The organism is Streptomyces sp. LS1784 (genome assembly GCF_020103755.1).
Lineage (GTDB): Bacteria > Actinomycetota > Actinomycetes > Streptomycetales > Streptomycetaceae > Kitasatospora.
In genome coordinates, this window is sequence record NZ_JAHSQD010000002.1 from 1 (window position 1) to 56,589 (window position 56,589).

Genomic DNA, 56,589 nt, shown 5'->3' on the forward strand with positions numbered 1-56,589 from the left:
CGGGTGGCGGACGCGCAGCGCCGACTCGGCGCCGCCCAGCGCGACAGCGACGAGCAGGCCCTGCGCGGTGCCGAGCAGGTCGCGCAGTCCCGGCGCCGGCTGGCCGACGTCCAGGAACGGGCGGTGGCACAGGTCGCCGCCGCCGACCGGCAGCTGGCGGCGGCGGAGCTCACGGTCACCCGCGCACACCAGGCCGCCGCGCAGGCGCAGCAGGCGCTGAACGACGCCCGGCAGCAGGCCGCGCGGACCCTGGAGGACCTGAACCGGGACGCGGCCCGGGGGCCGCTGGAGGAGCAGAAGGCGCTGCTCTCCCTGGAGCAGGCCCGTTCCCGGCTCAACCAGGTCAACGTCAGTCCGTTCTCGTCGGAGACGGACCGGCGCGAAGCCCAGATCTCCTACCAGGAGGCGGTCAACCAGCTCGAGGACGTCCGCACCCGCAACAAGCGGCTCGCCGAGGACGTCAAGAAGGCCAACCAGCAGGGCGTCGAGGGCAGCGACCAGGTCACCTCCGCGAAGGAGCAGCTGGCCCGCGCCCAGGAGGCCGAGCAGGACGCGGTCCGGGGTGTCCAGGAGGCCGAGCAGCAGGCCGCCCGGGCCCGCGTCGAGGCGGTGCGCGAGGTCCAGGACGCGCACAACGACCTCGACAAGGCGGTGCGTGAGGCGCAGCGCCAGCAGCAGCGTTCCGCCGAGCAGGTAGCGGACGCCCAGCGGGACGTCGCCCGCGCGGTGCGGGACCAGTCGCAGGCGCTGGCCTCCGCCGCTGGCGCCGCCAGCGCCGCCGAACAGGCGCTCAACGCGCTCTCCCCGGCCGGGCAGCGCTTCGCCCGGTTCATCTCCGGGACGGTGCAGCCTGCCCTGCGCGGGCTGCGGGACACCGCGCAGGAGGCGCTGCTGCCTCCACTGGAGACGGCGATCAGCCGCGGGCTGAGCCTGCTGCCGATCTTCAACCGGGCGATCGGCGACACCGGGCAGGTGCTCGGCCAGGCCGCCGTCCGGGGCGCGGAGATGGCCACGTCCGGGCCGTGGCGGGCGGACCTGGCGCAGGTCGCCTCGACCAACACGCGGGTCATCGGCTCGCTGGCGAACGCCGGCCTGAGCGCGGCCGACGGCCTGCGCAACATCACGGTCGCCGCCGCGCCGCTGCTGGAGCGCCTCGCCAGCGCCACCGAACGTGGTCTCGCCCTGGCCGCCGCGTTCATCCAGGCCCGCCGCGACGGCGGCCAGCTCGGTGCGTTCTTCCAGCGCGCCGGGGACACCGGCGCCCAGCTGTGGGGCATCCTGCGGGACATCGGCCTCGGTGTCCTCAACATCGGGCGCGCCGCCGCCCCCGCCGGACAGCAGCTCCTCAACTCTCTCGCCAACGCCGCGAGTTCCTTCCGCACGCTCACCGGCGAAGGTGAGACGCAGGCCAAGCTCGCCGGATACTTCGCCAACACCGTCCCCGTCCTCCAGGAGGTTGGGCGGCTGGTCGGCGCCCTCGGCGTCGCCTGGTTCAACTTCACCAATAACCCGGCACTCGCGCCGCTGATCGCCCGGCTGCGTACCGAGGTGCTGCCCGCGGTCATGCAGCTGGCCGGATCGCTCGGCAACGGCCAGCTGTGGGACCAGCTGCTCGGGCTGCTCAACTCCATCGTCGGCATCGCCGCCCAACTCGGCGGCCTCGGCAACACCTTGTCCGGGTTCCTGTTCGTCATCCAGGCCGTCGCCTCCGCCGTGCAGTTGCTGCTGTCGATTCCCGGCATGGGCGCCTTCGTCTCGGCGCTGCTGACGATGGCCGGCGTCGCGGGCGGCATCGTGTTCGTCTCCAATGCGATCGGCGCGGTGCGCGGCGCCCTGACCTTGCTGTCCGCCAACCCGATCATGCTGATCGTCGCCGCGGCCGCCGCCCTGGTGCTGGCGTTCACCACCGCCTACCAGAAGTCCGAGTGGTTCCGTAACGTCGTCAACGGGGCGATCGGCGGGCTCGCCGACGGCGTGCGTTACGCCCTCGACAGCATGGTCTCCTTCGCGGCCTGGTCCTGGGGCAAGCTGTCGGGGATCTTCGCCCCGCCGATCCGCTTCCTCGTTAACACCGTGTACGACAACGGGATCAGGAAGGCCTGGAACTGGATCGCCGACAGCTTCGGCCTCGGCAAGCTCCCCAGCTTCACCGTCGGGTTCGCCCGAGGCGGTGTCGTGCCCGGGTACGCGCCCGGACGCGACACCGTGCCTGCCATGCTCAGCCCGGGTGAGGGCGTACTCGTGCCGCAGGCCGTGCGCCAGCTCGGCGGCGAAGGCGGCATCACCGCCCTCAACGACGCCGCCCGCGCCGGCCGTCTCGCCGACGCCGGCGCGCCCGTGCAGGGCTTCTTCCTCGGCGGCCTCGTGGACGGCGCGGTCGACCAACTCCGCGGCTGGGCCGCCGGCGCCCTGGCCAAGGCCCTCAACCCGGTGAGGGGCTGGTTCAACTGGATGCCCGACAACGCGTGGGGCAAGATGCTGCGCGGCATGGTCAACCGGGCCGTGGACGGCGTACTGGCCTTCGTACGCGGCTACTCCACCGGGGGAGTGGTGCCCGGCTACGCGCCCGGCCAGGACAGCGCCCTGGCCCGCCTCAGCCCCGGCGAAGGCATCCTCACCCCGCAGGCCGTGCGCGGCCTCGGAGGCAGCGCCGCCGTCAGCGCGATCAACGCCGCCCGCGGGCAGCTCGCCGACAGCGCCCAGGGCGAGCGCATCGGCACCGTCATCTCGCCCGGCGCGATCGTGCAGTACATCACCAACCCGCTGCCCGAGACGCCGGGGGAGACCGTCAACAACCGGCTGCGGGCCCTCGCCAGCTTCGGCCTGTTCGACAAGGAGAGCGCCTGATGGCCCGCGAACGCTGGCTGGTGGACGGCTACGACCTCACCGACGGCCTGGTGCGCGACGTCGAGTACCGGGCCGGGCTGACCGGAACCCCGGCCGTCGTCGGCACGAACGCCAGCGTGCCCAACCGCATCGGGGAGCTGTGGCGGCCCAAGCACCACGGCCCCGGCAAGTTCACCCTCGCCCTGTGGCTGGCCCCTACCAGGGGCGGCTGGCAGGACGTCGAAGCGGCGTGGGAGGACCTGCTGCGCGTCGTCGCCCGGCCGCACCGGCTGCTCACCTTCGAGCGGCACACCGCCGCCGGCCAGGTGCGCCGCTGCGAGGGCGAGGTCCTGTCCGCGCTCACCCCGACGCCGCTGGGCCAGAGCGGCATGCGCATCAGCCTGGAGGTCAACGTGCCCGCCGGGTACTGGGTGTCCGCCGACACCAGCACCCGGGCGACCGCCCCCGGGACGCCCGTGCCCCAGGACCTGGTGCTGACCGAGTTCGCCGACGCGACCGCGCCGATGGAGCAGCTCGCCTATCTGCTCACCGGGCCGATCACCGCCCCGACCGTCACCGACACCACCGACGCAACCGGCGGCGACTCGTTCACCTACACCGGGCAGATCGGCGCCGGGCAGACCCTCACCGTGGACGCCGCCACCTGGCAGCTGACCGGCGGTGGCGGCTTCGTCCCCGACCCGGGCCGCCTGACCAACACCGGGCCCGCCTTCCTGCGCCTGGCCCCCGGCCGCCCCGGCAAGCCGCCGAGCGTGCGCCTGACCGGAACCAACACCGGGCCCACCACCCAGCTCACCGTCACCGGCCGCCGCGCCTACCTGACCTGACCGGAGAACCACCGTGGCCGTCCACCTGCGCGTCTTGAGCCCGAGCGGCAGCCTGCTCGGGCTGCTGCCCTACCCCGCCGACCTCAAGACGCAGGCCGAGCACAACGGCGTCGGCACGTTGACCTTCACCTACCCGCGCAACGCCCCGGGCGCCGGCCTGCTGTCCGGGGACGACCCGCGGCTCTCCCTCGTCATCGACGGCGTCGAGAAGCCCGAGCGGTACCTGCTGGAGGACGACGGCGACGACCCGGCCGACGACGCGGGCGAGGCCCGGCCCATCCAGGTCGGCTGCCGGGGCGCCCTCGCCCTTCTGGAGCGCGCCGTGATCTACCCGGTCGGCCACACCCCCGGCCAGGCCGTGCAGGGCCTCGACGCGCACTTCCCGTTCGTCAACGCCACCCCCGGGGTCGTCATCGCCACCCTCCTGCAGCGCGCCCAAGCCCGCGGCGCCCTGACTGAGATCACCTGGGACTTCACCTCCGCCGCCGACAGCGCCGGCCGCCCCTGGCCCACCACGTACACCGTCCAGTACGACGCCGGCGGCGACCTGCTCAAGACCGTCACCTCGATCACCGGCGCGGGGTGGGCAGACGTGCGGATGGAGGGCTACCGGCTGCGCGCCTACGTGCCCGACACCGTCTGCGCCACCGATCACCCGGGCATCGTGCTGTACCTGGGCCGGGACGTCCTCAAGGGCCCCCGGCAGCGCTCCCGCCGCTCGGTGCGTTCCCACCTGCTGGCCTCCGGCGACTCCGGCAACCTCGCCGAGGTCGTCAACCCGACCGCGGCCGCCCGATACGGACGCCGCGAGGCCTTTGACGGCCGGGGCGGCATCACCGACGCCACCACCCTCGCGGAACTCGCCCGGGTCACCCTCGGCGGCATGGGCGCCGCCTCCGAGGGCTTCACGATCGAACTCGACCCGGCCGCCACCCAGCACCGGCCCGGCATCGACTACCGGGCCGGGGACTACATCCGTTACGACCAGCGGCGCACCGACCCGGCCACGCTGGAGCCGCTGCGGGTGCGCACCATCGCCACCACGTACGACAACACCGGCCAGCCCAGCAGCAGCCTGGAACTCAACGACCTGTTCGTGGAGCAGCGCATCCGGGTGCAGCGGCAGCTGGATGCCCTCACCAACGGCTCGGCGACCGCCTCCCGTACCCCGCTGCCGCCGCTCGGCGACCGCAACGACACCGTCGCCCCCAAGGCCCCGGACGCGGTGCTGCTCGGCTCCTGGGCCTACCTGGACCGGGGCGGGCAGCAGCACGCCGCGCTGGCGGTGTCCTGGCCCGCGGTGACGCAGAACGCCGACGGCACCGTGTACGACGACGCCGGCAACTACTACGTCTCCTACCTGCTGCCCGGCCTGCGGATCGCGGGGCAGGACCCCCAGTGGTCCCCGGAGCAGGCGGTCAACGGCACCATCGCCCACTACGACCAGCTGCCGGCCGGGCAGCGCGTCCAGGCCCGGGTGCGCACCGTGGACGCCTCCGGGAACTCCTCCACCTGGCGGCTGTCGGAGGAGACCATCCTCGCCAGCGACACCACCCCGCCCCCGGTGCCGTCGAAGCCAGCGGTGACCTCGCTGATCGGCGCGCTGCGGGCGGTGTGGGACGGGCGAGGGGCGCAGGGCGAGGAAATGCCCGCGGACTTCGCCGAGGTGGAGGTGCACGCCTCCAGGGCAGCCGGGTTCGCCCCCAGCGCGGCGACGATCGTCGACCGGCTCGCCGGAGCGGCGGCCGCCCCGATCACCGGCCTGTCCTACGGCACCACCTACTACATCAAGTTCGTCGCCCGCGACCGGGCGGGCAACGCCTCGCAGCCCTCTGCCGAGGCCTCCGCCGTTCCGACCGTCGTCATCAGGTCCGACCTCGCCGACCAGATCATCGGGACCGCCCAGCTCGCCGATGCCACGATCATCGGCGCGAAGATCGCGCTCGCCACCATCCAGGACGCCAACATCGGCACCGTCTCCGCGAGCAAGCTGACCGTCGGCAAGCTCAACGCGGACGTCACGGTCTCCGCGCGCATCAAGACCGCCGACACCGGCGCGAGGGTGGAGCTCAACTCCGCTGGCATCGAGGCGTGGAACGCCAACGGCGTGAAGACCGTCTCCGTCTCCGCGACCACCGGCGACGTGCGGATCGTCGGCGGCCTGTCCAGCGGAACCACCGGGCAGCGCATCGAGATCAACCCCGGCGGGGGCCTCCCGGAGATCCGCTTCTTCCCCACCAACGGCAACAACTACGCCTTCGTCAACGCGGTCGGTGGAAGCAACGGCGCGGCGTACATCGGGCTGAACAGCGGCACCTTCCAGCACAACGGGCAGTCGACGGCCTACCGGCTCTACCTGACCGAGTACATGTCGGCGCTGGAGACGATCCGCACCGACACCCAGAGGCCGTGGGGCGGCACGGTCCGGATGAACGCGAGCCAAGGTGCCGCGCTCGCGTACATGGTCGAGGACTCGGTCAAGGGCTACGTGGTCGCTGCGGATTCAGGCGTCCAGATCGGCCGGAGCAACGACCGGGGCGGCAACACCGAACTGTGGATCGACGCCACGACCCTCCAGTACAAGGGCACTTTCCTGAACTACTGGTACGCCGAGCCGGACCGCGGGCTGTTCACCGGCACGGTCGGGATGACCAACTGGACGTCCATGTCGCTCTCCTACGGGCCGACGATGCAATCCGCGATGGTGCCGATCGTGACCCTGCGGGACTGGCAAGCCGTGAGGGCCTGGCAGGTCACCGCATCCAGCCTCACCGGCTTCACCACCACCCTCGCCTCCGCCAGCAGCGACGGCTCCGTCGGCTTCTGGTGCTACCGCATCTGACACGAACGGGGAGCAACCATGCCCGAGGAGTACCGGGTACTCGAAGCGGCCCAGATCAATGTCGGGCCGACGCAGTGCTGGGCCGTGCGCCAGCAACGGCCGGACGGGGACCACCACGTCACCGTTTTCCCGACCACCTCGCTGGAGTGGCGGGCCGCCGAGTACGACATCGACCACACCACCCCGGACGGCATCGACATGATCCTCGACATGCTGCTCCACGAGCCGTGGATTCCAGACCCGCTGGAGCAGCGCAGCGCCGACCCGGCCGCCGCAAAGAGCTTCGCCGTCGGGGAGCCGGCGCCCGTCACCCTGCACAACGCGCCCGACCGGGCCACCGCCCGGCAGGCCCACCTCGAACGGATCGCCCACACCAAGCGGACCCGTGTCGCCGTCACGGCCGGACCCACCGCGGGCACGCGCCGCGCGGCAGCGGCGAAGCCCGCGCCGGATCCGCTCGACATCATCCGGCGCCACCACGGCATCACCCCGGAGGGAGTGGCCGCGAAGACGGAGATCGTGGAGCAGACCCGCCGGCAAGTCGCCCAGCCCCGCCCGCCCGTCGAGGAGGAGACGACCCGCGTCAACCCGGACGCCTTCACCACACCGGTGTGGGACGCCGCGGTGCCCCGCCGTGACGAGGCGCAACGCATCGGAGAGGACGCGGCATGACCGACGGCCCCACCCCCGAACAGCTCGACCGTCTGCTCAGCACCGCCGACCGGCGCCGGCTCACCCCTGCCGAAGCCGCCCTGCTCCGGACTGGCGTCCAGCGCCTGCGGAAGACAGCCGACTGCACCCGGCCGGCCACCAGCGACACCACCAACCCGACGAAGTGAACGGAGCCCCCGCCACCATGGAGCACAACACCCAGCCCATCACCGTGGACGCCGAGCTGTACATCGCCCGGCTGCGCAACCAGATGGCCGAGGCCTGGGGGCACGCGCAGGCGGAACTCGCTCTCGCCCGCGAGGAGATCGCCGTACGCACTGCGCGGGAAGCCGACCTGGAACGGCGGATCGCCGAGCTCGAATCCACCATCGCCGAACTGCGCGGAACCTCGACGCGACCGTAGACACCGCCGCGCCCTACCGTCCCCGGCTGTGGAACGGGACCCGGACGACCAGCAGCCTCCCGCTGGCCGACGACACCGACGGAGGACCAGATGGAGCGAGATCACCGGGTGGAAGTCGATCCGGGACCTGGTCCTGTTCCTGCTCGGAGCGGCGGTGATCGTGCGGGAGGCGTGGACGCCGCCGGCCGACCCGAGCGTGATCATCACGGGCCTGACCCTCGCGGGGTTGCCCGCCGCGCTGTCAAGGGACGAACGGCCGCCGCGCGAGTAGCCCCGCGCGCCGGCCTCCTGGCCCGATACCGGTTCACCGCCGGCTACCTGGCCGCCGCCGGCGTCGCGTTCGTCGCGACCTGGCCGCTCTGAGCGCCAAGCCCGCCCATCACCAGCACCAGGAGACGACCGTGAACATCCTGAACGACACCGAGGCGTGGGGCCTGCTGCTCGGCGCCGTCACCCCCTGGGCGACCGCGCTCGTCCAGCAGCCGCACTGGACCAAGCCGGTGCGCGCCGTCGTCGGGGCCGTGGCCTCCGGCATCGTCGGCATCGTCACCGTCCTCGCCCGCGGGGACATCGCCCACGCGCAGACCGCCTTGACCACCGTCGCCCTTGCCGTTGTGGCCTCCAAGACGTTCTACGACGGCCTGTGGCAGCATGCCGGCGCCGGAGCGCTGGAGCGTGCGACCGCCCCGGACCGCCGGTCCGGTTGGTAGCCGGCCCTGTGTCTGCGGCCGGCGCTACCCTAGAGTGATGATGTGGCCGCCGGGCCGACCGGCCGTGTGCTCTGGCAACAAGCCCTTCGGGGCTGTCTCCTATCAAGGGGAGCACGCGGACCCGGGCGGCTTCGCAACCCGCGGGCCCGGCGGCCACACTTCCTAATCTCCCTGATCCGCAGCCGATTTGGCCACGTGGTGGGTGTTCCCACGCAGGCCGGGCTGACGTGAGTGTGGAGGCAGGCAGCCACACCGGGGCCTGCGAACCCCGGTGCCGCCACGGAGACAAGGAAGGCACCCTGAGGTGACAGCAGCAGCTCAGCGAACACCCCCCGCGACCGAACCGGTCACCCCGCTGACGGACAACCGCGCGGAGATGACCATCGAGACGGCCGACCAGGTCCTGGAGATCACCGGCGAGCAGCGGTTCTGGACGAAGGCCCAGCGGGCCGCTCTCGCCGCCATCGGCCTCGCGCACGCCCCGACGCACGACCTCGTCGCGTTCTTCCACATCTGCAAGTCGACCGGCTTGGACCCCTTCCGCCGCGAGATCTACTACATCCAGCGCAAGCGCAAGGTGCAGGGCCAAGAGGAGCTGTACTACACCGCGCAGACCGGCATCGACGGGTTCCGGCACATTGGGCAGCGCACCGGCCGGTTCATCCGCCGCGTCGGCCCGTTCTGGACCGGCCCCGAAGACGACCCGACATGGTGGGTTCGGGGCGAGGACGGCATCAACCGCCGTCGCTGGGTTGACGTGTGGCTCCACGACCACCCGCCCGCCGCCGCGATGTGCCGCATCGAACACCGCAGCATCGCCGGAGACGAGACGGTCACCCAAGCCGTCGCCCTCTTCTCCGAGTTCGCCGTCGGCAAGGACGAGTGGCAGGACGACCCGCGCACGGGCAGAGGAGTCAAAACCGGACGGCGCATCCTGACCGGCCTGTGGCCGACCATGGGCGCCCACATGATCGGCAAGGTGGCCGAAGCCCAGGCATGGCGCATCGCATTCCCCCGCGAGCTGGTGAACATCTACGAGCACACCGAGATGGAGCAAGCCGACGCTGCTCAGCGCGAACTGGAACGCGAGGCAGCAGCGGCGCGCCGACGCGAGGCCCGATCCCAGGAACAGCCCGGTGCCGTCATCCCCGGCACGGTGGTCAGCGCCTCCACCACCGAGACGGCCGACAGAGCCACCGGGCCAGGGGCGTCCGAGAGGGAGCCGGACGCGACCTCGGCGGAACCGGCTGACGAGCCCCCCACCGCAGATGAGCTGCGCGAGGAACTGCGCGCCTACGCCTCCGTGATGGGCAGCACCGTCGCCAAGATCACCTACCGATGGCGGAAGGCGACCGGGACCAGCCTCAACGAGGCAACCGGTGGGCAGCTCGCTGTTCTGCTCGCCGAGCTGCGCCCCTACGTTCTGTCCGCGCTGGGGTCCCACCCCGAGGCGGCCGAGCACGTCGAGGCAGGCGGCCTGCTGATCCGGCTCGACCCGGACGCCACCGTGTGGAGCAGAGAGGACGCCCGCGAGGGCTAGCCCGCTTCCGCTGCCCACTCCACCCGCAGGGCCGCGCCCCGGCGGCGCGGCCCTGCGGCCTGCCCACACGGACACCTCATGCAGCCCCTCATCGAGCAAGCCCGCACACTAGCCCGCGCCCGTCTCATCGGGCCCAGCCCTCTCCCCTGCCGCTGCGGCGCGCCCCGTCACGCGCACCGGGGACAGAAACGCTCCGGCGGCCACACCTCCACCAGCTGCGCCCGCTACCGCCGCGACCCCGCGGACGTGCTCCTCGAACGCGCCCAAGCGGCAGCCCACGCCCGGCTCGGCGAAGACCTCGCCGCATCCGAGCGAGGCGGCCGCCGCCGCCGCTCCCGCCGCCCCAAGCAGCCCGGCCAGTGGTCGATCGGCGCCTCCGACACCAGTTCCTGCCGCCGCGCGATCTGGTACCGGGAGAACCCGCCACCCGGCTACGTCCCGGCCCCTGTGGACCGGCGCGCAGCCCGGGCCGGAACCCTGATCCACGACTCGGTGTCCCGCCGCCGGCGCGCCCTCTACCCGTGGCGGCTGTACGAGCAGTCCGTCACCCTGCCGGGCCTGGACCGGCCGAGCCGCTACGACGAGTACGACCCGGTCACCGGCGTCCTGTACGACTACAAGACCGCCGGAGACTGGAAGTGGGCGGTCGTCGGTGACGACGGCCCGCCCGAGACGGAGTGGGACCAGACACAGCTCTACGCTCTCGCCCTGCACCTCGCTGGCGAGGCGGTGACCGAGGTGAGGATCATCTACTTCGAGCGCAAGAGCGGCGAGGACGAGGAGTTCACCCGGCCGTTCGACGAGCAGGCCGCCCGGCGGGCGCTCGGCCGGTTGACCGCGATCGCCACGGCCCTCGACCTGGGCACCGCCCTGCCCCGGGACCGGTCCGGGCCGAGTACCGACGTGATCTGCAAACGCTTTTGCCCGGCCCGCACCCACTGCTGGGGCATGGTCGAGGCCCAGGCCGCCGGACGCTCCCCGGAGTCGTACACCCTGGTGACCGACAGGTCCGACATCGAATGGGCCCTCGGCGAGTACGACAGGCACCGCGCCGCGAAGTCCGCCGCCGAGAAGGCGCAGAACGTTGCCCGAGTGCTGCTCGACGGCGTGGCTCCCGACACCTACGGCGAGTTCGAGTACGTGCGCACCGCCGGGCGTCTCAAGGCCCCTGAGCCGGACATCGCTGCGCGGGTGCGGCAGCTGGAGGCGTTCTGGGACCTCCCGCCCAGCGAGCGCCCGGCACTCCACGAACTCGACTACCCCACCAAGCGGACCCGCACATCCGGCAGTACCCAGGTCCGCCGGGTACGCGCGGCCAAGCGGGGAGCGCCGCCGCGTGGAAGCCAGTAAGGACGCCAAACGCTGCGCGCATCGATCTCCCCGGTTAGGCGCTCCCGCGCGCGCCCGGCCGGGCCGATGAGGCCAGCGCAGCGGCCCCACTGTCCGTCGGTCGAACTAACGTCCGCCTATCGCAGGCACGTTGAGAGGAACACCGTGACCAGCCCGTACGACCCCGCGCCCCACGCGCCTCGCTCGCCCTGGTTCACCGAGAGGCCGCCCGCTCCCCAGCCCGCCGCGCCCCTCGTACCGGCGCGGCCCGCCGGGGACGGCGGCGCGCCGATCTACGAACAGCTCGTCGCCGAGTTCGGCGACCCGTTCAGCCTGATCGGCCCGATCCACTCCCGCTACCCGCGCCGACGTCTCTCCGGCCCTGCCGGGAACTGAACCCCCACCTCAGGACCGGAAGTTGCTCGGCGCGACCTAAGCCCCGGCGGCGGCCTAGGTTCCCCGCTCATGGCAGCCCCCCGCTACATCGACTACATGCCGCTGGACGCGATCCAGCCCGCCGCCCGAAACCCGAAAGGGCACGACGACGACGGGCTGGACCGCTCCGTCGAACAGTTCGACTTCACCGAGCCCGGCCTGCTGGACGAGCGCACCGACCGGCTGGTGGCCGGCCACGGCCGCTACGAGACCCTCGTCCGCCGCCGCGACGCGGGCAAGGCAGCCCCGGACGGCGTGGTCGTCACCGACGACGGCACATGGACCGTACCGGTCGTGCGCGGATGGGCATCCCGCGACGACGCCCACGCCGAGGCCTACCTGATCGCCTCCAACCACCTGACCACCGTCGGCGGCTGGGACGGCGAGGACCTGGCCGCGATGCTGTCCGACCTGGAGCAGGTCGACCCGGCGCTGTTTGTTGCCACCGGCTTCGACCACGCCCAGATCGACGCCATGCTCGCCGAGGTCACCCCGGGCGGCCCGGCCGACGACGCGAACGACGCGGACGACGACGGCGCCGACGAGCCCGAGCAGATCAACCGCGGCGACCTCCTGGCCCTGGCCGGCGTCACCGTCGGGGAGCCCGAGCACCAGGTCGAGACCGGGCAGGTGTGGGAGCTCGGTGACCACCGCCTCGTCGTCGCCGAGGTCTTCGACGGCTGGCCCACATGGACCCCGCTGCTCATCGAGGGCAGCCTCTTCCTGCCCTACCCCACTCCGCTCGCCCCCTTCGCGGACCGCGCCGTCGGCCGACGCCTGGTGATGGTGCAGCCCGAGCGCTACCTGGCCGGTCACCTCCTGGACAAGTGGGCGCGCATCAGCGGGCAGGCGCCCACACTCCGGGACGAGTCGTGACGACCGTCTTGCCGACCGCCGGAGGCACCTTCGACCAGGCGGAGCGGCCCATCTACTTCACCGCGGGCGGAGGCGAGTTCAACGCGGGCCCGCACGTGCTGACGGCCGTCAACGAGCTGATGGGCGAAGCCGAGGAGCAGCGGCTGCGCGACCTGCTGGACGCCGGCTGCCGCGTCCTGCTGGACAGCGGCATCTTCTGGCTCACCAACCGGCACAGCCGGGCCCACGGCGTCTCCATGGACGAAGCGCTCGCGCTGCCGCCCGAGAGCATCGACGGGTTCGAGGAACTGCGCGAGCGGTACGTCTACCTGGCCCGCACGTACGGCGACTGGCTGTGGGGCTACATCGAGCTGGACCAGGGCGGCCTGCTGCACAAGCGGGCGCAGCGGGCGGCCCTGCACGACCTCGGCCTGTCGCCGATCCCCGTGTACCACCCGCTGGTGGACGGCTGGGACTACTTCGACGAGTTGGCCGGGCGGTACGACCGGATCTGCGTGGGCAACATCGTGCAAGCCTCCGGCCCGGTGCGGCTGCGACTGCTGCACACGATCTGGGAGCGCCGCCAGAAGTACCCGCATCTGTGGATTCACGCGCTCGGCCTGACCGCCAACGAGTGGTGCCTGCCGCTGGCCCCGGACTCCTGCGACTCCTCCTCCTGGCTGGCCCCGCTGCGCTGGAACCACCAGCGAATCGAGACCTCGATGCTGCGCCGTGTCGGCAACCTGCCCGCCGGCTTCCGCTACGCCCCTGGCGACAGCACCTCCTACCAGGCCGCCGCCCGGCTGTGCGCGGACGCCGCGACGGCTCTGGGCACCTGCTGGAGGCACGCCGCCCACCGCGTCCAGGAGCTGACCGGTGCCCCCGGCGGCACCGTTCTGGAAGGGGTGCAGCGATGAGCCCGAGCAGCCAGCCCGCCGCGGTGAAGCGCACCGGCGGTGGCGCGTTCGACCCGGCCGACCGGCACCTGTACTTTGCCGCCGGCGACTCCGAGCACTACCCGCACCACGTGCTGCTGGCCACCAACGACCTGCTGACCGCCGGGCACGAACGCAGGCTCGTCGCCCTGCTGGACGCCGGGCACCGCGTCCTGCTGGACTCGGGGATCTTCTGGCTGACCAACCAGTACAAGCGGGCCCACCCCGGCATCTCCATGGACGAGGCCCTGCGCCTCGCCCCCGAAGACATCGACGGCTTCGATGACCTGTACGCCCGGTACGTCGAACTGGTGCAGCGCCACGGCGACCGGTTGTGGGGCTACATCGAGCTCGACCAGGGCGGCCGGGACAACAAGATCCGCACCCGCGCCCGCCTCGAGGGCGAAGGCCTCGCGCCGATCCCCGTCTACCACCCGCTGGTGGACGGCTGGGACTACTTCGATGAGCTCGCCCAGCAGTACGACCGGATCTGCTTCGGCAACGTCGTCCAGGCGCCCGCGCCGGTGCGGCTGCGCCTGCTGCACACCCTGTGGGAACGCCACCGCCAGTACCCCGACCTGTGGGTGCACGTCCTCGGCCTGACGGTCAACGAATGGTGCCTGGCCGTCCCGCCGGACTCCTGCGACTCCTCCACCTGGCTCGGCCCGCTGCGCTGGCCCGACGTACGGATCGACTCCGCGCTGCTGCGCAAGGTCGGTGTGATCGACCGCGGCTTCGCGTACGACCTCGACCAGCCGGCCCACCCCACCCGCGGCCGTACCGCCTGCTGCCTGATGTGCGCGCAGACCGTCGATGCCACCACCAGCGTGTGGCGCCTCGCCCGCACCACCCGCGACGAGCTGCTCGGCCAGCCGTCCTACCCGCCCCTCACCGAACCGGAGGCACGAACCTCGTGAAGTCAACTGTCAGCGTCTGGACCAAGGTCCAGCTGCCCGGATTCCACCACTGGCCCGGCGCGCCCGAGCACCGCTCCTACCTGCGGGCCCGGCACCGGCACCTGTTCCACATCACGGTCGGTGTCGCCGTCGCGCACGACGAACGCGACACCGAGTTCCACGACCTCGGCGACCTGATCCGCGGCTGGTGGGGCCCGGGCGCCCGCGAGTGCGGGGCGGCCTCGTGCGAAACCCTGGCCCGCACTCTCGCCGAGCACCTGAGCAGCGTTGGCCTGCGGGTGACGATGAGCGCGGTGTCCGAGGACGGCGAGGCCGGCGCGGTCGTGCACCTGGCCGAGACGGGGGAGCAGCAGTGAGCCGCCACAGTGTCACCGTCCGCCACAACTTCGAGACAGCGCACCGGCTGCCGCACCTCGCCGGGAAGTGCGAGAACCTGCACGGGCACTCCTGGGTGGTCGAGGTCACCGTGTCCGCTCCAGTGCTGGCGGCCGGCACCGTCGTGGAGTTCGGCGCGTTCAAGCGGGCTCTGCGGGAGTGGATCGACACCTTTCTCGACCACGGCACCATGCTCGGGGCCAGCGACCCGCTCGCCCCGGTCCTCGCCGGGCAGGGCAGCAAGCTGTTCCGCTTCGGTGCCGAGGATCCGACCGAGCAGGAGCAGCACGCCGCCGGTCTCGGCTGGCCGAGCGTGGAGGCCGTCGCTGAACTGCTCGGCCGCGTTGCCACGGAGGCCCTGCACACCCTGCCCCGCGCCGCGGGCGCGTACGTCTCCCACGTCGGCGTGTCCGAGACCGCCGTCAACGCCGCCTCCTGGACGGCGGCCCCGTGAGCGCCCTCGTCGTCCCCGACGCCGGCCTGCCCGTCGCCGAGATCTTCGGGCCCACCATCCAGGGAGAAGGGCCGACCGCCGGCCAGCGGGCCCTGTTCCTGCGCCTGGGCGGCTGCAACCTCAGCTGCGACTGGTGCGACACCCCGTACACCTGGGACGGCCAGCGGTACAACCTGCGCAAGGAGATCGGCCGCGTCCCGGTCGTCGAACTCGCCGAGTGGGCAGCCGAGCACCCGCACGCGATCGTCGTCATCACCGGTGGCGAGCCGCTGCTGCACCAGCGCACCGATGCCTGGCGCTCGCTGATGGCCGTGCTGCGCTACACCACCCGCCGCGTCGAGATCGAGACCAACGGCACCCTCGCGCCGCAGCACGTCAGCCTCGGCGTGCCGCGGCTGACCTTCAACGTCAGCGCCAAGCTGGCGAACTCCGGCATGCCGGAGGAGCGGCGGATCAAGCCGGACGCCCTGGAGGTCTTCGCCGGCCTCGCCCACCGCGGCCGCGCCCGCTTCAAGTTCGTCGCCGCCGGCCCGGATGACCTCGAGGAGATCGCCGACCTGGTCGAGCGCTTCCACCTTCCTCCGCACGCGACCTGGGTGATGCCCGAAGGGACCACCGCCGAGCGCACCATCGAGGTCGCCCGGGCCCTGGCCGACGACGTGATCGCGCGCAACTGGAACCTGACGATGCGGCAGCACGTGCTGCTGTGGCCTGGAGAACGCAACCGATGACCACCCCCGCCAACACCGCCGACCTGGTCCGCGCGGCCGAGCACGCCGCCGGTCTGCTCGCCGCCCTCGGCATCCCGTGCGACACCGAGTCCACCGCGGCCACCCCTCGCCGCATGGCCAAGGCCCTCGCAGAGCTGACCGCCGGCGTGTGCCTGGACCCGGCCCGGCACCTTGCCGTCACCTTCCCCCCGGAAGGAGAACGGGCAGGGCTGATCGCCGCCGTCGACGTGCCCTTCACCGCGCTCTGCGAGCACCACATGCTGCCGTTCACGGGCCGGGCCACCGTCGCCTACCTGCCGGCCCCCGGAGCCCGCATCGTCGGCCTGTCCAAGCTCGCCCGCCTCGTCCAGGAGTTCGCGGCCCGCCCGCAGGTCCAGGAACGGCTCGGCCAGCAGGTCGTAGATGCCCTCGGCGCGCACCTCGACATCCAGGGCGCGGCGTGCCTGATCCGCTCCCAGCACGCCTGCATGACGGCCCGCGGTGCCCGCGCGCACGGGGCCGCGATGGTCACCAGCCACCTGACCGGGGCCCTCCACGCCGCCCCGGCGCGGCGTGTCGAAGTGCTCGCGCTCGCGCCGCCACCAGCCTGACAGGGAACGGGAGTTGTGCCCAAGAGCCCGTTCGCGCGGGAGGATGGCAGGGCCAGGCCGGGACCGCGAATCCCGGCCGCCCACACCAAGGAGACGACGATGCTGCTCAGGGTTCCTGCTGACCTTCCCGCCACCGCGCTGCGGGTCGGCGACCTTCGCGGGTTTCTGGGGGTGATGCCCGACGACCTGCTGGTGGCCGCCGACTGTCCGGGGCAGGGCGGCCCGGTCCGTGTCCCGCTGGGGTGGCCGGTGAAGGCGTCGGTGCGCGACGAGTCCGGCCGCCGCGTGCCGGTGGTCGCCCTGCCCCAGGTCGGTATCGACGACGGGCAGGCCATGACGGTGTCGCGCCTGTACTACCGGCTCGCGGACCTGCCTGCGGACGCGCTTGTGGTGACGGTCTGGGAGGTTGACGACGGCCCCCGACAGACCACGATCGGCACCCCCCAGTTCGGCGACCTCATCAACGAGGCCTCCGGGCTCACGATCCGGGCGGTCGTCCTGTCCGCCGTCCTCAGCGGCGCGACCGGCACGGCGTACGACGAGATCACCTACAACCTCGGCTGGGAGTAGCTCGAAGGCCCGACAGGCCAACTGGGCACCTAGTAACGTTACTAGGTGCCCAGCTCGGCGTTGAGGCCTGCTTCTCAGCGCCTCGCGTGAGGCGCTGGCTGCCTGCTGGTCTGGTAGGCGGCCAGCGCCCTTGAAGAGCTACTCACGTGAGTAGGTAAGGGGTCTGCCGGCTGCTGTCCGTGCCAGCCCGCGCGGGGCCCGGGTGGCTACCGGCGGCGGAGCAGCGACCACAGGACCGGGCCGGTGAGTCCGATGAGGGCCGAGGTGGTCGTCGGCCAGCCGACCTGGTTGTGCAGGCTCGCGGTGGTCAGGGCGCCGTGGCCGCAGACCGCGAGGTCCCGCCAGGTCACCGGCAGGTCGCCGGGTGACGGCGACGCAGATCCTTTGAACTGTGCCATGATGGACGTGTTCCCTTTCTGCTAAATGAGGGCAGCATTGCGGAGCGCGCGGGTCACCCTCGTCACAGGGTGGCCCGCACCGCGCCCCGATACTAGGGACTTGGCTGACGTCTCGCCAAATCGCGAAAGTCTCTTCACGAATCGTTCCAGTTGAGGACCCCTCCGGGCTTCTCGGCGCAATGTGCTGATAGCCGTCCAGGGTTGCGCGAGGCGGCGCTCGGCTGGCACAGCTGTCGGTGCGGCCGACACTTCTTGTAACCCGCGCCCGCAAGGGTTGCTCGGGCCCGTTATGACAGGTGAACGGCCTATGGAGTCGAGGGGCGGTCAGTGAAATGACTTTATGCCGATTCTGCCGGAATGCCACTGGCGAAAGGATTGTCTAGATGGCTGGACATTTGCGTAGTGGGCGATTTCGCGTGATTGGATTCGACAATCCCCGAACTTGCTTTCAAGTAATTTATATCAACCTCCCTCGGGAAGTGGCTGCGGCGGCTCTTTGTTTTGTGCGGGGAGTCGGGCGGAAAGGCTTGGCGGAATGCAATTGCCAACTGTCGGCATGTCTGGTTTCTGCTTTGGGTGAGAGGCTCTCCCGGATGTGTCGAGAAGCCGTTGACCTGGGGTTCGTCATACGTTCGACCGGTGAGTAGCCGCCGCGGTCGCCGTCCCGCCCTCGATCCGGAGGTGGAGAAGCGGCTCTTGGATGCCGTGCGCGCGGGCGTTCCGGTCAGCGATGCGGCGCCGATGGCCGGCATCCACCCGAGCACCGTGTACCGGTGGCTGGAACGCGGGGAACAAGAGCAACAACGGCGGGAGGCCGGGCTGCGGGCCCGGTCCGGGGAGCAGGTGTTCTGCGAGTTCCGCGACAGGTTCACGCGCGCGCGCAGCGAGGGCAAGGCGCAGCTGGTGCTGCTCGTGCGGAAGGCGGCGAGCGGGGGTCACGTGGTGCGGGAGCGCACCCGGACGGTGCGCGACCCGGAGACCGGCGAGCGGGTCGTGCAGGTCGAGCGGGACTTCGCCCAGCCGGACTGGCGCGCGGCGCAGTTCCTCCTCGCGTGCCTGGCGCCGGAGACGTTCGGCCGGGCGGCGCAGGCCCGGATCGAGGTCGCGCCGGCGGGCGGAGGCGAGCTGTCGGCGGCCGCGGTGGACCAGGGGCCCGGTGTCGAGCGGTTGGCGGTCCGGCTGGCCAAGATCCGGCAGGACTTCGCGGCGGAGCTGGAGGAGGACGCCGCGGTGGTCGACGCGGAGCTGGTGGACGGCCCGGAGGGCTGAGGCGAGGGCCTCTCGGCCCCCGGGGCGGGCCTGTTCCGGGTGCGATCGGCTCGGGTGTCCGGGTAGGACATTCATCCCAACTCCCTTGTCATATAAGGCTGTTGTCCTGATTGCCGTCCCCTGGCGAGTGTGGGCGCAGCCGGGTCAAAGGGGCCCAAAGGGGGACAGGGGAGAGTCCGCATGGCGAACAAAGACGTTGAACTGGGCCGGGCCACGGCCATGGTGGCGGAGCGGGTCGTCGCCGAGCTGACGTCCGCCAACCGCGTGCTTCAGAGCGTTGGCCTCGGCGACCTTCCGGACCACGCGATCAACGGAGGGGCCCTGGTCAGCTACCTCCCGCCTGGGGTGCTGAGTGTGTCCGAGGTGCGGCAGATGACCACCCTGGCCGCGCTGTGGCGGCTGTGGGCGAAGGGAAAGAACGTCGCCGCGATGCACCCCGACATGGCCTCGGAGCTGGCGACGTACCGGACCGGCAAGCTGCCGGGGCAACTGTTCCGCAACCTGGCCCGCCATCCCAACCTGATGGTCGCGTTCGCCGAGCCGCCTACGGTCGAGCTCGTCGCGGGGGACGGCGGCAAGGGGCGGCTGCTGGTGATGCTCTTCAGCGGGCGGCGCACCCCGGACAAGCTGCTGTGCCTGACCAGCGACCACCGGATGGACGAGATCGTCGTCGTCGTGATCTGCGAGCCGATCGCCGAGGACGGCACCCCGCTGCCGCCTCCGCCCGGCGGGACGACACCGGTGCTGGAGTTCTGTCACCTGTCGATCCCGGCCAGAATGGGCGACGAGTTCACCGTCGAGGACCTCGCGCTGAGGATCGCCCGTAAGAGCGGTCGGGAGGAGCCGACCGACGCCCAACGCGCGATCGTGACGAGGGCCCTGCAAGTCGCTGTCTACCTGTGTTCCTCGAAGGCGGACATCGCCGCCCCGCCGGCGCCGCGAGGCAAGGCCGCCAAACCCGGCAAGCAGTGGCGATGGAACAAGCCGGACACCTTCCTGCGCCTCGGCTGGCGGCTCGGCCCACGCCTGAAGGCCGCTCGAGTGCGCGCCCAGGAAGCGCGGCGCAGCGCCGCCCGGAGCACCGGCGGCAGCGGCGCAGCAGGAGGCTGGAGGCAGTACACCCACCTTCGGAGCGGACACCTCAAGACCGTCTGGTACGGGCCGGGGAAGAAGCTCTCCGACTCGCGGTTGATAGAGCCGTACTGGGTGTCGGAGGACCTGCTCGATGAGGACGGGCAGGCCCCCGAAGGCATCATCCGGCCTGTGAGGTAAGGCTGTTGTCCGCCTCCGGGCGGGGCGGGGAGGGTGGAGGGGTCCGCCAACGCCGGGCCCCGCACCCTACTTCGCCGGGAAGGCACCGGGCCCGGGCGCCCGAGAGGCCCCGGGCCGGCTGGGGCTGGCGCTGGTGGACTCCATGTTGCCGAGCCCCGCCGCGAACGGGGCCTCCCCGGAGGACGAGATGATCGACCTTGACCTGTCCGACCTGCCGCCCGCTCTGGCGGCCCGGCCGCGTGACGAGAAGCGAGGCCTGCCGATTCCCGTCGTCAGCATGCACGACGGTGGCGTTGTCGACTTCGTGACCCTCAACGGCACGGCTGCCCTGCGGCTGGCCCTCGCGAAGCAGTGTTCGCTGTGCGACGAGCCGCTGGCGGGGCCAGCCGCGTTCCTCGGCGGCCCGATGTCGGCGGAGGCGGGCCACTACTCGGACCCGCCGATGCACGAGGCCTGCGCGCAGGCGGCGCTCACGTTGTGCCCGCACATCGCTCGGCCGCACGCCCGCCGCGCCAGCGCGCGGCGCGTCGCGGACGACGCCTCCATACCGGTCGGGTTCACCGAGGAGAAGCCCGAGGAATGGGTGCTGGTCATCGCGTCCGGCTACCTCGTCGGCGCCGCGCCCGCCGAGGGCGGCGGCCTGGTCCCGCTGTTTGTAGTGCGTGACCGGATACGCGAGCGTCGATTCGTCTACCAGGACGGTGTGTTGAATGAAACGGCCGCCGTCTGACGGCGCGACCTTAACGACCGGTCCGGCCTAGCGTCCCGGCACACCAACCACCCGACTGGGAGGAAACCGTGCCGACCATCAATCGGGCCGACCGAGGGCGGGAGGCGAGCCGATGAAGCTCGTCTCCCGCTCCGAGTGGGGCGCAGCGGCGCCCACCGGCTCCTATACCCGCATCAGCTCCACCCGCGGTGTCAAGATCCACTACGAGGGCTCGGCGGTCCCCGGTGGCCTGCGGGGCGACCACGGCCGGTGCGCCGGCCACGTGCGCGACATCCAGCGCTCCCACCTCAACAACCGGAGCGAGGGCTGGCTCGACATCGCCTACTCGTTCGTGGTGTGCCCCCACGGGTACGTGTTCGAGGGGCGAGGCCTGAACCGGAAGAACGGCGCGAACGGCAACTCCGCGCTCAACTCCGTCCACTACGCGGTGTGCGCGATGGTCGGTACCGAGGGCATCACCTCGCCGACCGACGCGATGCTCGACGGCCTGGTCGACGCGATCGAGTACTGCCAGGCGCAGGGCGGCGCCGGCGGCGAAGTCCGCGGCCACAGGGACGGCTACGCGACGTCGTGCCCCGGCGACGAGCTGTACGACTGGGTGCAGCGAGGCGCCCCCCGGCCCGGCGGCGGTGGTGGCGGCGGGACGCCCGACCCTCAGCCGTCGGGCGACGGCGCTGGCGTCTACACCGTGCAGTCCGGCGACACCCTCAGCGCGATCGCCGGGCGGTTCGAGACCGGTGTGGCGCAGGTGGCGGCGCTCAACGGCATCGCCAACCCGGACCTGATACAGGTCGGCCAGCAGCTCCAGATCCCGGCCCCGCCGTTCCCGGGACGCGAGCACTTCGTACTGGGCGCGCACAGCCCCTACGCGAAGCAGTTGCAGACCTGGCTCCAGGCGGGCGACTGGGGTCCGCCCTACCGGGTCGGGCCGAGCGAGGACATGGAGCAGCTGGACCTGCGCAAGGTGCAGGCGCTCCAGGAGTACTACGTGGGCGACCTCGGGCCGGCGGATGGGCTGACCGGGCCGTTGACGTGGCTGTACGCCTTCCAGGCGGCTCACGGGCTGCGGGGTCGGTAGGGGTCAACTCGGTTGCGGGGCGGGCGCGTTGAGTGCCCGCCTCGAACTTAAAGTTACTGAGGTCTTCTTATTTGACTCAGGTCTGTTTTATGCGAGGCTGGTCCTGCCAGCCGGGGACCGCGAACCCCCGGCCCGACGAAGGAGATAGCCCGATGACGAACGAGACCACCCCCGCCGAGGCCCCTGCCGAGGACGGAGCCCGCCGCCCCCGCCGGGCGGTGACCCTGCGCCTGGACCTGCGGACCCTGGCGGCCGTCGGCCTGGCCGGGGCCGGGTTCATCACCGGCACGCTGGTGATGAGCCGCCCGGCGGCCACCCCGGTCCCCGGTGCCCAGCCCGCCCAGACCCCGGCCGTGCCGAGCCTGACGGCATCCCCGGTGCAGCTGGGCACCGAGGCCCCGACCGCCCCCGCGCTGCCGACCCCGGCCCCCGCGCTGCCGGCCCTGACCCCAGCCCCGGGGGTCACCCCGGCCGCGCTGCCCGTGCCGGTGGCCTCCGAGCTGAGCCCGGTCCCGGTCCTGCCGTCGCAGCCCGGCGAGCAGGGCACCCCGGCCCCCGTCCCGACCGTGACCGTCACGGTCACCCACGTGCAGACCGCCCCGTCGGTCGGAGCCCCGTCCCCGACCGGCGGCCCGAGCGCCTGCGTCCCGAACCCGTCCCCGTCCCCGACCGGTGAGGTCAGCCCGACCCCCGGACCGAACCCGACCCCGACCAGCGCGCCGGTCACCCCCGGACGCCCGACCTCCAGTCACTGACCCCCCGACCGGCCCCGCCCCCGGCGGGGCCGGTCAGCCCCCGCCCGAAAGGACACTGCCCATGCGCGGCACCGCCCTGCTCGTCGGCTCCCTCCTCGCCGGACTGGTGCTCGGAAGCATCAGCGGCGCCGCCGTGGCCCGCAACGCCGACGGCCCCGCCCCGGCCCCGGCCGTCACCACCTCCCAGCCCGCCGACCCGACCTGCCCCGCCCCGGCCAAGCCCGCCACGGGCTCGCCGCAGCCCTCCCCGGGCCCGACCCTGATGCCCGCGCCCCGATCCGCGTAGGCACCCCGTAGACCCCCCGGGCCGGGCGACGTGACCACGCACCGTCCCCGGCCCGGGGTCCAACACCGAACCCAGGAGCCAGACCCATGACCGTCAACAAGCGCGTCCTCATCGACCGCGTCGCCCCCGCGCTCGGAGGCCGGCAGCCCGCCGCCCGCGCCGTCGAGGCCGTCCTCGACGCCATCGTGCGCGCCGTCGTCGACGGCGAGCGCGTGTCCGTCACCGGCTTCGGCACCTTCCAGGCCGTCGAGGTCGCGAGCCGGAGCGCCCGCAACCCCCAGACCGGCGGCAGGGTCGTCGTGCCGGCGAGTCGAGTCCCGCGCTTCCGCGCCCACGAGCGCTTCCGCGACTTCGCCGACGGCCGCCGCGAGATGCCGCAGGAGGGCAGCGTGACCCGCAAGGACCCCAAGGGCACCCACACCTCGAGGGGAGGCGCGGCGTGAACCGCCTCGCGGCCCGACTCGCGGACTTCGTCGCCCAGTTCGAGCCCGAGCCCCCCACCCCGTACGTGCTGCGCCGCGACGTCGACGTGACCGGCGTCTCCGGCACGGGCGTGGTGGCGGAAGGCGCGATCTTCTCGGCCGCCGCCGGCTCCACCGGGGTCACCCGCTGGCGTGGCGAGCGGGGTTCCACCGTCGCCTGGGACCGCGCCCGGGACATCGAGCCGATCCACGGGCACGGCGGCGCGACCCGCGTCGTCCTGCTGCCGGTGTCGGCCATGCTCGGCGCGCTCGCCTCCGTTGCCGAACTCGGGCAGCAGGGGGGCGGTGGCGAGTGGGCGAGGGGCTGGAACGAGGCGCTGCGCACGGTTCACGGCCTGGTGGACCGGGCCCTGGGGCCGCATCTGGCCGCAGCCGAGGAGCACGCAACCCCAGTCGAATAGACATAGGTCTTCTTTATTGACCTGAGTCTGTTTGTGCGGGAGGCTGATACCGCCAGCCGGGGACCGCGAACCCCCGGCCCGACCTAGGAGAGACCGACGATGGCCTTCAGCAACGGAACCCACCCGCCCCTGGCGGACGGCACGACCGTGGAGTACCTCGGGCGGGTGGAGTCCCTGCACCACCGGATGCTCACCACCCGGCGCGGTACGAGCACCTGCGACACGTACACCGACGAGACCGGCGCGCAGCAGCACCTGTACGACCTGCTCGACGGTGACGAACTGGTGCTGAGCCACGTGCACCCGGCCGACCTCATGGACTGGACCCCGCCGACGGACGAGAACGGGCAGCTGCTCGACCCCTTCGCCCCGCAGCACGGCTAACCCGAAGGGCCCGGCGGCAGCGACCACCCTGCCGCCGGGCCCGCGCCGACCGCCCACCCCGTCACCAGAGCAGGAGCACACCGTGGAGCCGACCAGGGCCATCTACCACGGCAGCAAGACCGAACTGCACGGCCGCATCTTCACCGTCACCACCAACGAGGGCTGCGCCGGCCACATCGAGGCGCCCTTCGGCGGCGTCGAGGACTGCATCGCCCTCCTCGCCCCTGACGGCAGCGGCCTCCGGCACGTCCACCCGGACAGCATCACGATCCTCGCCCCCGACGGCGACCCGCTCCACCGCCCCGCCCGGGACGGTGACTGGACATGGGTGCCCGGCGTCGGTGAAGTCCGCTTCGCCTACGCCGAGTCCGGCATCAGCTACTGGACCGTGTGGGTCCACTACTACGCCTTCACCGGCCGCTGGATCATCCTGTCCGCGCGCGTGCGCCGAGACGAACGCACCGCCAAGCGCTCCCGCTACAGCTCCCCGCACGACGTCCTCACCTGGCGCATCCGCGCCTGCCTGGACGACCTCGCCGCCGACCGCAACCACGCCATCACCGACGCCTACGAGCGCTGCGCCGACGGCCTGGAACGGCACATGCAGCAGATCGAACTTGCCCTGCCCGCTGCGCCGCGCGCCGGCCACCCGGCCGCAAGCCACTGAACTGAGAGGACCCCATGCGCGTCTTCACCGCCACCACCTACCAGGACGACGGCCAGGCCGTCACCCCGGTGAGCATCGCCCTCCTGCGCGAGGACGGCGCCTCCTACTACGCCATCAACGCCTCGATCGGGCACGCCAGCCTCGACCCCACCCAGACGGTCGGACCCGGCCTCGCCCACCTGCCGTGGTACGACGGCCACCTCGACCGCCGCGACCCGGACGTGCGCAACCGCGACCGGCTCGCCTGCGAGCTCGGGTGGTTCCTCAAGGACACCCCCAGCCCCGAACTGTGGTCATGGCGCGGGGACACCGACCACCTGGTCCTCGGGCGCATGTGCCACCGCCTCGGCGCGCTGCCCACTGCCGTGCCTGACTGGGTCGGCAGCCTGCGTCAGGAAGCCCACCGCCTCGCCCTGGCCATACGGGACCTGCCCCGGTGGCCGCGTCGCGACGCCCACCCCATGGAGACGGCCCGCCACTTCCAGCGCATCGCCCGCTGCCTGGACGCCGCCGCCGCCACCGATCCCCGCGAGCTGGACACCGCACACCGGGGCGGTGGCTGGTGAACCTCCCGAACCACACCACCCTGATCGGCAGCCTGTTGCAGGACCCGGAGCTCTACGAGGCGCCCGGCGCGCCCCCACGGGTGAAGTTCACCCTGCTACAGCGCCCGCGGCTCGCCGAGCCAGGCCAGCCGCGCGACCCGCAGGACAGACAGCTGACCGTGCGCTGCGTCGCCCTGCGGGACCTCGCGCACAGGATCGCCGAGACGTTGCGGGCGAACGACCGGGTCATCGTGATCGGGCGCCTCACCCAACGCGTGCACCAGCCGCCCGGCGAAAGCCCCCGGCTGCTGGTCGAAGTGACCGTCGAGGCGATCGGCACCCTGCTGTAGAACCCGTGCCCGCGCCCTGCCCCGCAGAGCGCGGGCACGCCACGCTGTTCGCCAGCCCCCGCAGCCCCTGGTAGACATAGACGACCCCCGGCCCGGCCGGACCGCAGCACGAAGGAGAGTACCGATGAGCGGCAAGGAGCCGGCCGCGACGCCGAAGCGCAGCAAGATGCGCCGAACCGCGGTGAGCCCCGGCGAGCGACTTGCCGCCGCCGCCCAGGAACTCCAGGCCGCGCTGGCGGCCGTCGAGGAAGCCGGCCTGGAGCCGATGGACCTCCTTGAGCAGTTGCGTGACCCGCTCGCGGTGATCGACGACACCGCGACCAAGATGCGCGAGATGCGCCTTAAGAGAGTCCTGGACGTCTACCCCGATCGGTCCGTCCCGGTCTACCGCATCTCCGACGCCTCCGGGCTGGCCGCCGCCCTCGTCACCCGGTACGCCAAGCAAGCCGGACTGGAACCGCGCAACCGCCGCGCGGGCAGCTAGTCGCCGACCAACTGCTCGCGAAGCTCGGCGAGAAGGTCCCGGCCGACCGATCGAGGGTGGGGATTGGCCGGCCCGACGCTGGTGCCGGCGTTCACCGGGCCCTCATCTTCCGGAGACAGGTGGCAGCCAGGGCGCCGTTGTAGACGAGCGCCGCTGCGGGGACCCAGGGCGGCGCACCGCCGCTGTCCGAGTCCGTCAGTTTGACGGTGAGCAGCACGGCCATGACGGCCGTAAAGGAAAGGGCGCCCAGGAACCGGCGGCGGATCCGGTTGCGTTCGCGCACTGGGCCGTCGGTCAGGTTCATGGCGTAGATCTCCACCTGGCCGAGTTCCTGCTGCGCGGCGCGCCCGGTGGCTGCCAGGTGCTCCCGTGCTTCGGTCACGTGCTGCTGGGCTGTGTGCCTGGGAAAGCCGTGCCGCCCGTACAGCAACTCGCCCAGTCGGCGCAGCCATTGTTCGTCGTCGAGCCGTCGGCCCTCGCTCGGGGAGAACCACCGGCTCACGATCCGCTCGGGTATGGCCAGCCCCAGGGTCGCGAGGAGCAGCGCGAACCCGAATGCCGCGGAAGGCGGGAACGGGAAGGAGTGCGCTTCCCGGACTGCGGGGAGTAACGCCGAACCGATGCTGGCCGCGGCGATGACGCCGGCACCGCTGCCAAAGAGCCAGGCCGTTCGAGTCCGTCCGGCCGCGCGCAGGGCGGGGAGGACCGCGAAGGTGGCGGCCACGAACACGGTGGCGGAAAAGGACGCGAGGAGAACCAAGGCGCCGGAGTGCCCCTTGTAGCCGAAGGTCCATACCGCGGCCATGATCAGGATGGCGATGCTTCCTGCCACCATGCCCTGCTGGAAATGCGTGAATGGTGCTCTTCCTTCGAGGTCGCGTGTGCTGCGGTGCCTGGGGTCGACCCGCTCGGTGGCCACCGCGGTGGCGTACTCCTTGGCGGGGCCGAAGAGTTCCTCCGCCGACTCCCCCGTCTCGGTCACCGCCTCGGCAACCTCCCCCAGCACACGGTTCACGAGGTCGCGCGGCACGCGGTGGACGAGGGTGAGCTCTCGTTCCAGCTTGTCGGTCCAGGCAGTGCGGCCGCTGTTGCCCGTCCGGGTCCCGGCCGTGGTCTTCGTCATGGGTTCTCCTGTTCGTGGGGTGTGGCAGGGGCCGCTGCCGGGATCGTCGCCGTCGTGTCGACTGCCGTGCGGAACTCCTGCCACGCCCGGCGCTCCCGCGCCAGCCGCTCCCGCCCCGTGTCGGTCAGCCGGTAGTACTTCCGGCCGGGCCCGCCCTCTCCGGGGGCCCACCGGACCTCGACCGCGCCGTCATCGGCGAGCCGTGTCAGCGCCGGGTACAGCACGGCTCCCTTGACGGTGCCGAGTCCCGACTCTTCGAGCTGCTGGGACAGCGCGTATCCGTAACTCTCTCCGCGCTCCAGCGTGGCCAGAAGGCACAGCGGCAGGACGGCGCGGAGCCATGCGGGCTGGGTGTCGCCCATGCATCAACCTCCCAAGATCACGACTAGTATGAGTTTCAGAATAGTCGGGCGTCAAGAGTATGAGCATCGGCCCTGTCTCTGGCGTCAGCGGCGGCTGTCGGACGCCCGCATCGCTCGTGCGGGCGACCGCTACCGTGGGCTCCCGCCGGGCGCCGGGCCGTCGCGCCTAGGGTCCCGGCAATTCGTTTCCGCTCAGGCTCTCGGGGTGCGCTGCGGGCGTGCCGAGTGGTGGAGGCGAGGCCCGGCGGCCGTGGCGCCATAGTGCCGTGCCCGCTCGGCTGGGTGGGGGTGCACTCCAATTTCCTGCTTCGAAGGGTGTGCCCAAGGGCGCCCGCCCAAGAATAGACTGAGGTCAGGAAAGCAGACGGAAGTCAGCTTCGTTGCCGGCCCGGACCGCGAATCCGGGCAGACCTCACAGGAGAAACCCCATGCGCGACAGCGACGTCATCACCGGCCGGGCCGACCTCGGCGCCATCGACAACACCACCGGCGAGGCAGCCTTCTACTCCCACCGCCAGCCCGCCTGGCACGGCCTCGGCACCGTCACCGAGGAGGCCAAGACCAGCAAGGAGGTGCTGCACCTCGCCAAGCTGGACTGGGAGGTCGAGAAGCTGCCGATCCTGCCGATGAACAAGGGCAAGCTCGGCAAGAAGATCCCCAACCGCTTCGCCACCGTCCGTACCGACACCGGTGACTGGGTCGGCGGCCTCGTCGGCAACACCTGGACCCCGATCCAGAACCGCGACGCCTTCACCTTCCTGGACGAGTTGGTGGGCGGCGGCCACGTCACCTACGAGACCGCCGGTGCGCTCGACGGCGGCCGGGTCGTCTTCATGTCCGTCAAGTCCCCGAGCATCACCCTCGACCCCGAGGGCGCGGCCGACCGCATCGACCTCTACACGCTCTTCGCCAACAGCCACGACGGTCGCTCCGCCGCCGTCGCCGTCGAGACCCCGGTGCGGGCGGTGTGCACCAACACCCTCGACATGGCCGTCAACGAGGCCCAGCGCGTCTGGAAGGTCCGCCACACCATCGACGCCCTTGACCGGCTGGAGGAGGCCCGGCGCACCCTCGGCTTCACCGAGCACTACGCCGCAGCCCTGGAGGCCGAGGCCACCGCCCTGTACCAGCAGGCGATGACCAACCAGGAGTTCGACAAGCTGATCACCCGGCTCTGGGGGGGCCCGAGCAAGGATGCGCGCAAGCACATCGTCGCCGCCCACGAGGAGCGCCGGGACCGGCTGCACCATCTGTTCGCCGAGGCCCACACCCAGGACAACATCCGGGGCACCCGCTGGGCCGCCCTCCAGGCCGTCGTGGAGTTCGAGGACTACTTCCGAACCGTCAAGACCCCCGATTCCCTGACCGAGCAGGAGCACCGCGCCAACCTGGCGATGACCACCCTGCTGCACGACCAGAAGAGCCCGCTCACGGACCCGGCGACGGCCCTGCTCCTCGCGGCGTGACCCGGCGGCCGGGGGCCTGCGGGCCCCCGGCCGACCGCCAGCCGCTCCATGTCACCCCGGCCGCGCCGCCCGCCGGCGCGGCCCCATCCCTGGAACGAGGACCCGCCATGTCCGACAGCAACAACACCCCCTTCGTCCTCGAGACGGCCGACCTGGCCGACTTCGTGGCCGGTGCGCTCGGGCGCGAACCGGCCGGGCAGATCGCCGTCGCCGAGCTCGGCGAGCCCCTGCGGATATACCTCGCGGACATCCCGGAGGAGCGGTACCGCTCGGTGTCCTTCGCCCGGGCGTTCATCGGCGACATCGCCGGGATGCCGGCCACCAGCCGCGGGCAGCGCGACGTCGCGCTGCTCATCTACGCCCGCGACGGCCACGGCGTCGAGGACGTCGACTCCTACAACGCCCTGTGGCTCAAGCTCAAGGTCGTGTGTGAGCGGTACGGCCTGACCGTCGTCGAGAGCCAGTTCATCACCCCCACCCGCTGGTGGCCCATGCCGTCCATCGGCGACTCCGGTCCGGGAAGGCCGCGCGCCGCCGAGCGGCCGACGGCCGACGGGGGCCCCGCGGTCGGGGCGGAGGATGCCGCAGACGTGGTGGCCGACGCCGTGCGTGCCTTCGCACGCGAGCTGGAAGCCGGCCACGAGGCCGCCAAGCGGAGCCTCAAGCCGCTGCTCGCCGCCGTGCTGACCGGTCGCCGCGACGTCGAGGACCTGACCGATGAGGAGGCGGCGCGCCTGCTCATCGCGGTCCAGAACGGGGACATCCTGCACACGGCCTCGACGTACTGCGAACCCGAGGAGGTGAAGAGGGCGGCGCCGCTGTGGTCGCGCGTCGCCCGCCTGTGCGTCGACCCCTATCGCCGCATGGCTGCCGCGCCGCTCACCCTGCTGGGCATCGCGCTGCTGCTCGACGGCGACGTGCCGGCGGCCGGAGGCGCGGCACTCCTCGCGCTGGAGGTCAAGCCGGAGGACGAGGAGGCGCAGGTGCTGCTGGGGCTGGTCTCCCGGGCCGAGCTTGAGCAGGTCATCCGCGTGCCGGTCAGCGCGGCGGAGGCGCTGAGGGCCGCCCTTCGCGAGGACCGCGAGGAGTAGCCGGGGGCTGCGGGTGGCGCCGGGTGTCCGTCCCTGCGGGGGCGGGCACCCGGGCCCGGCTCCGACTGCGCCCCAAACCGGGGGAGTTGGGGTGTGCCCAACCGGCACGCCCTCAAATAGACTGAGGTCAAGAAAGAAGACGGAAGTCCTTCTGTTGCCACTCCGGACCGCGAATCCGGACCAACCCTGATAGGGACCCATGACCGACAAGCTGCTCCTGCTGAACGGCCCCGAGGGCCTCGTTCACTTGCTGCCGTTCCTCTTCGACTACCACCCCGAGGACAGTGTGGTTCTGGCCGGCATCACCCCGGCCGGTGTACCGCTCGGGTTCGTCCGAACCGGACTGCCCGCTGACCCCGCCCACTGGCCGTCCCTGGCCGAAGAACTGCTCGCCCACCAGCGGGACGAGGCCGCGTCGTTCGAGTTCCCGATCCCCCGGATCGTCGCCTACATCTGCCCCGACCCGGACGACCCCGACTACGGGCAGCAGTCCCGCCTCACCCACCAGCCCATCGCCGACCACCTGCGCGACGCCTGCCGCCGCCAGGGGCTGGTCCTGAGCGAAGCCGTGTACGTGACCCGCACCCGCTACTGGCCGATGCTGGCGGCCGGTCCCAGCGACGGGCACCCCATCCCCGAGCCGCCCGCAGAGCTCGACTCGACGGGCCTGCCGCGCAGCAGCGACGTCCTGAAGTCCCTTGCCCCTGTCACCGGGGCGCGGGCCGCCGCCATGGCCACCACCCTCGACACCGCCGTCCGCGCCATGCACGCCGAGATCCGCTCCGGCGGGCACCAGAGCGTCGTGGACGGCGCGATCAACCTGGTGACCACCACCATCGCCGAACTGGTCGCCGGGGTCCGGAAGGCCACGGACACCCCTGACGACCTCGCGGCCCGACTGCTGCTCGCCCTCCAGTACGACGACGTGCGCAACACCGGGCTCGTGCACTGCGAGGACCACGAGCTGACGGCCGCGAACGAGCTGTGGCTCGCCCTGGCCCATCGCTGCCCCGCCGCCTACGCCGACCACGCGGCCGTGCCGCTCGCCCTCCACGCGTTCATGGCGTGGGCGCTCGGCGACGACGCCAGGTCCCGGCTCGCCCTTCAGGCCGCCGAGACGTGCCTCCCGGACCAGGGCCTGACCCGCCTCCTCCTCGGCATGTTCAACGACGGAGCAGCCTTCGGGCACGTACGCGAGTACCTGCGCGAGCACCGTGCCGCCTGGGGCATCCCCGTCGCGGGCTGACCCGCTCCCGGCAGGGGCCGCGAGTCGAGCGGCCCCTGCCCTACCCCCCAACGACCACGAGCGGAGAGATCCCCTTGAACATCAACTCGGTGCCCGCCTTCGACGTCCGCAGCCCCGCCCAAGCCGTCGAGGCACTGCCCTACCTCCTGAGCTTCCGGCCCGACGGCCCCGACGGCATGGTGTTCGTCCTCGCCCACGACACCCTGCACAACCGCCCGCTGTTCAGCCAGAAGTTCGAGCTGCCCGGCGGCGAGGACAACCCGAACGAGGCCGCGCACCACATGATGCACAGCACGCTGCACCGCCTGGAGAAGTTCGCCACCGGTCCGGCCGCCATCCTGGTGTACCTGTGCGCGCGCCAGCAGGACACGGGCGACGGCTACGCCGCGATGACCCGGCACCGGGCGGTGGCGGACGCACTCCTGCTGTCCGCCGAGACCCACGGCATCGACACCCTCGCCGCCATGTTCGTCACCCCCACCCACTGGTGGGTGTACCACCACGACAACCCCAACTTTCGGCACGAGGGCATGCCCGTCGACGGTCCGGACAACCCGGGCGTGGTCACCATGAACGCCCGCGCCGTCGGCATCCCCACGCCGCCCAGCCAAGCCGCGATCTCTGCCGCCTTCGAACCCGTCACAGGGGAGGAAGCGGAGGCCCAGCGCGCCGCGATCCTGCACGCCGTCGGGGAGCGGGCCGACCGCGTGCACGCCAGCAGCTTCGACACCGAGACCGAACGGATCACGGCGATCCTCGACCGGCTGCTGCTCGGCGGCGGCGACGGCACCCCCCTGGAAAGCCTCACCCCGGGCGAGACGGCAGAGCTGATCGTCGGGCTGCGGCACCGGCCCCTGCGGGACATCGCGATCGGATACATCGAACCGGACGAGCTCGCTCGCGCCCGGGAGCTGTGGGCGCTGCTGGCCCGCCGGTGCGCCAGCGCCACCACGACGTTCGTCGCCGCCCCCCTGACCCTCGCCGCGTTCACCGCCGCCGTGGCCGGGGAGTTCCCGGCCGCACTCGTCGCCCTCGAACGGGCGCGTGCCGCCGACCCGCGCTACCTTCTGGCCCAGCTGCTGATGGAGCAGATCGTGATGGCGGGCTCCGTGGACCAGATAGCCGACTCAATCCGGCAGGAGCGCGAAGAGCGCCTTCGCGGCCGCGACAGCTGACCGCCCGGCCGGGGCGGGGGGCGGGCGCGCGCCCCGCCGCGGGCCGCCCCGCCACCGCACACCCCCCGGCCGGGGCGGTCCCCGCGCGCCCCCCCCGGCCGGCCCACACAGTCCCGCCAACCCAGAGCAGGGGAACACCGTGAACTCCAACCGACCGCAGCCCGAGCCCGACGACGACCCGGCGCCGGCCGTCGCCGACCCCGCCACCGGGGAGGTCCGGGTCCTTGCCCGCCTGTGCGACACCTGCATCTACCACCCAGGCAACCTGATGCACCTTGCCCCCGGCCGCCTGAGGCAGCTCGCCACCGAGGCCCTCGCCGCCGACGGGCACATCGTCTGCCACTCGACCCTGCCCGCCCTCGCCCCGCCCAGCACGAAGGGCGCCATCTGCCGCGGCTTCGCCAACGTCCACGGCAACGCGATCTTCGCGCTGCGCATGGGCGCCGCCTTCGGCCGTATCGTCGAGGTGCCGCCGCCGGTCAAGGCGAAGGTCTGATCTCCGGGTGCTACGCCGAGGCCTTGACGCTGGCGGAGATCCGCTTGAACTCGCTGCGGGCCACCACCCGTTCCTTGCCGGACAACGGCGCCCAGAACTCGTAGGCCGTCACCGTCAGAGCGGCCTGCCGCTCACTCTCCGCCGGGCGCCTCGACTCCGCCAGCTGCCCATCATCCAGCCCACGACCGGGCGGCCTTCAGATCGCCACCCCAGACGGAGACGCATGGATGCCGATCGAGCAGGCCAGCGAGCTGATGCCCTGCTACTCGGACGGGGTGGAGGCACTTCTTGCCGCGGGTGGTGTCGCGCACAGCGCCACCCGTAATCAGCACCCCGGTGACTCCGGGGTGAGCGGCGCGGCCGGATGAGCGGGCGATAGCGCCGCCGCTTGCAGGATCAGCTGCGCAGAGCTGTCCAAGCTGCTGTCCGGACCGATTAGTACCTCTCCGACTCCGGGGAGGACGTCCGTGGGCGATGAACCACCTTCGCATCTCGGCCGGCCCGAACTCCTGCGACTTCCGGCGGGTGACGTGCCGAACAAGAAGTTCAGGCCACGGAAGGTCGAAGTAGAAGAAGCAGCTCCGGCCACCATGGTCCCGATGCAGCCCGCGAAGCATCTCGCCGTACCGCTCGGACGCGAGGATGCCTTCGAGGGCGACGTGGAAGCCCCGGCGGAGGGCGACGCGGGCCATGCCGCTGATCATCTCGATGTTGGCCCCGCCTTGGACGTCGGGCTCCCCGAGAACGTTGATGCGCACGGTGTCCTGCGAGATGATCGCCAGGCCCTCACCGACGAGGGACCGCAGACGCCAGGCTGTACTCGTCTTCCCCGACGCCGAGTTGCCCCGCAGGACGATCAGGGTTGGGCCGCTCACGCCTGAACCGGCGACCGGTTGTTCCACCGCTCCTCCTCCGTCCTGTCGCGCAGCTGGGCAACAAGCCAGGGCACCAGCCGAGGGGCCGGCACGACCACCACCTGTTCGGTGGGGTGGAGGAGACCGCGGGAGCACTGCTCGGCCGTCCAGACGGTCACCCGGGCCAGCGGGGCGGCGGGGTTCACGCCGACCTCGCCCTTCGGACCGCAGGAGCTGTTGAAGGGCGCGCTGATGCTCCGGCGATTCCAGTACGTCCACGCCTCCGCCGCCTTCTCCTGCTCGAACAGGTGATACAGCTGCGGGTACCGGTCCAGGAGGCGGACCTCGCGGAACAGGAGCTGGCCGAGCAGCGGCGTGGCCGACGTCCGCAGTTCGTCGGTGGTCGCCGCGGTGAAGGAGAACGTGGAGGCGTCGGCGGTCGGTGCGAGGGCGGTGGCCGTGAAGCGGTGGGAGAGGCGGTCACGGACGAAGCCGGCGGCGGCCTCGGACAGCCCCGGCTCGATGGCGTCGACGAGCTGGAGCAGCCGACGGTGGCCAGGGTGGAACCGGCCGAGGTCGAACAGGGTGCCCATGCCGGCGACGGCGGTGAGGGCGAGCTGCTTGTAGAGGTGGTTGTTCATCTCGCCCAGCCCCGCGTAGGTCTTCGTCGCGGTGCTGGTGGAGTGGAGCATCAGGTACTCGGCGACGGTCTCGAAGTAGAGGTAGCCGAGGTAGGGCATCACCGGCACGGCGGCGGCCAGCCGGTCGAGGAAGAGACCGGTTTCCGGGCGGCTGCGGCCGGAGGCGAGGTCGAGCATCAGGTTGAGCAGCGGGGCGGCGGCGCGCACCCGGTCGGCCACCGACCGAGCCACCTTCTCGTCCTCGGCGGGTGTCAAGGCGTGGCGGTGGCGGTCGAAGGCCCGCAGGTGCACTGCGCCCAGGCGCAGGTAGTCCAGGCCCGCGGCCTCGACCGGGCGGTCGGGGGTGATCTCGATGACCAGGGGGATGCTGTCGCGCCTGCTGTCGAGGTCGGGGCGGGTGTCGAGGAGGTGGGTACCGAGGTTGTGCGGCCGCAGCGCGCCGCCGGGCAGCGGGGTGAGCGGGGATCCGTAGATCGCGCCGACGAGGCAGCCGGTGGAGGCGAGCAGGTGGCCGCTGGTGCGGACGACGTCCAGCGAGCGGGTCAGGTGCAGCAGGCTCAGGGGGCGACCGGAAGCGAGGGCGGTGAGCATGGCGTTGCCGTCGGGCCGTAGGAGGTGCCCGTTGGGGGCGTGCTGGAGGCGCTGGCGCCAGTGGTCCGGGGCGGTGGTGAGGCCGGCGGGCAGGTGAGCGCCGGTGGGGGAGTCGAGGTTGGTGTGGGCGAGGTCCCAGTCAGCGTGCACGGGCGTCACCTATTCGGCGGACAGGGCGCGGAGCGCCAGGCGGACGGCATGAGCGTCGGAGGCACCGTCGAGGCGAGCCTGCTCGGTGAGTACCACCAGGTCGTGGGCGAGGACGGGCGCCCAGGCGGGGACCTGGAGGCGCAGCAGGTGCAGGGCGGGCCACCAGCGGGTGGCGGGGAGGCGGTAGCGGTCGAGGGCGTCGGCGGCCTTGAGCAGGTCGACGGCGGTCCGGTGCCGCCGGTAGGCGGCCTGCAGCTCGGGCGTGAAGGCGTGCGGGGGAACGTCGTGGAGGGCGACGGCGGTGATCGCCTCGGCGTTGGGCATGTGGCCGAACGCGACCTGGAGGTCAGCCAGGTGCTCGGTGAGCCAGTCGGCGGCGCGCTGGCCGTGGCCGGGGTCAGTGCGGTCGTTGAAGCGGCGGCAGTCGTGGCAGGCCGCCGCCGCAGCGAGCGCGAGCACCCGGCCGGGCTTGAGGTGGTGGCCGACGGCAAGCAACTGGACGAGGACGGCGACCCGGGCACCGTGCAGGACGCCGTGGATGGAGGTGGCGGTCTCCGTGCGGGCGAACCAGGCCCGATCGGGTACCAGGGCCTTCGCGGGGTGTGGCAGTCTGGGCCGCACACCCGGACCGCCCGGCCGCTGGCCGGCGATCCACTCCAGCGTCGGCTGGTCCATCACCTGGTGGTCGGGCAAGCGGCCCGCGGCCGCCAGCTCGTGCAGCGACCGGTGGTCGTCGGCCGTGGGTGTCGGAGAGTTCATCGAGTCCTCGAAGGGTCAGGTCGGTTCGCATGGGCGTCACGCTGGGCGTGGTGGTGCTGACGATGGGCAACCGGCCCGCCGAGCTGGCGGCGTTGCTGGAGTCGGTGCAGGCCCAGGACGGCGCCGACACCGGGGTGCGTACGGTGGTTCTCGGGCAGGGCATCAAGCTGCCCGAGCTGCCGCAGTGGGTGGACGCGGTCGAGCTGCCGGAGAACCTGGGAATCCCGGGCGGGCGCAACGCCGGGGTGGAGCGGCTGCGCGAGCTCGGCGGCACGGACGTGCTGGTCGTGCTGGATGACGATGGCCTGCTGCCGCGCACCGACACCTTCCGCCTGATCCGGGAGGCTTTCGAGCAGGACCGGCGGCTGGGCATCGTCTCGTTCCGGATCGCGGACGAGACCGGGTTCACCCAGCGCAGGCACGTCCCCCGCCTCGGCGCGTCCGACCCGATGCAGTCCGGGCCCGTCACGACGTTCCTCGGCGGCGGTCACGCCATCCGCATGTCCGTGATCGACCAGGTCGGCCTGTTCCCTGCCCCGTTCTTCTACGCCCACGAGGAAACCGACTTCGCGTGGCGGGCCCTGGACGCCGGCTGGGGCATCGACTACCGCGCCGACATGGTGCTGCAGCACCCCCGCACCGACCCGGCCCGCCACGCCGCCTACTACCGCATGACCGCCCGCAACCGCGTCTGGCTCGCCAAGCGCCACCTGCCAGCGCTCCTCGTGCCCGTCTACCTGGCCTCCTGGATCGGCTACACCCTGCTGCGCCGCCCGCCGATGGAGGGCCTGAAGGCGTGGTGGGGCGGCTTCTTCGAGGGCATCCGGGTTTCGTGCCCGCCGCGTCGGCCGATGCGGTGGAGCACGGTGCGAAGGATGGCCCAGCTGGGGCGGCCGCCGATCTTCTGACGGCCGCCCCGCCCAGGGGTTGGTCAGACCCATATGGCGTGCATCGCGTCGATGACCCGTTGCACGTCGGTGGCGGTCATCGCCGGGTAGCACGGCAGGGACAGCTGCTGGGCGGCCACCTGTTCGGTGACGGGTAGGTGGGCCTCCAGCTGCCGGTACGCCGCGAGCCGGTGCACGGGCGCGAAGTGCACGCTGGTACCGATCCCGTGCACCTCGCGTAGTGCCTCGGCCACGGTGTCCCGGGAGCGGCCGAAGGCCGGGCCGATCAGCACCGGGTACAGGAACCAACCATGCCGGACCCCATCGAGGACGGTCGGCAGGCGCAGCCCCGGAAGGCCGGTCAGGGACCGGTCGTAGGCGGCGGCGATCTGGGCCCGGGCGGCGGTGAAGTCCTCCAGCTTCTCCCACTGCCGCACGCCGACCGCCGCCGTGATGTCCGGCATCGTGTACTTCAGGCCCGGGACGGTGACCTCGTAGTCGGCGGTGCGCCGCTCGCCGTGCCGCCGCCACGCGGAGGAGTCGATGCCGTGCCGTCCCAGCAGCCGCGCCTTCTCGACGAGGTCACCGCGCCCGGCGAGCATGCCGCCTTCACCCGTGGTGATGACCTTGTTGGCGTAGAAGGAGAAGACGGCCAGGTCGCCGACGGAGCCGGCCCGCGCGCCGTCGCGCCAGGCGTGCAGCGCGTGGGCGGCGTCCTCGATCAGCAGAAGCCTGTGGTCGTCGGCCAGTCTGCGGAACGCGGCGAGGTCGCAGGGCTGGCCACCGTAGTGCATGACGACGATCGCCTTCGTCCTGGAGGTGATCGCCGCCTCGGCTGCCGCGGGGTCGAGGTTGAAGGTCACCGCGTCGACGTCTGCGAAGACCGGGGCGGCGCCGCACTGGACGACGGCGTTCGGCACCGCGCAGAACGTCAGGCTCGGCGTGATCACCTCGTCCCCGGGCCCGATCCCGGCGGCGAGCAGCGCCAAGTGCACGGCCGCGGTACAGGAGGAGACCGCGAACGCGTCCTCCGTGCCGAGCGCCTCCCGCACGGCCTCCTCGAAGCGAGCCGCCTTCGGCCCGTGGGTCAGCCAGCCCGAGCGAAGCGTGTGCAGGACCTCCGCTTCCTCCTGCGGGCCGATCGAGGGCCGGTTCCACGGCAGGAACCGTGCGGTGGTGGCCGACTTGGCCGATGCGGCGGAGACGGTCATGACGCCTTCCATGCGCTGGTGTACTCGGTGCCGTAGCGCCGGCACTCGGCGGTGGCCAGGCGGCCGACCCTTCCGGAGGTGACGGCGGCGATCAGCCCGCGGTGGTTGTCGTACTGGGCCTGCCCGGGGTTGGTGATGGCACCGGTCAGCACCAGGTCGGCGACTTCCCGCGCACCGTCCTTGAGGGGCGTGGAGCACGTGCCGGGCAGTGCGCGCTGGAGGCTGGCGAAGGAGACCCGGTAGTCGCGGGCGTCGGCCTCGTCCCGCTCCGGGCCCCGGTCGATCACCGCGCCGGGCACCACGTCGGCCACCGTGGCGGCGATGTCGCCGATGGTGTGGTTCTCTTCGTCGCTGCCCACGTTCCAGGCGCCGGTCAGCCGCTGCTCCAGCACCCCGGCCAGGACCCGGGCGACGTCCCCGACGTGCACGAGCGGTCGGCGCTGGGCGCCGCCGTTGAGGGGGATGCGGCCGGTGGAGGCCGCGTGGGACGCCATCTTGTTGACCACCGAGTCGAGCCGCTGGCGGGGCGAGGCGCCGTGCACAGTGGCCAGGCGGAGGCTCGTCAGCGCTGTACCGCCCAGCACCTCGGGGAGCCGCCGTTCGGCCAGCACCTTCGTGCGGGCGTAGATGCCCAGCGGGTTCGGTGCGGTGTCCTCGTTCACGGTGCCCTCGTGCAGCCCGTAGACGCTGCACGAGGAGAAGAAGACGTAGTGCCCCACGCCTGCCCCGGCCGCGGCTTCGGCGGCGATCATCGGGGAGGCGTAATTGAGTTCGACCGCGAGCTGCTCGTCCAGTTGGCTGGCTGGCTCGCCGACGATCCCGCCCAGGTGCACGATCGCCTCCGCGTCCGTGCTCACCCGGGCCAGCAGGTCGGCGTCTCGCAGGTCCCCGTGCACGAAGCGGGCGGTGCGGGGCAGCAGAGCGGCGGGGTCGTCCCCGCGATGGTAGATCAGCCCGTCTACCACGGTGACGTCGTGGCCGAGGGCGGTCAGGTGGTGGGAGGCGGCGGTGCCCAGGTAGCCGGCTCCGCCGAGCAGTACGACGCGCATCAGGATGATCCCTTCGTTCAGGCGGCCAGTGCGGCCGAGGTCGGGGTGGTGAACCAGTCCGGGACGGCCTCGGGGGTGGCTTTCAGCCAGGCCACGTAGCGGTCGATGCCGTCGTCCAGAGGGATGCCGGGCTGCCAGCCGAGCAGGTCGGCGGCGCGGCGGGTGTCGGCGTAGCCGCCGCGCGGGTCGCCTGCGGGCATCGGCGTCGTGATGAACTCCGCGCCGGGGTAGTGGTCGGCGATCAGCTCGGCGATCTCCCGGACCGAGGTGGGCACGCCGGTGCCCACGTTGACCGTCCGGCCGGCCATCTGGTCGCTGACGAGCGCGAGGATGGTGGCGCGGGCGATGTCCTCGACGTGCACCATGTCGCGCACCTGCCGACCGCCGCCGTTGAGCCGGATGGGCTGCCCGGTATGGGCGGACATGGCCATCCACGGCACCATCCACGAGTGCGAGTGCGGCTTGGGCACCTGCGGGTTGCCGTAGACGGAGAAGTACCGGACGATCGCGTGCTCCGTGCCGGTACCAGCGAGCAGCAGCCGCACCTGGTGCTCCGCCCAGACCTTGGTGTTGGCGTAGACGGAGATCGGGTCGAGCGGCTGGTCCTCGGTGAACCGGGACGGGCCGTCCGCCGCCGGGATGCCGTCGCCGTACACGGACGCGGAGGACACGAAGACCATCCGCTTCACGGCGGAGTCCAGCACCGCGTCCAGCAGGACCTGCGTGCCGTGCACGTTGGAGGCGAACGCGATGTCGGGGCGCCGTGTGCACGCCGCGACGTCCGCGTACGCCGCAGCGTGGACCACGAAGTCCGCCCGCCGGGCCAACCAGTTCACGGTGGCCCGCTCCCGGACGTCACCGAGGACGACCTCGGCCGCATACCGGTCCACCTCGAACCGGTCCCGCACCGGGTGAGGGTAGGCGTCGAAGCGGTCGAGAACGAGCGGGCTGGCCCCGGCGGCGGCGAGCTGCGCGACGATGCGGCTGCCGACCAGGCCACCGCCGCCGGTGACCAGCACCGTGGCGCCGGCCAGCTGTCGCAGTTGCGGATCGGAGGACACGTCAGCCATGAGGAATGAACCTCCTGAGGGAGTGTGGTTGGGTGCCGCCAGTGAACCGCCCGAACAGCCCGCAGCGGTACGGTGGCGGCTCACCCATCCCGTTCAATCTGTTCAAGATCGTTTCAGGGAGGCCGAGTTGACTGACAAACGGCAACGCAACCAGCAGCTCGCCGCAGCCATCGAAGAATCCGGGTACACGTACGAAGCCCTCGCCAAGGCGACCCGCGCAGTCGCGGCCGAATCGGGAGAGCTGCTGCGCACCTCCCGCTCAGCGGTCCACTACTGGGTAGCCGGCGGCACTCCGACCGGGCGGGCGCCGGGCTATCTCGCCGAAGCCCTGGGAAGGAAGCTCCAACGCAAGGTGACCGTGGCGGAACTCGCCCTAGGCTGCGACCCGGTCGAGGAAACCATGCACCCCGACCCGCTGGCCGCCGCCGCCGACCTCAGGAGGCTCATCGTGCACCGCCGCCGTGACTTCCTCGCGCTCGCGTTCTCCACCGCCGCCGTCGCGCTCCCGCTCACCTACGACCACCAGGCCGCCGCCGCCGTCTTGCGTGCGGTGGCCAACGGACGCCGGATCGGCGCCGGCGAACTCGAAACCGTCCGACAGTTCACCGAGATGTTCCGCACCGCCGACGAGCGGCACGGCGGCGGCCACGGCCTAGCCGCCATCACCACCTACCTCGACGACGTCGTCACCCCCATGCTCCACGCGGGCGCCTTCCCGAACGAAGAGATCCGCGCCAGCGCCTTCGGCGCGGCTGCCGAACTGACCACCCTGATCGGCTGGAAGTGCCATGACGCAGGCAGGGAAGGCGCCGCGCAGAAGTTCTACCTGCTCGCCTACCAATTCGCCTGCGAGGGCGACCCCACCGGACACACGGCATGGACGATGCGTGCCCTCGTCCACCAGGCGCTCGACCTGAAACACCCCGCCGGCTGCGTCGGCCTAGCCCAGGCGGCGGTCGAGCGGGCACGCGGCAAGGTCGACCGGCAGACCGAAGCGCTGCTGCTCATCACGGCGGCCCGCGCTCACGGGGCAGACGGTGACAGAGTGACCGCCGCCAAGCTCATCCTCGCCGCCGAGGACGCCATGCTCGCGGGTGGCGCCGACACCATCCCCGCCTACGCCGCAGCCGCCGGCCCTGCCGCGGCCACCGTGGCCTCCCACACCGGACGCACCCTGACCGAGATGGGGGACAACAAGGCCGCCGAACGCCACTACCGCACAGCCCTGGACAACCGCCGCCCGGGCACCTACCACCGCCTCCGCGGCACAACCCTCGCCAACATCGCCAAGGCCGTCGCAGCCCAAGGACGCTACGAAGAAGCCGTGGGCCTGTGGAGCCAGAGCCTGGACCTGATGGAAGGCGTCGCCTCTCGCCGCAACCGGGCAGAGCTGGACACCATGCACTCCGCCCTCGGTCTTTACGCCAGGCGAGGAGTCCGTGGCGCTGCCGAACTCGCCAGCCGGGCCGTACTGCTGCGGGCGGAGTGACCTGCGGATTCGCGCAACACGTCGACCTATCTCACCCGCCCCGTCACCCTCGAGCAAGCCGACCGCTGGTCCGCCGCCGGATGCCCCGTCCGCACCGACGGCGACGGCCACTGACGGGCCAGCGTTGGCTGGCTGCTCGAACTCATCGGTTGCCACCCCGGCCACAAGGTCGCCGACGGTATCCACTGCTCCGACCGGCGCGCGCTGACCGTCACGGCCCGCGGTGAGACCACGGCAGCTGCCTTCGCCCATGCCCTCGCCGACCTGGCCGCACGGGTCAACGCCGCCACCGGGATCAACCTGAGCCCCGAGCCCGTCCCGTCGGCCAATGGCCCGCGTAGGTCCCGCGCCCGTCGGCGAAGGCGCGGCGCGAGTCCAACGGCCCACCCCAGTAGGAAACTTGGTGTGCCCAGCCGGTGGGCGGTTGGAGAGGTTGGGGGTGGTGGGGCTGCCAATGAGCCCCACCACCCCCAACCCGTCGCAGGGACCGACCCCTGCTTGACCGAAGGCCGCCATGCCGACACTGCCGCCGAAACCTGCCACCGCCGAGATTGTTACGGCCGCCCGCGACCGGCACCGCCGAGCCGCCGCCGACACCAACCTCGGCCCCACCGCACGCCGCTACCACCAGCACGCCGCCTGCGGCTACGACTGGGCACTCCAAGCCCACGGCACCCCGACGGCCGCCCGCCACCTCGGCTACGCCCACGCCTACGCCGAGCAGGCCGCCAACCACGCGCCCGCCACCAGCAGGTGGACGCTCATCCTGCCCGGCCCGTTCTGCGACTGGCTGACCGAAAACGGGCATCTGCCCGACGACTTCACCGGCGACGAGCCCACCGACCGGGTGCTGCTCGCCTACCGCGCCGGCGTCCCGCACCGCATCGACGCCTCCAGCTGGAGCCTGACGATCCCAGCCCACGACCCCGTGGCGATGCACGAGCTCACCCAGATCGCGCTGCGCTTCGCTCAGCACTGCTCGCACGACAACCCCCACACGCCCGCCCAGGCCCGCGCCGCAGTCGCGCTCACCGACCGGATCGCAGACCTCTCCAAGCGCATGCTGCACGCCACCAACTGACGCCCGCCGGGCCGCGAACCGGCCCGGACACGACCCGCCCAGGACCGCCATGCCGAACTCCCGACCGATCCTCGCGCCGACCGGGCCCGCCCCCTACCGGCGCACCGACCCGAGCAGAAGCTTCCAAGACGCGCTGCTCCGCGAGGCCGAAGCCCAGCAAGGCGTCGCCGTCACCGCCTACGAACTCGTCGCCGCCCACGCCCGGACCCACGCCCCCGAGGCCGCCGCCATCGAGTTCGAGGAAACCCCCGCCTCCGACCGCATCCAGGCCCTGTGAGTCAACCCCCGTGATCACCGGTACCCGACCCCACCGCTGCTGTGGCGTCGCGCCACCACGCTGACTGCCATACCACCCTGGCTGACGAAAGCGGACCGCCTGCTGCCCGCCGTCCTGCTCGGGGCACACCTGCCGGTCATCGAGCTGGCCGGCCCCCGCCCGGGCCGCCGCCTCCTCAACCTTCCGGCCCCAGACGTAGCCGCCGCCTTCGCCTCCCGCATCCGCCGAGCCTTCCCGCAGGCGACCGCGCTCCTGCTCAGCCGAGTCTTTGCAATCCGAGGTCCTTCGAAAACGGCAGTAATCCCTCTGACGTGAGGAAGCGCTTGACATCCGTCGGGTTCCCAATGGCCGCAAGTCCATCGCCGTCGCTGATCAGCCGAATTTTGTTATCCATCGCCCGCTCCTGTAGTAAATAATCGAAGTTGAGGGGAGCTGGGGTGGGCGGCGCAAGAGCTTCCATCGCCGGAAAGCGCCGACCCCTACCTGGCCACCGACGCGCACCGCACACCTTCATGCGGCGGATTTGGCCGCGTCGAACGTCCGGCGGCCGGATGTTACTGGGCCGCCCAGCCCTGCTTCCACTTCTCCAGAACCAGCCAGAACTCGCGAGGCCATGACATCGTCAACGGATCGAAGGCGTAGCTCTCGGCTGAAGCCGTCTTCCAGAGATTGAGCGCGTTCTCCGCCTCATCTGCAAGGAGTCCTGCGGCGACCAAGAGGTCTCGTGCGGTGCCGTAGTCCCTGCGCTCTGCAGCGCTTGCGAGACTAGGCCAGAGTTCCCACACCAGGTGTTGTTGGAGTTCTCGAAGGTGATCGCCGGTTCTGCGCTCCACACCGTCGCGCACGTTCTGGTCAACCTCCTCCTCCTGGCGGTCGAGTTCACCAAGCTGGTCGTTATCCCAGCCGTGCTTCTCGACGAGCTCCCTCCAAAACATCCAGGCGCGCTCAGCCTCGGTGCGTGCGTACTCGTTGAGTCCTTCCTGAGTCAGTCGAGGGAATTGCCGGGCATCCAGCTCCTCGGAGCCGGGAGTCTCCATAGGTGAACTGGGCCCATTGCCGTACCGGATCTGCGTGAGGACCTCCAGCAGGCGGAGCGAGGATGCGACCTCCTCATCACGGATCACATGGCAGATGTCGGCAACATCCTGGACGACCTCTTCCCAGCTTTCCTCCGCGATGTGGTTATCGAGCTGATCGGCCAGCGAGTCCGCCGAGCCTCGCTCGCGCAAGTCGCCCAGAAGCTCTTCGATCTTGGCGTCAAGTCGCTCTACGGCTGCCTCAGCGGCCTCCTGGTCGCGCCTCGCCGCGGCTTCCTTCTCGGCACGCTCGACAGCCTCCCGACGCTGCTTGCGGGCTGCCTCGGAAGAAGGGAGACGGGTCTGCAAGGCCCGCATCTCCTCCGCTTTCGTCAGGTCGATCTCGTTGAGCAGCCCGATAGCGTGCATGCGGTGTCCGGCCTGGACGATCGGATCCGATGCGAGGCAGCAGAGCAGGCCCACAGCATCCTTCGGAGCACGTTGTGCCACGGCCACGGCAAGCGCTAGTCGGGTCGCGCTCGATGCACCCTGGTGCGCAACAAGCTGCTCCACGGCCTCAGGCACGTATCCGGCAGGGTGCTTGTGCTCGGCGAGAGCCAGACCTACCCGCATGCGGGTGGTGAGCGGGGCCGTCTCGTCCGCGGCAAAGAGGTTTGCCGTCCACAGCGCCCACCCGTCACGTACGGCATCCGCTAGCCAATCCCAGCTGTTCCTGGGAAGCAGGTAGCGGGCTTCCAAGTAGCCCAGGTCGTCACGGCCGTGCGCCAACGTGTCGGCCGCCCGGTGCCGCAGTCCCGCGGGGAGGCCCTTGGCGCCGGCGACGTAGCAGAGACCGACTGTGTAGTCGGAGGCGGAGTAACTAGGCCGGTCAACCTGCACTCTGGACAGTTGCAGGATCCGCTGCAAGTCCTCGTGCCAGGGACCTGGTGCCCGGACGATGAATGAGGCTGCCGCGAGTGCTGGGCCGCCGCGAATGTTGCATGCTTCCAGACTGGAAGTGCGCCAGTGGTCGGCTAGCGACTCGTTTGCCAACCTGACGAGGCATGTCAAGGTGGCGTCGCTCGGCTTCCTGGAGCGTGCCGGTACCTCGCAGTCGGGCAGGAATTCGGGCCTTCCGGCGCTTCCCATGCATCCCCCTTGATCGACAGCCATGGGCATACTAGCCACGGCCCGTGCGGTGCGGTGGCCCATCTCACTTCTCTCCTGGCAGGCGGCTTGAAACAGCGTTTTCAACGCGGCAGACGCTGTCCTGCCCTGCGGGTGTTCAGACACGAAGGGCTCGCAGCACGAATGCGACTTCGTCCCGCCATCCGAGGAGCTCGCCGACCGTCGGGGGCAACGCGAACTGCTGGTAGTGGCAGGCCCCGCTGAGGTTGCGCCAGACCGCCGCAAGCCGGCCGGCCAACCGGACGTCGAGGTGGTGGGCGAGCCATACAACCTTGGTTTCCGTCCGGCAGCGGCCGAGGGCCGGCCGGTGGGCGGAGATGTAGGCGTCGAGTCCCGCTTCCAGGGCACGGCGGAGCAGGAACACCGCGGCGCGCGGGTGGGCGGTTCCGGAGGATCCGGCATCGAGAAGCGATGCGGCGGCGGTCATGCGGTCCGCTGAGGCCAGCACATCGGCTGTAGCAGTCACAGGGATCGCAGTCCTTCCGTGGCAGTGGCCACCCGGTTGATGAACGCCATGGCGTCGTCCGTGTCCGGGATGGTGGCGTGGGCACCCTTGTTGCACAGTCCGACGACGCTGCTTGCATCGGGACCGATCCGGCGGCTGATCTCCCGGTACACATCGGCCTTGCTACGGGGCTCCCCGAACAGGGCCAGGGCGGCCAGATTGGTCAGCTCACTGGCCCTGCCGATGCGCTCCTCGATGGCGAGATGCCCCATGCCGGTGCCGAGGAGGGTGCGGCGGGCCGACTCCTGGAGGGCGGCCTCCAGAGCGAGGCGGCACTGGCCGGGCAGGACCTCACCGAGGATCGCAGCAGTAACTTTGTTGTCCCGGGCGACCGCACGAGCGGCGGCCAGCTCACGCTTGACCGGGTCGTCGACGGAACGGACGGTCACCTTCGAACGTCGGAACCGGCCGACCTCGAGGATCGTGGCCTTGATCCGGTGGAAGCGCAGGGCGTCCGGCAGCCGGGTGTCATGGGAGAAGACCACGACCTGGTGGGTCCGGGCGATCTCTTCCAGCAGCCGGGCGAGGCCCTCGACCTTCCGAGGGTCCATGGACTGCACCGGATCGTCGATGACGACGAAGCCGAACGGGCTCTGCGGGGCCATGGCCCGGGGCAGGAACAGGGCCAGCGCGAGGGAGAACAGTTCGCCCTGGCTCACGACACCCAGCGCGGAGGCGTCGACGTCGTCCACGGTGACGTTCAGTGCCACGCCCCGGCCGCTGTACGTCTCGGAGCCCTTGAGCATGACGTCACCGAGGGCGACGTTGCTCTCCTGGCTGAGGTACTGCCAGATGCTCTGCGCAGTTTCGGCGATGGAGCGCATACGGGCTTCACGCAGCTCGGCCTGCACCTCCTTGAGCCATGCCCTCGCCTTCTTGACCTGGGCCAGCAGCGGCTTGGCGGCGGCTGCCTCATCGGCCAGCGCGAGCCACGATGCGAGCTGCGGGACTACGCCGCGCCACTGCTCGTCCTGCTCCGCCAGCCGATGCTTCGCCTCCTGGCGGACATGCCGGCAGGCGTCGGCGAGTGCCGCCGCCTGCTTCTCGGCGCGAGCCGCGAGCTCGTGCGGGTCGCGAATGCCGCGGCAGGCGACCCATTCGTCCCAGAGGACGTGCAGGTGATCGGGCAGGTCAGTCGCGCGGCTATGGATCAGTGCCCGCAGGTCGTCCGTGGAGTCCCGCACGGCCTGCTGCGCGCACCGGGCCTCGGCGGCCTCCTCGCGGAGCAGGTCGGCCTGGGCGGCTGCCGCGGCGGCCCACGCATCGTCGAGGCGGTCCGCACTCCGGCAGACCGGGCAGGTGTGGTCCGCGGGGTGCTGGGAGCGCAGCCGCAGGGCCCAGTCGAGGAGGTCGGCGCGGGCGAGCGCGGTGCCGGCGTCACTGTGCCGGACGTCCTCGGCCGCTGCGACGGCCTCCCGCAGTCGGGCGACGGCTTCGGTCACCGCGTCGGTGTCCGGGCCGCTGAGCGCGGCCAGCCGGTGCAGCCGGGCCAGCTCCGTCGTGTCAGCGAGCGGCGCCCCCGCGATCAGGGCGCGGATGCGCTCGCGGTCCGGGAATCGCTGCCGGAGCGCCGTCACCGCATCGTGGACGCGCTCGTCCGGAACGTCCGCGAGGGCCGCCACCAGGGGCGGCAGCGCGGTCTTGGCCTGCTTCTCGCTCAGCGTCAGCTGCTGTTCGCGTGCGGCGAGCCGATCGGCGGCTTCGCTGAGCGTCTCGAGGCCCAGAAGCGTGGCGAGCCGGTCGTACATCCGGCTGGGCTTGGCGCTCATCATCTGGCCGAGCTCACTGTAGGAGAGGATCGGCCGGAACGACCGCAGGTCCTCCGCCCAGCCGAGAGCTGCGAGCGGCAGCGGGGTCGGCCCGAGCCCGAGGACCGCCGACTCGGACTCGGAGAACGACGTGGTGTCGGCCCAGGTACGGGTGATCGTGAGTGGTCGGACCCGGCCGGACGCGAGGAGTTCCAGCTCGAGACGGTGCGGTCCGGAGTGGTGCAGGTTACGCCAGCCGTCCTGCTGGGCGGTCTGCACGTTCTTGCCGTCCTCGTCCTCCCAACGGCGATTGCGCCCGGTGAGGGCGACCTCAATTCCCTCGGCGAAGCTGGACTTGCCGCTGCCGTTCCTCCCCTGCACCACCGTCAGGCCCGGGCCCGGCGGGATGTGGAGCGTGGCGGCTTCCCCGATGCCGCGGAAGCCTTCGACGGTGATCGACTTCAGGTAGGCGCCACGGACGGCGGCGGCCTCGGAACCTTCGACACCGTCCAGAGCTTCGCGAACCAGTGCGTCGACCTCCTCGGACAGCGGAGCGGACTCCAGCCGCTGGACGACGGCCGCGATCGGCGATGCCGGCAGTGCGGGTGCGGTGGGTGCGGGGCTGGTGCTGGTCGTCATAGCGCGCTCCTGGAGAAGAGGAGGTGGGGACGATGACACGGCTGCCGTGGCGACGACGGCAGCACGAGCTGTGCAAGCAGATCTAGATAAGCAGATCTCTGAAAGCATTGTCAATCGAATGTATACCTTGACGGGTGGTGTAGAGTGTTTACCGTCCACTTCCGAGAGGGGCGGGGCTCCATGCCGCAAAAGTCAGTGACGCCGCCGTCCGCACAGGTGACGGCCGCAGAGATCTCCCGTATCGCCGGGGTCACCCGCGCCACCGTCAGCAACTGGCGGCGGCGCCATGCCGACTTCCCCGCGCCCAGTGGCGGCACCGAGAGCAGCCCGCTCTACGACCTGGGCGCCGTACAGCAGTGGCTCCGAAGCCGGGGACACACCTCTGCCGCGTCACCCGAGGAGGATCTGCGGACGACGCTGCGGCTTCTCGGGGCGGGCGTGGACGCCGCCCGCTTCTTCCCACTGTTGGCAGGTGCGGCGCGGCTTCCGGAGCAGGAATCGGGCCAGCTTCTTGAACTGCCCGACGACCGGCTCGCCACAGCTGCCAACAATTTCCTGGCCGCCCGGACGACATCCGAGACCCGGTCCGTGAAGTACGAGACCGAAGACGCCGGTGTGATCCGCGCGCTCCTGGCGTGTGTACGCGGTCCGGGTGCGCAGGCCGCGCTGGACGTCCTCGCCGAACGCGACCTCGACGAGAGCGCGGCCAGCGGCACCTACCGCACTCCCCGGGGCCTTGCCGACCTCATGGCAGGACTGCTGCCCGACACCGTGACCCGCGTGCTCGACCCCGCCTGCGGCAGCGGCACGCTCCTCGCCGCCGCCCGCAGGCGCGGCGCACGTGAGCTGTACGGACAGGACATCCGTGCGCTTCAAGCGCAGCGGGCCTCAGTGGCCCTTCAACTTGACGAGCCCGCCTCGGCTGCGGGGGCGGAGGAGGTCGTGATCGCCGCCGGTGACAGCCTGCGGGCCGACGCCTTTCCGGGCCTGACGGTCGATGCCGTGCTGTGCAACCCGCCCTTCGGCGACCGCGACTGGGGCCACGACGAACTCGCCTACGACCCCAGATGGGCCTACGGCGTGCCCTCACGCTTCGAGTCGGAGCTGGCGTGGGTCCAGCACGCACTGGCACATGTCGAGCCCGGTGGGTACGTCGTCATGTTGCTGCCGCCCGCCCTCGCCTTCCGCACCTCCGCCCGCCGCATCCGAGCCGAACTCGTCCGCAGCAGGGCCGTGCGCGCCGTCGTCTCCCTGCCCGCCCGCGTCGCCTACCCGCTGCACATCGCCCTGCACATCTGGATACTGCAGCGGCCCGACCCCGGCGCCGCCGAGCGCACCTCCGTACTCTTCATCGATGGAGACGGCGAGGGCAGTGTCGGCACTGTCACAAGGAGCGGCTCACCGGGGAGTGCCGCCTTCGACTGGGCCGGCCTCGCGGAGCGCGTGCTGACACCATGGAAGGCGTATCGAGACCAGCCCGACGGTTTTACCGACGAGTCGGGGCTGGCCCGCGCCGTCCCGGTGGTCGACCTTCTCGACGATGTCGTGGACCTCACCCCGGGCCGGCAGGTCCGCACGGCCGCGGCCGATGTCGACCCGGCGGCGCTCGTTGGCAGGATCACCGCGCTGCATGGCCAACTGGGATCGCAACTGGACGAACTGACCACGCTCAGCGGAGCGGCGAAATGGGAGACGGCCAGTACGTCGATGCGTGAATGGCGTACCGCAACTGTCGCCGACCTCACCCGCGGAGGCGCCCTCGCGGTTGTCCGGTCGGTGGCGCTTGGCAGCGGACGCGACTCCAAGAGCGGAGGCGTCGTCACTGAGGGAACCGGGTGCCAGCCGGTGCTGACGGCACATGATGTCTTGGCCGGCAGCGCGCCCTCGGGCGCGACCGGGGATGCCCATCCGGACATCAGCCAAACGGTCGCGGAGGGAGACGTATTGCTGCGCGCAGTCTCCAGCCCAAGCTCTACGGGACTGATGACCCGGGTCGCGGACGAGAGCGATGCCGGCGCGCTCCTCGGCTCCGCCCTGCACCTCCTCCGTCCGGACCCGGCCCGCCTCGACCCGTGGTTCCTCGCCGGATTCCTCGGCGCAGCCGACAACATCACCGCCGCCTCGACCGGCACCACCATGGTCCAGGTCAACCCGGCGCGGTTGCGCGTCCCCCTCATGCCGCTGGCGGAGCAACGCCACTACGGCGACGCCTTCCGCCGCGCCTACCAGCTGCGCGTCGCCGCCCATCGCGCCGCGGCGTTGGCCACGGAGGCCGCGAACGCGGTGACCGCGGGACTCACCGTAGGCGCGCTCCTGCCGCCGATGTCCGGCGACCAGCACCAATCCGGCTGAACTGCCTCGGCCGGCACGACACATCGACCAGACTGCATACGTTCCGCTGAGAGTGGCGGACGACCCGAGAGAAGACCGGGGAAACCCTTTGAACAGCAGCAAGCATACGGAGCTGGCGAACCACGCCTGGTCCGTCGCCGACCTCCTGCGCGGTGACTACAAGCAGTCCGACTACGGAAAGGTGATCCTGCCCTTCACCGTCCTGCGGCGGCTGGAATGCGTACTCGCGCCGACCCGTGAGAAGGTCGCGGAGCGGGCCGCCGAGCTCGCTGGCCAGGAGCTGGACGAGGACCGCTTCCTGCGCAAGGCCTCCGGCCACTCCTTCTACAACAGGAGCTCCCTCACCCTGCGGAAGATCGCCGGCGACCCGCAGAACGCCGCGAAAAACCTGCAGCTCTACGTGGCCGCGTTCTCGGACAACGCCCGCGAGGTCCTGGAGAAGTACGAGTTCAACCAGCAGATCCGCAAGCTGGACAGCGCGAAGCTGATCTACCAGGTCATCGGCCGGTTCACCGACCTCGACCTGCGCCCCGAGGTCGTGTCCAACCACAACATGGGCTACATCTTCGAGGAGCTCATCCGACGCTTCGCGGAGCAGTCGAACGAAACCGCGGGTGAGCACTTCACCCCGCGCGAGGTCATCAAGCTGATGGTCAACCTGTTGGTGGGGCCCGACGCGGACGCACTGAGCCTGCCCGGCGTGGTGCGTACCGTACTCGACCCAGCCTGCGGCACCGGCGGCATGCTCAGCGCCGCCGAGGAGCACATCACCGCGCTCAACCCTGGCGCCGAGGTGGAGGCCTACGGTCAGGAGCTCAACCCCGAGTCCTGGGCCATCTGCCGGTCCGACCTGATGATCAAGGGCCAGGACCCCGACAACATCGCCTTCGGCAACTCCTTCAGCGACGACGGCCACAGGCGCGAGAAGTTCGACTACCTCCTCGCCAACCCACCGTTCGGTGTGGAGTGGAAGAAGGTCAAGGACGAGGTCGAGCACGAATTCGAGACCCTCGGCGACTCTGGGCGCTTTGGCGCCGGTCTGCCGCGGATCAACGACGGTTCGCTGCTCTTCCTGCAACACATGCTCTCGAAGATGAAGCCGGTCGACGTCAACGGAGGCGGCGGCTCCCGGGTCGCTATCGTCTTCAACGGCTCACCGCTCTTCTCGGGTGCGGCCGAGTCCGGCGAGTCCAACATCCGCCGGTGGATCCTGGAGAACGACTGGCTGGAGGCAATCGTCGCCCTGCCTGACCAACTCTTCTACAACACCGCTATCTCTACGTACTTTTGGATCCTCACCAACCGCAAGTCCGCCGACCATAAGGGCAAGGTCGTGCTGCTGGACGCGCGGGACTACTGGGTGAAGATGCGGAAGTCACTGGGCGACAAGCGCAAGGAGCTGAGCGAGCAGCACATTCGCGAGATCACCCGACTTTACGGGGAGGCCCTGCAGGCCGCCCGTGATCCGGAGCATCCTCTGCACGGCAAGGTCAAGGTCTTCAAGAACGAGGACTTCGGCTACCAGCGCATCACCGTCGACCGACCGCTCAAGCTGCGGTTCGAGGTCACGGAGGAGACCCTGACGGCACTGGCCGAGGCCAAGCCCGTCCAGAAGCTGGAGCACACAGACGACTTCGTCGCAGCGGTGCGAGTGCTGGATAGCCAGAGCTGGCAAACGAAGTCCGAGGCGTTCGTCGCACTCAAGGACGCGGTCGTAGCAGCCGGCCTGCTTTGGCCGACGAGCGCATCGTTCGCGAAGGCCGCGCGGGACGCAATCGGCGTCCGGGACACGGACGGCGAGGTCCAGATGATCAAGGGCTCACCGGAACCGGACACCGACCTGCGTGACTTCGAGAACGTTCCTCTGGACGAGGACGTTGAGGGCTACCTCGAGCGCGAGGTGCTGCCATACGTGCCGGATGCGTGGATCGACCACAGCAAGACGAAGATCGGGTACGAGATCCCGTTCACCCGGCACTTCTACGTTTACAAACCACCGAGGCCGCTCGCCGAGATCGACGCGGAACTGAAGTCACTGGAGGCCGAGATCCAGACGCTGATTGGGGAGGTGACGGAATGACAGCAGTGCGACTTCGTCACCTCGCTCAGGTTAATCCTCTGACTCCGGCATTTGACCGTCTAAACGATGAGGATCACCTGACATTCCTTCCCATGGAGGCTGTCTGGCCAGGCGATCGGCTGGACACCACGCGTCAACGGACCAAGGCTTCCGTCGCTACAGGCTACACACGCTTCCAGGACGGAGACGTTCTGGTTCCCAAAATTACGCCAACGTTTGAAGCTGGCCGCGCAATCCGCATCACTGGCCTCTTGGGAGGAGTTGGAGCTGGCACGACGGAGCTTCACGTAGTACGCCCGGGCCCGAGCATCGACCCGCGATTTCTGCTCCATGTCGTCAATACTCATAGTTTTCTCAAATTGGGCGAAGCGGAGATGTACGGTGTAGCTGGCCAGCAGCGCGTGCCGGACAGCTTCCTGCGGGACCTTCGGGTTGACCTGCCCAAGCTGGAAGAGCAGCGCAGGATCGCCGACTTCCTCGACGCCGAGACCTCGCGCATCGATGCTTTGGTGAGCACCGAGCAGAGGGTTCTCGACCGCCTTGCCGAGCGCAGGAAATCAGGCGTGGTCGCAGCCGTTTCAGGCATTGAGGAAGCTGATCGTCGCCAGTCCACACTCCCATGGCTCGAATCAATTCCAGAGAGCTGGCCAGAGGTCCGCATCGGCCTCTTGGCCCGCATGGGCAGTGGCCACACGCCCAGTCGATCACGACCTGAGTGGTGGATTGGCTGCGATATCCCGTGGATCACTACCGGCGAGGTCAAGCAGGTCCGTAATGACCGCATTGAGGAGCTCTACGAAACGCGCGAAAAGATTAGCAAGTTGGGGCTAGAGAACTCTTCCGCTGAATTGCATCCAGCTGGGACCGTATTCCTCTGCCGGACGGCTGCTTCGGCAGGATACTCTGGCATCATGGGTTTGGACATGGCCACAAGTCAGGACTTCGCGACGTGGACTTGCGGCCCAGACCTCAACTCGTATTACCTCTTGTGGTGTCTGCGGGCTATGCGACCAGACCTGCTGGGGCGCCTCGCTATGGGGTCCACGCATAAAACCATCTATGTGCCGGACCTTCAGATGCTGCGTATCCCGCTGCCGCCGCTCGAGAGCCAGATTAGGATCGTTAAGACGATTCGCGATCGGAATACTCGAATTGATGTCCTTGTAGACAAGGTCCGGCGCCAAATGAGCCTGCTCGCCGAGCGCCGCCAAGCCCTCATCACCGCAGCCGTCACCGGCCAGTTCGACGTGTCCACCGCATCCGGTCGAGGAGTTACGGAGTAAACGCCATGCCCCCGATCCACACCGAGGCCGCCTTCGGCGCGGCCATCGTCGCCGCGATGACCGAGCGCGGGTGGCGTGAGGCCCGGCCGGAGGACTACCGGGCCGAGCTCGGGCTGGACACCAAGGAGTTGTTCAGCTTCATCGGCAAGACCCAGGGTGACGAGTGGGAGGAGCTGGTCACCACCCAGTACGCCGGCGATCAGACCGAGGCGCAGCGCGGGTTCGCGAAGCGTCTCGGGCAGGCGATCGCCAGCGACGGGCTGCTCAAGGTGCTGCGCGAGGGCGTGAAGGACCGCAGCGTCCTTCTCCGGGTTGCGTACTTCCGCCCCAACCTGGTCGAGGACGACTCCGTCCTCGACGGCTACCGGGCCAACCACCTCACCGTCGTCCGTGAGCTGGAGTATGCGACGAAGCAGGCCGACCGGGGCAACCGGCTCGACCTGGCCCTCTTCCTCAACGGGATCCCGGTCGCCACCGCCGAGTTAAAGAACCCGCTGACCGGTCAGGGAGTCGACAAGGCCAAGAAGCAGTACCGTGAGAAGCGCGACCCCAGCGAGCTGATCTTCACGAGCCGCGTCGTCGCGAACTTCGCCGTCGATCCCGACCTGGTCTTCGTCGCGACCAAACTGCGCGGGCTGAAGACGCACTTCCTCCCGTTCAACACCGGCTCGGAGGGCCCGGGCGAGCCCGGCGGCAAGGGGAACCCCGTCCCCACCACGCCCGGCACCTACGCCACCTCCTACCTGTGGGAGCGGGTCTGGCAGCGCGACAACTGGCTGGATCTCCTCCAGCGGTTCGTTCATCTCCACAAGGAGAAGACGCCGGGCGGCGGCAGCACCCAGAAGCTGATCTTCCCCCGCTTCCACCAGTGGGACGTGGTGCGGAAGCTCACCGCCCACGCCGCCGTCCACGGGGCCGGGCACAACTACCTGGTCATGGCCTCCGCCGGATCGGGCAAGTCGAACACCATCGGCTGGCTCGCCCACCGGCTGAGCGACCTGCACACGCCCACCGATCCGGCCGGTCTGGACCCGGATGCTCTGGCGGCCGGCCTCAAGCCGGGTGTGCCGGTGTTCGACAAGGTCATTGTCATCACCGACCGCCGTAACCTGGACTCCCAGCTCCGGGAGACGGTCGGCAGCTTCGAGCAGACCGCCGGACTTGTTGTGAAGATCGACGAGAACCAGGGCGCGAAGGGCGCCCAGCTGGCGCGGGCGCTCTCCCGGGAGACCGGGAAGATCGTCACGGTCACCCTCCACTCGTTCCCGGCCCTGCTCAACTTCCTCAAGCAGAACCCGACCGAGATACAGGGCCACAACTTCGCCATCGTCGTGGACGAGGCTCATTCCTCCCAGTCGGGCGACGCGGCCACCGCCGTCCGGGCCGCCCTGCGCGACCTCGGCCTCGACGCGGACTCCGACGACAAGGGAGCCACCGAGGCCGCAAGCACCGAGGCCCCCGCGACCCTTCAGGAGCGCCTCAAGGACAAGGCCTCGCAGCGCTCCCACGCCGCGAACCTCTCCTACTTCGCGTTCACGGCGACGCCCAAGGCGAAGACCCTGGAGTTGTTCGGCACGCTCCAGGACGTCGATGGCGAGGCCAAGTACCGTCCTTTCCACACCTACTCGATGCGACAGGCGATCGAGGAGGGCTTCATCCTCGACCCGCTGCGCAACTACGTCACCTACGACACCTACTGGAAGCTGGTCAACAAGAACCCGGAGGAGCGCGAGGTCGACCCGAAGAAGGCGAACCCCCTGCTCGCCCGGTTCGCCTTGACGCACGACTACACCGTGGCCCAGCACGCCCAGGTGATCGTGGAGCACTTCCTCGCTCACACCCGCGGACGGCTCGGGGGTCGTGCCAAGGCGATGGTGGTGACGGCGTCCCGCCAGTCCGCCGTGCAGATGTCCCGTGCGATCAAGAGCTATCTCAAGGACCTCGGCTACGACGTCAAGTACCCGGACCTCGGTGTGCTGGTGGCGTTCTCCGGCTCTCTCACCTTCGAGGGCGAGGAGACGACCGAGCCCAAGGAGAACGACGGGCTGTCCGAGGGCGCGCTGCCCAAGGCCTTCGCCTACACCCGTGCCGACGACAAGGCCGTCCGTGCCGGCGGCCCGGGCAAGCCGGAGTACCGGATCCTGGTTGTTGCGGAGAAGTACCAGACCGGCTTCGACCAGCCGCTGCTGACGACCATGTACGTCAACAAGACGCTCACCGGTATCTCCGCCGTGCAGACGCTGTCGCGGCTGAACCGCACCGCCGAGCGCAAGACACAAGCGGACCTCGCAGTCATCGATTTCGTCAACGAGGCCGAGGACATCAAGGCTGCCTTCAGCCCGTACTTCCTGGAGGCCCGGACGTTCCCGTCCGACCCGAACCTGCTCTACGAGGCGCAGAGCCGGGTCATGTCCGCACCGATCCTCACCGCACGCGAGATGGACGAGTTCGCCGAGGCGTACTTCGCCGCGCAGGAAATGGCTGGCGGGTCCGCTACGAAGTGGGAGAAGCTGCACGCAGAGCTGTACCGGCTGCTCGCCCCGGCGGTGGTCCGCTTCGAGGCGCTGCTGAACAGTGAGGACGAGGACGACCAGAAGACGGCTGAGGACTTCCGCGCGAACCTGCAC

Annotated in this window: 58 protein-coding genes and 1 pseudogene (1 of these 59 only partly in view); 46 read left to right on the forward strand and 13 right to left on the reverse strand. The window is 70.9% G+C overall.

Translation table 11 applies throughout. The features are described from left to right. From KS423_RS00385 to KS423_RS00475, 19 genes are all read left to right on the forward strand, one after another. A partial coding sequence (locus KS423_RS00385) for a hypothetical protein (protein WP_224273263.1) occupies nt 1-2,847 on the forward strand: 2,847 nt, incomplete at its 5' end. Further along, on the forward strand, nt 2,847-3,674 hold the full coding sequence (locus tag KS423_RS00390; protein ID WP_224273266.1) for a hypothetical protein: 828 nt from the start codon (nt 2,847-2,849) through the stop codon (nt 3,672-3,674). The genes KS423_RS00385 and KS423_RS00390, both read left to right, overlap by 1 nt. Nucleotides 3,675-3,687: 13 nt before the next feature. Next, nucleotides 3,688-6,516 carry a hypothetical protein gene (locus tag KS423_RS47085; RefSeq protein ID WP_263454323.1) on the forward strand — a complete coding sequence of 943 codons (2,829 nt, stop codon included), beginning with the start codon at nt 3,688-3,690 and terminating at the stop codon, nt 6,514-6,516. A gap of 18 nt (nt 6,517-6,534) precedes the next feature. Then, nucleotides 6,535-7,188, forward strand: a complete 654-nt coding sequence (locus tag KS423_RS00400) for a hypothetical protein (RefSeq protein WP_224273268.1) — start codon at nt 6,535-6,537, stop codon at nt 7,186-7,188. Further along, entirely contained in the window at nt 7,185-7,355 is a 171-nt protein-coding gene (locus KS423_RS00405) for a hypothetical protein (protein ID WP_224273284.1), read from the forward strand. The genes KS423_RS00400 and KS423_RS00405 overlap by 4 nt, the downstream gene beginning before the upstream one ends. Then, a complete protein-coding gene (locus KS423_RS00410) occupies nt 7,352-7,591 on the forward strand; it encodes a hypothetical protein (protein WP_224273286.1) in 240 nt (79 codons plus the stop codon). Before KS423_RS00405 ends, KS423_RS00410 begins: the two co-directional genes overlap by 4 nt. Before the next feature lie 28 nt (nt 7,592-7,619). After that, nucleotides 7,620-7,862 (forward strand): hypothetical protein, encoded by a 243-nt coding sequence (locus tag KS423_RS00415; protein ID WP_224273288.1) that lies wholly within the window; start codon nt 7,620-7,622, stop codon nt 7,860-7,862. Nucleotides 7,863-7,992: 130 nt separating this feature from the next. Beyond that, nucleotides 7,993-8,301 (forward strand): hypothetical protein, encoded by a 309-nt coding sequence (locus tag KS423_RS00420; protein ID WP_224273290.1) that lies wholly within the window; start codon nt 7,993-7,995, stop codon nt 8,299-8,301. 304 nt (nt 8,302-8,605) lie between these two features. Continuing rightward, the gene (locus KS423_RS00425; RefSeq protein WP_224273292.1) at nt 8,606-9,841 is read left to right on the forward strand and encodes a recombinase RecT; all 1,236 of its coding nucleotides are present in this window, start codon (nt 8,606-8,608) and stop codon (nt 9,839-9,841) included. A gap of 246 nt (nt 9,842-10,087) precedes the next feature. Further along, entirely contained in the window at nt 10,088-11,191 is a 1,104-nt protein-coding gene (locus KS423_RS00430) for a hypothetical protein (RefSeq protein ID WP_224273294.1), read from the forward strand. Between the two features lie 144 nt (nt 11,192-11,335). Next, nucleotides 11,336-11,566 carry a hypothetical protein gene (locus tag KS423_RS00435; RefSeq protein WP_224273296.1) on the forward strand — a complete coding sequence of 77 codons (231 nt, stop codon included), beginning with the start codon at nt 11,336-11,338 and terminating at the stop codon, nt 11,564-11,566. 69 nt (nt 11,567-11,635) lie between these two features. Next, nucleotides 11,636-12,481 carry a hypothetical protein gene (locus KS423_RS00440; protein ID WP_224273298.1) on the forward strand — a complete coding sequence of 282 codons (846 nt, stop codon included), beginning with the start codon at nt 11,636-11,638 and terminating at the stop codon, nt 12,479-12,481. Further along, complete coding sequence (locus KS423_RS00445) at nt 12,478-13,377, forward strand: hypothetical protein (protein ID WP_224273300.1); 900 nt, start codon at nt 12,478-12,480, stop codon at nt 13,375-13,377. Before KS423_RS00440 ends, KS423_RS00445 begins: the two co-directional genes overlap by 4 nt. After that, complete coding sequence (locus tag KS423_RS00450) at nt 13,374-14,312, forward strand: hypothetical protein (RefSeq protein WP_224273302.1); 939 nt, start codon at nt 13,374-13,376, stop codon at nt 14,310-14,312. The genes KS423_RS00445 and KS423_RS00450 overlap by 4 nt, the downstream gene beginning before the upstream one ends. After that, entirely contained in the window at nt 14,309-14,668 is a 360-nt protein-coding gene (locus KS423_RS47825) for a hypothetical protein (RefSeq protein WP_224273304.1), read from the forward strand. Before KS423_RS00450 ends, KS423_RS47825 begins: the two co-directional genes overlap by 4 nt. Continuing rightward, complete coding sequence (locus KS423_RS47830; RefSeq protein ID WP_224273314.1) at nt 14,665-15,141, forward strand: 6-carboxytetrahydropterin synthase; 477 nt, start codon at nt 14,665-14,667, stop codon at nt 15,139-15,141. The genes KS423_RS47825 and KS423_RS47830 overlap by 4 nt, the downstream gene beginning before the upstream one ends. Continuing rightward, nucleotides 15,138-15,872 (forward strand): 7-carboxy-7-deazaguanine synthase QueE, encoded by a 735-nt coding sequence (locus tag KS423_RS00465; RefSeq protein ID WP_224273323.1) that lies wholly within the window; start codon nt 15,138-15,140, stop codon nt 15,870-15,872. Before KS423_RS47830 ends, KS423_RS00465 begins: the two co-directional genes overlap by 4 nt. Next, on the forward strand, nt 15,869-16,462 hold the full coding sequence (folE, locus tag KS423_RS00470) for a GTP cyclohydrolase I (protein WP_224273325.1): 594 nt from the start codon (nt 15,869-15,871) through the stop codon (nt 16,460-16,462). Before KS423_RS00465 ends, folE begins: the two co-directional genes overlap by 4 nt. A gap of 99 nt (nt 16,463-16,561) precedes the next feature. Then, the gene (locus KS423_RS00475) at nt 16,562-17,032 is read left to right on the forward strand and encodes a hypothetical protein (protein ID WP_224273327.1); all 471 of its coding nucleotides are present in this window, start codon (nt 16,562-16,564) and stop codon (nt 17,030-17,032) included. Nucleotides 17,033-17,238: 206 nt separating this feature from the next. Here KS423_RS00475 and KS423_RS00480 read toward each other — a convergent pair whose 3' ends face one another. Then, nucleotides 17,239-17,430 (reverse strand): hypothetical protein, encoded by a 192-nt coding sequence (locus KS423_RS00480; protein WP_224273329.1) that lies wholly within the window; start codon nt 17,428-17,430, stop codon nt 17,239-17,241. A 639-nt stretch (nt 17,431-18,069) separates the two neighbouring features. On the opposite strand from KS423_RS00480, the gene KS423_RS00485 reads away from it, so the two are divergent. From KS423_RS00485 to KS423_RS00545, 13 genes are all read left to right on the forward strand, one after another. After that, nucleotides 18,070-18,699 carry a helix-turn-helix domain-containing protein gene (locus KS423_RS00485; protein WP_224273331.1) on the forward strand — a complete coding sequence of 210 codons (630 nt, stop codon included), beginning with the start codon at nt 18,070-18,072 and terminating at the stop codon, nt 18,697-18,699. 180 nt (nt 18,700-18,879) lie between these two features. After that, entirely contained in the window at nt 18,880-19,971 is a 1,092-nt protein-coding gene (locus KS423_RS00490; protein ID WP_224273333.1) for a hypothetical protein, read from the forward strand. A gap of 187 nt (nt 19,972-20,158) precedes the next feature. Next, nucleotides 20,159-20,701, forward strand: coding sequence for a hypothetical protein (locus tag KS423_RS00495; protein ID WP_224273335.1), 543 nt, complete (start codon nt 20,159-20,161; stop codon nt 20,699-20,701). A 112-nt stretch (nt 20,702-20,813) separates the two neighbouring features. Next, the gene (locus tag KS423_RS00500) at nt 20,814-21,779 is read left to right on the forward strand and encodes a LysM peptidoglycan-binding domain-containing protein (protein WP_224273337.1); all 966 of its coding nucleotides are present in this window, start codon (nt 20,814-20,816) and stop codon (nt 21,777-21,779) included. A 152-nt stretch (nt 21,780-21,931) separates the two neighbouring features. Next, nucleotides 21,932-22,534, forward strand: coding sequence for a hypothetical protein (locus KS423_RS00505; RefSeq protein WP_224273339.1), 603 nt, complete (start codon nt 21,932-21,934; stop codon nt 22,532-22,534). A gap of 61 nt (nt 22,535-22,595) precedes the next feature. Further along, on the forward strand, nt 22,596-22,820 hold the full coding sequence (locus KS423_RS00510; RefSeq protein ID WP_224273341.1) for a hypothetical protein: 225 nt from the start codon (nt 22,596-22,598) through the stop codon (nt 22,818-22,820). An 86-nt stretch (nt 22,821-22,906) separates the two neighbouring features. Further along, entirely contained in the window at nt 22,907-23,263 is a 357-nt protein-coding gene (locus tag KS423_RS00515) for an HU family DNA-binding protein (protein ID WP_224273342.1), read from the forward strand. Further along, entirely contained in the window at nt 23,260-23,703 is a 444-nt protein-coding gene (locus tag KS423_RS00520) for a hypothetical protein (RefSeq protein ID WP_224273344.1), read from the forward strand. Before KS423_RS00515 ends, KS423_RS00520 begins: the two co-directional genes overlap by 4 nt. A gap of 99 nt (nt 23,704-23,802) precedes the next feature. Next, nucleotides 23,803-24,087: a hypothetical protein gene (locus tag KS423_RS00525; protein WP_224273346.1), complete on the forward strand. Its 285-nt coding sequence runs from the start codon at nt 23,803-23,805 to the stop codon at nt 24,085-24,087. An 82-nt stretch (nt 24,088-24,169) separates the two neighbouring features. Then, nucleotides 24,170-24,754, forward strand: a complete 585-nt coding sequence (locus tag KS423_RS00530; protein WP_224273348.1) for a hypothetical protein — start codon at nt 24,170-24,172, stop codon at nt 24,752-24,754. Between the two features lie 14 nt (nt 24,755-24,768). Further along, complete coding sequence (locus KS423_RS00535) at nt 24,769-25,320, forward strand: hypothetical protein (protein WP_224273350.1); 552 nt, start codon at nt 24,769-24,771, stop codon at nt 25,318-25,320. Continuing rightward, nucleotides 25,317-25,649, forward strand: a complete 333-nt coding sequence (locus KS423_RS00540; protein ID WP_224273367.1) for a single-stranded DNA-binding protein — start codon at nt 25,317-25,319, stop codon at nt 25,647-25,649. Before KS423_RS00535 ends, KS423_RS00540 begins: the two co-directional genes overlap by 4 nt. A gap of 124 nt (nt 25,650-25,773) precedes the next feature. Then, a complete protein-coding gene (locus KS423_RS00545) occupies nt 25,774-26,133 on the forward strand; it encodes a hypothetical protein (RefSeq protein WP_224273369.1) in 360 nt (119 codons plus the stop codon). A gap of 91 nt (nt 26,134-26,224) precedes the next feature. Here the strand turns inward: KS423_RS00545 and KS423_RS00550 are convergent, their stop codons facing one another. Both KS423_RS00550 and KS423_RS00555 read right to left on the reverse strand, forming a co-directional pair. Further along, on the reverse strand, nt 26,225-27,256 hold the full coding sequence (locus KS423_RS00550) for a hypothetical protein (protein ID WP_224273371.1): 1,032 nt from the start codon (nt 27,254-27,256) through the stop codon (nt 26,225-26,227). Continuing rightward, the gene (locus KS423_RS00555; protein ID WP_224273373.1) at nt 27,253-27,618 is read right to left on the reverse strand and encodes a PadR family transcriptional regulator; all 366 of its coding nucleotides are present in this window, start codon (nt 27,616-27,618) and stop codon (nt 27,253-27,255) included. Before KS423_RS00555 ends, KS423_RS00550 begins: the two co-directional genes overlap by 4 nt. Before the next feature lie 428 nt (nt 27,619-28,046). Here KS423_RS00555 and KS423_RS00560 point away from each other — a divergent pair, with 428 nt between their 5' ends. The 6 genes from KS423_RS00560 to KS423_RS00585 all read left to right on the forward strand — a co-directional run bounded on the left by KS423_RS00560 (nt 28,047) and on the right by KS423_RS00585 (nt 33,460). After that, nucleotides 28,047-29,084, forward strand: a complete 1,038-nt coding sequence (locus KS423_RS00560; protein WP_224273381.1) for a DUF932 domain-containing protein — start codon at nt 28,047-28,049, stop codon at nt 29,082-29,084. Between the two features lie 107 nt (nt 29,085-29,191). Then, nucleotides 29,192-30,175 carry a DUF4192 family protein gene (locus KS423_RS00565; RefSeq protein WP_224273389.1) on the forward strand — a complete coding sequence of 328 codons (984 nt, stop codon included), beginning with the start codon at nt 29,192-29,194 and terminating at the stop codon, nt 30,173-30,175. 199 nt (nt 30,176-30,374) lie between these two features. Next, on the forward strand, nt 30,375-31,421 hold the full coding sequence (locus KS423_RS00570; RefSeq protein ID WP_224273391.1) for a DUF4192 domain-containing protein: 1,047 nt from the start codon (nt 30,375-30,377) through the stop codon (nt 31,419-31,421). Between the two features lie 74 nt (nt 31,422-31,495). After that, nucleotides 31,496-32,596 (forward strand): DUF4192 domain-containing protein, encoded by a 1,101-nt coding sequence (locus KS423_RS00575; protein ID WP_224273393.1) that lies wholly within the window; start codon nt 31,496-31,498, stop codon nt 32,594-32,596. Nucleotides 32,597-32,735: 139 nt separating this feature from the next. Next, nucleotides 32,736-33,092 (forward strand): hypothetical protein, encoded by a 357-nt coding sequence (locus KS423_RS00580; RefSeq protein ID WP_224273402.1) that lies wholly within the window; start codon nt 32,736-32,738, stop codon nt 33,090-33,092. 227 nt (nt 33,093-33,319) lie between these two features. Continuing rightward, nucleotides 33,320-33,460: a hypothetical protein gene (locus KS423_RS00585; protein WP_224273554.1), complete on the forward strand. Its 141-nt coding sequence runs from the start codon at nt 33,320-33,322 to the stop codon at nt 33,458-33,460. Nucleotides 33,461-33,658: 198 nt separating this feature from the next. On the opposite strand, the pseudogene KS423_RS48350 reads toward KS423_RS00585, so the two are convergent. The 3 genes and pseudogenes from KS423_RS48350 to KS423_RS00600 form a co-directional block, all read right to left on the reverse strand. Further along, nucleotides 33,659-33,994 (reverse strand): annotated as a pseudogene (locus KS423_RS48350) (kinase); the annotation flags it as partial. Continuing rightward, nucleotides 33,964-35,328 (reverse strand): hypothetical protein, encoded by a 1,365-nt coding sequence (locus tag KS423_RS00595; protein ID WP_224273404.1) that lies wholly within the window; start codon nt 35,326-35,328, stop codon nt 33,964-33,966. The pseudogene KS423_RS48350 and the gene KS423_RS00595, both read right to left, overlap by 31 nt. A 9-nt stretch (nt 35,329-35,337) precedes the next feature. Next, nucleotides 35,338-36,087 carry a hypothetical protein gene (locus KS423_RS00600; RefSeq protein ID WP_224273413.1) on the reverse strand — a complete coding sequence of 250 codons (750 nt, stop codon included), beginning with the start codon at nt 36,085-36,087 and terminating at the stop codon, nt 35,338-35,340. A gap of 29 nt (nt 36,088-36,116) precedes the next feature. Between KS423_RS00600 and KS423_RS00605 the strand changes: the two genes are divergently transcribed. Then, entirely contained in the window at nt 36,117-36,995 is an 879-nt protein-coding gene (locus tag KS423_RS00605; RefSeq protein WP_224273415.1) for a glycosyltransferase family 2 protein, read from the forward strand. Nucleotides 36,996-37,018: 23 nt separating this feature from the next. On the opposite strand, the gene KS423_RS00610 is transcribed toward KS423_RS00605, so the two are convergent. From KS423_RS00610 to KS423_RS00620, 3 genes are read right to left on the reverse strand one after another with little or no spacing between them, the layout of a single operon-like run. After that, nucleotides 37,019-38,185, reverse strand: a complete 1,167-nt coding sequence (locus tag KS423_RS00610) for a DegT/DnrJ/EryC1/StrS aminotransferase family protein (RefSeq protein WP_224273417.1) — start codon at nt 38,183-38,185, stop codon at nt 37,019-37,021. After that, nucleotides 38,182-39,234: an NAD(P)-dependent oxidoreductase gene (locus KS423_RS00615; RefSeq protein WP_224273419.1), complete on the reverse strand. Its 1,053-nt coding sequence runs from the start codon at nt 39,232-39,234 to the stop codon at nt 38,182-38,184. The genes KS423_RS00610 and KS423_RS00615 overlap by 4 nt, the downstream gene beginning before the upstream one ends. A 17-nt stretch (nt 39,235-39,251) precedes the next feature. Continuing rightward, entirely contained in the window at nt 39,252-40,304 is a 1,053-nt protein-coding gene (locus KS423_RS00620; RefSeq protein WP_224273427.1) for an NAD(P)-dependent oxidoreductase, read from the reverse strand. 127 nt (nt 40,305-40,431) lie between these two features. Here KS423_RS00620 and KS423_RS00625 point away from each other — a divergent pair, with 127 nt between their 5' ends. The 3 genes from KS423_RS00625 to KS423_RS00640 all read left to right on the forward strand — a co-directional run bounded on the left by KS423_RS00625 (nt 40,432) and on the right by KS423_RS00640 (nt 43,151). Further along, a complete protein-coding gene (locus KS423_RS00625) occupies nt 40,432-41,793 on the forward strand; it encodes a tetratricopeptide repeat protein (protein WP_224273429.1) in 1,362 nt (453 codons plus the stop codon). 514 nt (nt 41,794-42,307) lie between these two features. Next, a complete protein-coding gene (locus KS423_RS00635; RefSeq protein ID WP_224273431.1) occupies nt 42,308-42,874 on the forward strand; it encodes a hypothetical protein in 567 nt (188 codons plus the stop codon). Nucleotides 42,875-42,923: 49 nt separating this feature from the next. Continuing rightward, complete coding sequence (locus KS423_RS00640; RefSeq protein ID WP_224273433.1) at nt 42,924-43,151, forward strand: hypothetical protein; 228 nt, start codon at nt 42,924-42,926, stop codon at nt 43,149-43,151. 256 nt (nt 43,152-43,407) lie between these two features. Here KS423_RS00640 and KS423_RS00645 read toward each other — a convergent pair whose 3' ends face one another. From KS423_RS00645 to KS423_RS00660, 4 genes are all read right to left on the reverse strand, one after another. Continuing rightward, nucleotides 43,408-43,611: a hypothetical protein gene (locus tag KS423_RS00645; protein WP_224273435.1), complete on the reverse strand. Its 204-nt coding sequence runs from the start codon at nt 43,609-43,611 to the stop codon at nt 43,408-43,410. Nucleotides 43,612-43,705: 94 nt separating this feature from the next. Then, entirely contained in the window at nt 43,706-45,094 is a 1,389-nt protein-coding gene (locus tag KS423_RS00650; RefSeq protein WP_224273437.1) for a hypothetical protein, read from the reverse strand. 358 nt (nt 45,095-45,452) lie between these two features. Further along, on the reverse strand, nt 45,453-45,782 hold the full coding sequence (locus KS423_RS00655) for a hypothetical protein (RefSeq protein WP_224273439.1): 330 nt from the start codon (nt 45,780-45,782) through the stop codon (nt 45,453-45,455). Between the two features lie 35 nt (nt 45,783-45,817). Then, nucleotides 45,818-48,247: an ATP-binding protein gene (locus KS423_RS00660; protein WP_224273461.1), complete on the reverse strand. Its 2,430-nt coding sequence runs from the start codon at nt 48,245-48,247 to the stop codon at nt 45,818-45,820. Nucleotides 48,248-48,427: 180 nt separating this feature from the next. Between KS423_RS00660 and KS423_RS00665 the strand changes: the two genes are divergently transcribed. The 4 genes from KS423_RS00665 to KS423_RS00680 form a co-directional block, all read left to right on the forward strand. After that, on the forward strand, nt 48,428-50,599 hold the full coding sequence (locus KS423_RS00665; protein ID WP_224273480.1) for an N-6 DNA methylase: 2,172 nt from the start codon (nt 48,428-48,430) through the stop codon (nt 50,597-50,599). A gap of 88 nt (nt 50,600-50,687) precedes the next feature. Continuing rightward, nucleotides 50,688-52,679, forward strand: coding sequence for a class I SAM-dependent DNA methyltransferase (locus KS423_RS00670; protein ID WP_224273543.1), 1,992 nt, complete (start codon nt 50,688-50,690; stop codon nt 52,677-52,679). 92 nt (nt 52,680-52,771) lie between these two features. Beyond that, entirely contained in the window at nt 52,772-53,962 is a 1,191-nt protein-coding gene (locus KS423_RS00675) for a restriction endonuclease subunit S (RefSeq protein WP_224273482.1), read from the forward strand. Between the two features lie 5 nt (nt 53,963-53,967). After that, on the forward strand, nt 53,968-56,589 hold the 5' portion of the coding sequence (locus KS423_RS00680; RefSeq protein WP_224273490.1) for a type I restriction endonuclease subunit R. It continues 585 nt past the right edge of the window; only the first 2,622 of its 3,207 coding nucleotides appear in the window; its start codon is at nt 53,968-53,970; the stop codon falls past the right edge of the window.

What these genes read in the sequence shown, in the direction of transcription:
- KS423_RS00390 (WP_224273266.1), top strand. Translation starts at nt 2,847, where the DNA reads ATGGCCCGCGAACGCTGGCTGGTGGACGGCTACGACCTCACCGACGGC.
- KS423_RS00400 (WP_224273268.1), top strand. Translation starts at nt 6,535, where the DNA reads ATGCCCGAGGAGTACCGGGTACTCGAAGCGGCCCAGATCAATGTCGGG.
- KS423_RS00405 (WP_224273284.1), top strand. Translation starts at nt 7,185, where the DNA reads ATGACCGACGGCCCCACCCCCGAACAGCTCGACCGTCTGCTCAGCACC.
- KS423_RS00440 (WP_224273298.1), top strand. Translation starts at nt 11,636, where the DNA reads ATGGCAGCCCCCCGCTACATCGACTACATGCCGCTGGACGCGATCCAG.
- KS423_RS00450 (WP_224273302.1), top strand. Translation starts at nt 13,374, where the DNA reads ATGAGCCCGAGCAGCCAGCCCGCCGCGGTGAAGCGCACCGGCGGTGGC.
- folE (WP_224273325.1), top strand. Translation starts at nt 15,869, where the DNA reads ATGACCACCCCCGCCAACACCGCCGACCTGGTCCGCGCGGCCGAGCAC.
- KS423_RS00475 (WP_224273327.1), top strand. Translation starts at nt 16,562, where the DNA reads ATGCTGCTCAGGGTTCCTGCTGACCTTCCCGCCACCGCGCTGCGGGTC.
- KS423_RS00480 (WP_224273329.1), bottom strand. Translation starts at nt 17,430, where the DNA reads ATGGCACAGTTCAAAGGATCTGCGTCGCCGTCACCCGGCGACCTGCCG.
- KS423_RS00490 (WP_224273333.1), top strand. Translation starts at nt 18,880, where the DNA reads ATGGCGAACAAAGACGTTGAACTGGGCCGGGCCACGGCCATGGTGGCG.
- KS423_RS00495 (WP_224273335.1), top strand. Translation starts at nt 20,159, where the DNA reads ATGATCGACCTTGACCTGTCCGACCTGCCGCCCGCTCTGGCGGCCCGG.
- KS423_RS00500 (WP_224273337.1), top strand. Translation starts at nt 20,814, where the DNA reads ATGAAGCTCGTCTCCCGCTCCGAGTGGGGCGCAGCGGCGCCCACCGGC.
- KS423_RS00505 (WP_224273339.1), top strand. Translation starts at nt 21,932, where the DNA reads ATGACGAACGAGACCACCCCCGCCGAGGCCCCTGCCGAGGACGGAGCC.
- KS423_RS00510 (WP_224273341.1), top strand. Translation starts at nt 22,596, where the DNA reads ATGCGCGGCACCGCCCTGCTCGTCGGCTCCCTCCTCGCCGGACTGGTG.
- KS423_RS00515 (WP_224273342.1), top strand. Translation starts at nt 22,907, where the DNA reads ATGACCGTCAACAAGCGCGTCCTCATCGACCGCGTCGCCCCCGCGCTC.
- KS423_RS00525 (WP_224273346.1), top strand. Translation starts at nt 23,803, where the DNA reads ATGGCCTTCAGCAACGGAACCCACCCGCCCCTGGCGGACGGCACGACC.
- KS423_RS00535 (WP_224273350.1), top strand. Translation starts at nt 24,769, where the DNA reads ATGCGCGTCTTCACCGCCACCACCTACCAGGACGACGGCCAGGCCGTC.
- KS423_RS00545 (WP_224273369.1), top strand. Translation starts at nt 25,774, where the DNA reads ATGAGCGGCAAGGAGCCGGCCGCGACGCCGAAGCGCAGCAAGATGCGC.
- KS423_RS00550 (WP_224273371.1), bottom strand. Translation starts at nt 27,256, where the DNA reads ATGACGAAGACCACGGCCGGGACCCGGACGGGCAACAGCGGCCGCACT.
- KS423_RS00555 (WP_224273373.1), bottom strand. Translation starts at nt 27,618, where the DNA reads ATGGGCGACACCCAGCCCGCATGGCTCCGCGCCGTCCTGCCGCTGTGC.
- KS423_RS00560 (WP_224273381.1), top strand. Translation starts at nt 28,047, where the DNA reads ATGCGCGACAGCGACGTCATCACCGGCCGGGCCGACCTCGGCGCCATC.
- KS423_RS00565 (WP_224273389.1), top strand. Translation starts at nt 29,192, where the DNA reads ATGTCCGACAGCAACAACACCCCCTTCGTCCTCGAGACGGCCGACCTG.
- KS423_RS00570 (WP_224273391.1), top strand. Translation starts at nt 30,375, where the DNA reads ATGACCGACAAGCTGCTCCTGCTGAACGGCCCCGAGGGCCTCGTTCAC.
- KS423_RS00585 (WP_224273554.1), top strand. Translation starts at nt 33,320, where the DNA reads ATGCCGATCGAGCAGGCCAGCGAGCTGATGCCCTGCTACTCGGACGGG.
- KS423_RS00600 (WP_224273413.1), bottom strand. Translation starts at nt 36,087, where the DNA reads ATGAACTCTCCGACACCCACGGCCGACGACCACCGGTCGCTGCACGAG.
- KS423_RS00605 (WP_224273415.1), top strand. Translation starts at nt 36,117, where the DNA reads ATGGGCGTCACGCTGGGCGTGGTGGTGCTGACGATGGGCAACCGGCCC.
- KS423_RS00610 (WP_224273417.1), bottom strand. Translation starts at nt 38,185, where the DNA reads ATGACCGTCTCCGCCGCATCGGCCAAGTCGGCCACCACCGCACGGTTC.
- KS423_RS00615 (WP_224273419.1), bottom strand. Translation starts at nt 39,234, where the DNA reads ATGCGCGTCGTACTGCTCGGCGGAGCCGGCTACCTGGGCACCGCCGCC.
- KS423_RS00620 (WP_224273427.1), bottom strand. Translation starts at nt 40,304, where the DNA reads ATGGCTGACGTGTCCTCCGATCCGCAACTGCGACAGCTGGCCGGCGCC.
- KS423_RS00635 (WP_224273431.1), top strand. Translation starts at nt 42,308, where the DNA reads ATGCCGACACTGCCGCCGAAACCTGCCACCGCCGAGATTGTTACGGCC.
- KS423_RS00640 (WP_224273433.1), top strand. Translation starts at nt 42,924, where the DNA reads ATGCCGAACTCCCGACCGATCCTCGCGCCGACCGGGCCCGCCCCCTAC.
- KS423_RS00645 (WP_224273435.1), bottom strand. Translation starts at nt 43,611, where the DNA reads ATGGAAGCTCTTGCGCCGCCCACCCCAGCTCCCCTCAACTTCGATTAT.
- KS423_RS00655 (WP_224273439.1), bottom strand. Translation starts at nt 45,782, where the DNA reads ATGACCGCCGCCGCATCGCTTCTCGATGCCGGATCCTCCGGAACCGCC.
- KS423_RS00660 (WP_224273461.1), bottom strand. Translation starts at nt 48,247, where the DNA reads ATGACGACCAGCACCAGCCCCGCACCCACCGCACCCGCACTGCCGGCA.
- KS423_RS00665 (WP_224273480.1), top strand. Translation starts at nt 48,428, where the DNA reads ATGCCGCAAAAGTCAGTGACGCCGCCGTCCGCACAGGTGACGGCCGCA.
- KS423_RS00675 (WP_224273482.1), top strand. Translation starts at nt 52,772, where the DNA reads ATGGAGGCTGTCTGGCCAGGCGATCGGCTGGACACCACGCGTCAACGG.